This window comes from Sphaerospermopsis kisseleviana CS-549, from assembly GCF_028329225.1.
Lineage (GTDB): Bacteria > Cyanobacteriota > Cyanobacteriia > Cyanobacteriales > Nostocaceae > Sphaerospermopsis > Sphaerospermopsis kisseleviana.
The window spans coordinates 1-49,508 of record NZ_JAQMTI010000097.1 but is presented as its reverse complement, the minus strand read 5'-3'; the positions used below and the strand labels follow the sequence as shown (position 1 = coordinate 49,508).

Here is a 49,508-nt window from a genome sequence, read left to right as displayed (position 1 = left end):
TTCGCGTCGGCAATAGTCTCAATTCAATACTTGATATCACCGTATTATATATCAAGTAGTTGATTTTTTCCTAAAAATATATTGATTTTTGTCAATATAAGTATAGTTTTGTCTATGAAATTGTCAACTTAGGACTTGCTCCTGTTATATTTGTTAATTCTTATGGTTTAGCTCCTCATCTTTGAAAATAGACAACAAAGTAAGTTAAGAAAGTTTGTGCTTTCAACTTACTTAACCTTGAATAACAAGCATAGTAAGATAAGCGGGCGGCGGGAATCGAACCCGCATTAATAGCTTGGAAGGCTATAGTTTTACCACTAAACTACGCCCGCGAATTTCCAACTATTTGAATATAACAGAACCTTCCTGAAATTGCAAGCCCTTATTGAAAATTTATCGGTTCAATTCTAATCCGCACATATAAATTGCTTAACTCTGGTTTTGAGCCATCCTGATTATACGCACCTATAAAGCTTTCTTGTTGAAACATCTCATTTAATGCTTGTTCATAAATACTTTCTTCACTGCGAAGTACCGCAGGTTCGAGATTGATAATTACCGCTTGTTGAAAGTTACCGTTTTTATCAATAATTAAACTGGCTAGTATATTTGCTGGTTTTAATCCAGAGTCACTTGCAAGAAAATTAAGCTTTAAGTCCTTGTTTGGAGAACCTTTATATTCTGCCAGTACATCAGGTAAACCATCTACTCTTAATTTTTCATCTTGTCTTAATTGTTCTATTTCATCTCTCAGTATAGGATCAATATTAGCTAGGAAACCTCCTATGTTTGCAGTTGTGGTTTCTTGTGATGTGGGAGTTGGTGTAGTTTCTGGTTCTGGGGTGGGATTTGGTGTAGTTTCTGGTTCTGGGGTGGGAGTTGGTGCAGTTTCTGGTTCTGGGGTGGGAGTTGGTGATTCTGAAGGAATATCATTTGGTAATAAAATTCCCTTTCCCAGCTTAATTTCTTGACGACGATTCCAGGGAAGATCATTGAATGGAATAGTCTGTGTGGGAGTAGGTTTAGGAGTAAATTGTACTTGAGGTGTAAATGTAGGTGTAGGTGTAGGTGTGGGTGTGGGTTCTAATTGTTGATGATTAACCTCAGTATTTTTGCTTTCTCCCTGTTGTGAAAGATTGAGATCAGAATTTATCACCTGATCATCTGGGTTTTCAGGAGTGGTGAGAGTAGTTTTTGGTAAAGATGCTGTAACAGACTTTTGACTGGAAGAAGAAACTTTTGGTTTAACGGTTGTGGGTTGTGATTCTTGTGATTCTACAGCAGATGGAATATCGATCAAATCAATAGCAATATAATCTTGATTCGACCGAGGAATCCACGGTAGAAATGGTTCATAGGAGCGCAGTAACCAAAACACGAACAGATGTAGGAAAATCGAACCTGTAAATACAGCAGTCCAAAACCAAGGTGGATCAGTATGTCTGTATTTGATGGTTTCATCATGCAGTTTAAAACTGGATTTGACATTGTTCATGTTTGAATATCCAGTAGAACTTGACTTTACTCATTAGCTATAGAAGCATCTAAATCTGTTCTCACGACAAAAGTGAGGACTGTTTCATCTATTCCTTTCAGTTCCAGGGGACTACCTTTAGTAATTTCTTCTTCCTGCAAATAATCAGCAACAGCAGCAGAAACTAAGATAGTACCAGGTATAGCCGCGGCTTGCAATCTAGCAGCAATATTCACAGAAGGACCAATAGCCGTATAATCAGCACGTTCTTCACTACCAAACATCCCCACCACTGCTGTACCTTGGTGAATGCCACAGCGAAACTGTACACCTTTACGGCCATCTGTTTCAAATATACCCTGTTCTAGCCAACGCTTATTTAAATTTACCAGGGCTTGTTGCATTCCTCTGGCAGTATTGATAGCACGACGCACCTGTTCATTGGGTGTGAGGTCTTCTGGCGCTCCGTACAAAGCTAAGATAGCATCTCCCATAAATTTATCGACAGTACCACCATTCTGAAACACAACTTTAGTCATAGTTTCCAAATATTCATTTAGCACCTCTGCGACTTTTCGGGATCTGAGAGTATTGGATAGCTGGGTAAAACCCACAATGTCACTAAACAAAACTGTCACTAAACGCGGTTCTGGGCGCAAATCTAGAGACAAAGTTCCCGCAGCGGCTTTCTGGACTAACGCAGTGGGTAAAAAGCGTTTGAGTACAGATTCTGTCAAGTAAGTGTTTAGCTCCAAAACTCGTTTTTCATTTTCCTTCAAGGCTAAAAGATTGCGTGCCTCTGCCAGCAGTTCCCGATCATTAAATGGTTTAGCTAAATAAGCATCTGCACCATATTCTGTTCCTTGAATACGAGTTTCGTCATCAGCTTTTGCCGTCAGGAGAATGACAGGTGTACCTCGCATCAAATCATCAGTGCGAATCATCTGAATCATTTCTAATCCAGTCACTAAGGGCATCATTAAGTCAGTGATAATCAGGCTGGGGAGAATTTCTCGTGCCAAATTATATCCTTCGTAGCCATTACGAGCGGTAGTTACTTGATAGCACGGACGTAAAATATTGGCTACATAGTCTCGCATATCTGGGTTATCTTCTACCACTAAGATTAATTGCTCAGGATATGGGTCAGTAGTATCAATTTGTCCGTTAGAATCGACAATTTGTAGATTCGGTGATGGATCTCTGGTGATAATTTCTCTGTGATCAGATGCTGATCCTACCTGTTCTAAATTCGCTAGTTCTACATTGGCGCGGCTGATATTTAATTCGCAGGGTGTATCTAGTACCTGTTCTGGAGGTAAATGCTCTGAACCTGTCAACAGGCGAATACTAAATTGAGTACCTTGTCTATAAACTGATTGGACGCTGATTTCGCCACCGTGGATTTCTACTAATTCTTTAACCAGGGATAAACCCAATCCACTCCCTTCATAGGAGCGGTTTTCTGAACCTTCAGCTTGACGGAATCGCTCAAATAGGTGGGGAATTTGTTCGGGAAGAATACCAATTCCTGTATCTTGAACTTGTAAGACGCAAGCATTACCGTCATTGAATAATCTCACAGTGATTTTACCCCCATCGGGAGTAAATTTCATGGCATTGGACAACAGGTTGTAAAGTACCTTGTCAAATTTTTCCATGTCCAAGTAGACTGTTGGACATTCAAACAAATCCGTAATTACTCTCAGTCCCTTTCGCTCACAATAAGGACGAAATGAATCGACTATTTGGTTCACAAATTCAACTAGACTGCAAGGACGGAAACTCGGTTGCATTTTACCAGCATCCAAGCGTTGTAAATCGAGTAGTTGATTTACCAATCGTAACAGACGGCGAGAATTGCGGAGGGCGATCGCACATTGCTCTGGGGTTAAGCCTTCTCCGCTTTCGACTGCCGACTCTAAAGGTCCTTGAATTAAAGTGATAGGGGTGCGAAATTCATGGGAGATATTTTGGAAAAATTCGGTTTTTTGTTGATCTAATTGGATTAAACGTTCCGCCTGTTCACGAGTTGTTTGGTATAAACGAGATTGTTGGACAGCGATCGCAGCTTGAGCGGCCACGGCCTTAGCCAGTTCAATTTCCGATGGTAGCCACTTACGGATTTTCTCACCTTCTCTCAGAGAAATACTACCAATACATTGACCATCAATTAATAAGGGAACGACCATGAGCGATCGCGGTCGCATTTTCAAAGGTAGGTCAAATGCCTGGACATCTGAGGGAGAGTGATTTATATCCGTAATTACAACAGGTTCTTTTGTTCGCAATATTTCTAAAAAAATCGGATTTTTCCTGATCGGAGCTTGGGAACTAGACAACTGCTGAGTTAAAGCTCGCCGATTTCTAGTGAGGTTATTTTCGGGAAAATTCTCCAGATGTTTAGAACTGTCATACAAACCTACACAATGGACAAATTCATCTTCCTGAGTCCATAAAGACAGAACACAGCCATCAACCTGCATAGCTTGTCCCAATCTTTGGGTGATAGCAGCAAAGATATCTTGTGGGTCTAGACTAGAGCGAATCTCCCTAGTAATTGTATTAATTAAACCTTCTCGCTTCGCCAAAGCTTCTACTTGTTCATAAGCATAGGCTTGAGATAAAGCTAAGGCTGCCTGATCAGCGACAATTGATAGCAGTTCTACCTCTTCCTCTTCCCAAATACGGATTTGATCGCACTGGTGCAAAGCTAATACTGCTCTTAGTTCTTGTTGACAAATCAGCGGCACTACTAAACTAGAACATATATTAGCTTCTTTAAAAGCAGCAGCCCGTTTTTCACGACTTTGAATGCGGTCATCACCAGTCACATTATGAATTACTTGCACTGCATCAATTTCCCACACTGTCTGAGCTAAAAGAGGTAATGGGGTGATAGAGACCTGATTTGCGGTAGCTAACTTGTTATTGTCTTTAGATAGAGGTGGAGAAAAAGCATCATTGTTCTCAGTAGCGGATCTCTGTTGGTCTAGCAATGATGCTTGAGTAGATTTTTGGTAGATAAATCCTTCATCTGCCAATTTTTCATCTTGAAAGGGACGTAACAGGCAAACATCCACCTCCAACATATGCCCCACTGTATCAACAATGGTTTGTAAAATTTGCCGATAGTCTAGGGCGCTACGAATAGTATTAGTGACAGTATTCAATAGGGATTCTCTCCGCAGAGTCCGAGTCAGTTCGCGGGTTCTGGCTTTCAAGACATTATGGGTATCCAACGCTTGACGGACTACGGCTTTCAGTTCTTCAGCTTCCCAAGGTTTCGTAACATATTTAAATACCTTGCCAGAGTTAATCGCCTCCACCAAGTCTTCAACATCAGTGTAGCCAGTTAAAATAATCCGAATAATATCTGGGTATTGAGTTGCTGTCAGACTTAAAAATTCCGTACCGCTCATCATTGGCATCCGCTGATCAGAGATAATCACAGCGATATCCCCTTCTTGTTCCAGCAATTCCAGAGCTGCATGTCCAGAGTTAGCTCTCAAAACCTGATACTCACGATAGAAACTGCGGTAAAGCAAGTCTAGGTTGTCTGGCTCATCATCGACAACCAAAATTTTTGGCTTACTGTTTCTGTTTGCTTGTGATGTCATGCACAGCTTTCCTGCTGCAACGGCAGTCGGATAAAGAATAATCTGCTCAGATCAAGGTATTTCTGAATCAGGTAAGGTTCAAGCATTTCGACCAATAAATTGCTGGGACACATGACAGCTAGATGCCAAAGTGTGTAATCAAAGTTATTGAAATTATTGTTTTTCAGGATTTGTCATCAGCAGTTTGCCCCTCTTCCGCAGGACAGTTTATTGGATTGTCATTTTTGATTTACCGTGTAAATTTCAACTGACTAATTCTTTTCTCACCTCCTTTGATAACCTGCTGGTGCTACATCAGACCCTGTCCTCCAGAGAAAAGAGTATAAACTATATATTGATTTTTCCCATTCCATCCGTGATACTAACACTTAAAGCTGATTTTTTGTGATCTAAGTTATGTTAGAGTGATGAATATGACATATAATAGCTATATTTAAAAATAAAGTATAGTATTAAACAAGTACCTCTTGGTAATTAGACATCTGATGACAATTATTGTAGGGACAATTCATGAATTGTCCCTACAGGGATTCGGGGATTATGCACATTTAATTACCACGAGATGTCTATTGAGCAATCACAACGTGATCGGTGACAGGCTTCGCCGTGAGTTGCCACAGTCTCAACTACAGCATAACCTCATGACTAATGACAAGTGACGAATTACAAAAACTATACTCAAGCCAACTTTCCTTAAATTAACCTCAATCCTCAACTAGCTTTGAAATCCTGGTTTTTTCACCCACATCACCAACAGTTAGTTACAGATACACGTATCCTCAATTCTTGGCAGTTCCAAATCCGTGCAGCTACATCTGCTGATTTACCAGGGATTGCCCAAATCATTGCTGAAAGTTTTCACTCCCAAAAAGGTTTATGGGGATGGGCTTTTCCTTTATTCCGTTTGGGTATTTATGAAGACTTAAAGTATCGTCTAGCGTCAATGACACCTCATCACGTCTGTTTGGTGGCTGTTGACATCAGTACCACAGGCACTCATCAAATACTGGGAACTGTGGAACTGGGTGTGCGTTTCAGTGATAGTTGGACAAATATTCAAAAGAGTTATCCCTATTTGTCTAATTTAGCTGTTCACCCACAATACCGTCGGTATGGTTTGGCTTCCAGTTTACTGATTAGTTGTGAACAAGTGTGCCAAGACTGGGGATTTGAAGATTTATATCTTCATGTCTTGGAAAATAATTATCAAGCCAGGCAGCTGTATTTCAAGTTGGGATATCGCGTGCATGGAGTTGAATCTAATTGGAACAGCTTTTTCTTTTATCCCTCACGGCAGATTTTCTTGCATAAACACCTGACTCCTGACTCCTTGATATCCTGACTTCTGACTGCTGCTATAGTTAGGGTTTGCTGAAAAAGTCCTTTCGTTAGGGCTAGGAGTCAGGAGGAGAATTAAAGACATTTTTTCATTTCTGTCCGCCCAGAAAAGTGCAAGGTTTTTCAGACTCAAGACGCTATAACGAAAGCACCTACTGTCTTTTTTATGAGCCTCAAACCTTTGATTTATGAGGCTTTTTGGTTTATTCAGCAAACCCTAGTTAAGTTTCTTTAATATTCGACACTTGTGCTTATAAAAACTTTAAGAAAAAATTGCTGGAGTTAAAGACAAATCTGCCTCAATCCCATAAAATAGACATCTCCAGAAAAGAAGTTATGGGATATCTAGATGTCTGATTTTTCCGTTAAATTATCACCCATAAGCTTCGCCCCTACAACTTATGACAAATTCATACATTCTATTTTGGAGATGTGTAATATAATTATTAATTTTTGAACACTACTGAATTTTGTTGTCGTCTATTTATTTAGGGTTGGTAAACAATTTTTAATGATACAAACATAATCTTTGATTTAATTAAACAGTTACTCAATTGACGTTTTTAAGTCCATATTCCCAGGGCATGGCAAATGTTTAGAATGTCTTTAAATGATAATTTTAGATAGTAGCTGTTACAACTGGGGGAATATCCGCAAAGCACTGCCTTGGCTACACAAACTAAGTCCTCCTGCACTGGCTAATTTCAACCGACATAGGTGGGGTTTACTTTTTTGATAATATACTATGTTATAATATTTCTGTGCCTGTGCAAAATAGGAATGCTTCTTCTATTACCATCAATTTCATTAAAAATTTGAAAAACATGGATAGCGAACAACGCCAACGCTATCAAGCTGCTATAGTATCAACTTATTGCGCTGAAACTAGTTTCCTGGACAAACCTACCATGCGAGATGGTAGTGAGCGATCGCATAGCACTGATATTCTTGCGTCATTACATAGCGGAAAAGTTTTGATAGTTAATAGTCGTAAGCGCAACGGGTTAATAGTTGGGCAACGCTATCATGCAGAGTTTGCGGGTCCTGGAGCAGTTGTAGGTGGGGATTATGACAGGGATTGTCAGTTTGTCATACCTATAGGTAATCTCTCCTTATTAGCTCCTGAATCTCATGAAGAGCTTCAGAAGGCTTACTTGATTAGAAGACAATGGATTCGCTTAATCAAACAAATTACAGAAAATCCAGTTCCTGTACAGAGAGTACAGAAAATTCTGGAACAATTTGCACAGTATTTTCCAGCAGAAATGGTTGCTGATTTGCCAGATGCTGCCTTTGCTATGTTAGTGGGTGTGTTGCCGCAAACAGTGACAATAGTGCGTCGTCTTGGCAATGATTTAGACGACGAATGTTTTGATTATTAATAGTGAATATAGTTAATATTCAAGCTTGGCTAAAGCTGTTTTTAATCGCGTCAAGGTACGAGAGTTTTCTTCTGGTGTTCCTAGAGTAATTCGTAATCCCCCAGGCAGTGATCTGATCAAAGTGCCTTCATTTGTGAGTGTTTGATTGATCATTTTTAAAGCTTCATTGACTGGTTGAGAAGTCTTCGGTTTCAGACGCAGGTAAATAAAGTTAGTGTCACTATCTGTAATTTCTAATGCTGGGTGTGGGGATAAAGCCATGATCAGTTTACTGCGTTCACTCAGAGTTTGGGGAATGGAACTTAGCAAAAGTTGACGATTTTGTACAGCTACTAAAGCGGAAGCAAGGGAAAAACTGGGTAGATTGTAAGGAAGACGGACTTTTTCTAAAATAGCGATCGCATCGGGATGACCTACACAATAGCCTACTCGCATAGCTGCTAACCGGAAAGCTTTGGAAAAAGTCCGCAACACTACCCAGTTTGGATGCTGTGCTAATTCCCCAACTAAGGTAGTTTGGCTAAATTCAAAGTAAGCTTCATCAATCACTACCAAAATTTCCTCTGGTAAACTTTTTAACCATGTTACTTCTGCCGCAGTCAAACTATTAGCTGTGGGAGAATTGGGATGAACAACGAAAACCACTCGAATTGGAGGATTTTGAGTTTCTTCCAGTGCTGATTGTGCCGCTTTCAAATCTATTTCAAAATTGCTTTCATTTCTACCCACACTCACCACAGTAATACCTAGAGTTTGCGCCAAAATAGCATACATGGAAAAAGTGGGGTTAGCAACTAAAACAGAACCTTCTCCCCCCAAACAAGTGGCGATTAATAAAGAACGTATGAGTTCATCGGAACCATTACCTACAGAAATATGAGCAGCGGTGAAAGTGGAGGATGAAAGGTTAGCTGACTCATTGACATATTCGGCGATCGCTTCTTTGAGCGCCTCATGTCCACCATCAGGATAACGATTGCTTTCAATGACTTGTTGAAAAGTCCAAGCTAATTTTTCTTTGATCTCTGATGGCAAATCATAGGGACTTTCATTAGTATCCAGCCGATCAAATTGCGTTGCAGCCGGTTCGCTTGTATTGCTGCTGGGGTGGGGTTTGTAAGCAGAAAATTGGTTTAAATCAGAACGAATAAATGGAAGCATCATTTGTTAGTTGTTAGGGAACTATTAACAGGGAACAGAAGGCAGGAAGTTCAGGAGTTCAGGAGGCAGGAGGCAGGAGTCAGAAGTTCAGGAGGCAAGAAGTAATGTAGGGTTTGCTGAAAAAGTCTTCTCGTGAGGGCAAGGAGTCAGGAGGGAGAATTAGAAGTAGCCAAGAATGACTGATTTGGAAATAAAAGTGATCAGTTTTTGATGGTTTTAGTGTCTATTCCTTGCAGCTTTTTCACCTTTTTTACACCTGAATCCCTTGATTTATCGTGGTTTTATATTTATTCAGCAAACCCTAATATATTATTCTCCCCAGTCACCAGTCACCAGTCACCAGTCACCAGTTACCAGTTACCAGTCACCATTCCCCAGTTTGCAGAATGAGCGAATGGCTTGCCAAATCTTATCAGTTACATTTGCCAAGGTGTGATCGCTATCCAATTCTATTAATTCTACCCAAGGACGCGATCGCGCAAAATCTCGACTAGCTTGAATAGGAATAACTTCATCTTGTTTGCCATGTAAAATCAGGGTAGGAATGGGACGTTGTAACAAGTTTTCCTGGTATTTGGCAGCATCTGTGACGAAATTATAACTTAAAGGTAATTCTCTTCCTTCCCCATAGTGATAAACAAAGCAATATTGTTCTTGATGCCAACGTTTGATTTTTTCTGCTCCTAAAGAGGGCAACCAATGGTATAAAAATCCAAAAGCTGGTGCTAGTAACACTAAGCGTTGCACTTGTGGGTTTTGTTCTGCCAAATGAGCAGATGTTAAACCACCTAAACTAGAACCAATCAGCGTTACAGGTATGGATGGATCAGGAAATTCAGCGGTTCGGCTTACTTCGGCTCCGCTCAGTACAGGTCGCTCACCATAAAATTTAACCTGATGTAATTGACGGGTAATGGTGAGATGGGAAAAATCACCAGCATTTAAATCGGGAATTTTTAACTTGATCTGAATTTGGGTAAAGTGATCGCTCAAATCCTGTGCTTTGGTTGATTTAGGACTGGAAGCAAAGCCATGAAGATAGATGAATGAAGTCAAATTAAAACTCCTGATCCATTATTCACTCAAAACTTAATTGTTACCGGGGTTATTGCCAGGGTTATTGCCAGGATTGTTACTTGTACTGAGCGGAGTCGAAGTATTCTGTCTATTTTCGCGGATGACTTCTCCTGTTTTGACAAAATAATCTATTGATCCCAAAGGATTATTCCTGATTGATTCTCTTCCTAAATTATCTCTGGTAAGACGGTTGATAAATCTTTGTTCGAGCCCAGATTCTCTATTGTTAGAGCGATTGTTGGAGTTATTATTGGCGTTGTTAGTAGAGCGATTGATTTTTCTAGCTAGTTCTTTAGTGTCCAGTCCCCAATCACCTATTCCCTATTCCCTATTCCCTATTCCCTATTCTCTATTTCTAATAACTAATCCAATCACTCCAACTACCTGCATAAAGTTTAGCTGTGGAAATTCCAGCTAGTTCTAAAGAAAGTAAATTGACACAGGCGGTTACACCAGAACCACAATAAACTAAAATTTCTTTAGTAGGTTCTATTTTTTCCCATCGTTGACGTTGTTCTGATTGGGGAAGTAAGAAACCGGAAGCGTCGGTGACTGCTTGCCAAGGATAGTTTACAGCACCGGGAATATGACCAGCTATTTTATCGGTTGGTTCTCGTTCTCCACGATAGCGATCGCCATCTCTTGAATCTACTAAAACTACATCTGGACTATCTTTGAAATTTTTAACATAAGTATAGTCTACAACTTTTTCTTCATTTAACTGAGGGGTAAAAGTTCCCATTTTAGGTGCTGGAATTACATCTGTAATAGGATAACCAGCTTTTTGCCAACCAGCAAAACCACCATCTAAAACAGCTACTTGTTCATGTCCTAAATAACGCAATAACCACCACAAACGAGATGCAAAAGCCAAACGTGAATCATCGTAAGCGACTACTAAAGTTTTTTGGTATATTACCCCAATTTTTGCTAATTTATCTGCTAAATCATTGGGGTTAGGTAAAGGATGTCTTCCCCCATGTTCAGCGACAGGGCTAGATAAATCCTGATTTAAATCTAAATAGTAAGCTCCTGGAATATGACTTGTTTGATATTGGTTTTGTCCTAATTGTGGATCAGCCAAAGAAAAGCGACAATCAATAATGACTACTTGGGAATCATTAAGATGGGTAAATAGCCATTCGGGAGAAACAACAAATTGATGATTAATCATAGGTGACAGGTGACAGGTAACAGGTGACAGAAGGAAGGTTATTTTCGCTCACCCAGTATCCTAACTGCTGAATGATGAATATTGAAATGAGGTAACGAGAAAAATGTCAGATACAAATAATTTTACACTTCAATCGACAAAAGATGGTTCTTTTACTTTTTTTTCTCCAGAATTTAATGAAGCTTTTCACAGTAATTATGGAGCAAAACAAGAGAGCTATCTAAAATTTGCAGTTCCCACTCAAGTACAGAAAGTAGCCAGGAAAGGAATAGTAAAAATTTTAGATGTTTGTTATGGACTAGGATACAATACAGCGGCTGCTTTGGAAGTAATTTGGCAAGAAAATCCTACTTGTATAGTGGAAGTTATTGGTTTAGAAATAAATCCTGAAGTTCCCAAAGCAGCGATGAGCCAGGATATATTTAATGATTGGGATGATGAGTATAGAACTATTTTAAACGAACTGGCATTTAAGCACTATTGTCAAACAAATCGCTTACAAGCCAAATTACTGATAGGTGATGCTAGAAAATTAATTCAAGAAGTAGGTAAATCAGGTTTTTTAGCAGATGCTATTTTTCTTGATCCCTTTTCACCACCCCATTGTCCCCAATTATGGACTGTGGAATTTATACAAAAATTAACGCAGTGTTTACACAGAGATGGGTTATTAGCGACTTATTCCTGTGCTGCTGCTGTACGCACTGCACTTTTAGCGGCTAAGTTGGTAATAGGTTCTACCGCACCTGTAGGAAGACGCACTCCTGGTACTATTGGAGCATATCCCGATGGGGTAAATGACACTTCGACAAGCTCAGTGCATCGCATTACAGGGATTTATCCCCTTTCAGTAGCCGAAAAAGAACATTTACAAACTCGTGCTGCTATTCCTTATCGAGATCCTTCTTTAAGTGATACTGGTGAGTTAATATTAAGCAGAAGGCGACAAGAACAAGAAACGAGTCCCTTAGAAACAACTTCAAAATGGCGCAAACGATGGCTAGGAAAGGGTTAATATTTGACACTTCGACAAGCTCAGTGCATCGCAATTGCCCGTCAACAGACTAGAAGCCTGTTTTACTTCTTGATCATGGGTATATTATTTCAGAACTTGAATTTCAACGCAAGGCAAGTAATATTTTAAGAGTAATATTTTAAGGAACCTAAAACAATTACAAAAGATTCATTCATAAGCTATTAATTGCTTGGTTGAGAATCAGTTAATAACTTTTACCCATGTTTTTTTGTAATAAATAAACGATTATAGATTTTAAATTACTTGACTGAATAATTATTATTTTTACTACTATTCACTTCTATTAAATTCGGCTTTAACTCGACATTAGAATTTACAGCATTACCTAGTTGAGAAATCATCAAATTTGAGCCTAGACCTAATAAAATTCCCGTCACACTTAAACCCAGCATAGCTATAATTTTTTGTTGATTTATTGCAATCCAAAAAATATCTAATATCTGATCTGATATTGTACCAGAACCCATCACCGGAATAGGCATTAGTGCTGCTAAAGCATCCGCAGCATTAGCATAACGATATTTACGATTTGGTGCAACCATTTTCTTTAACCATGAACAAAAACTTGGACTGATATCAGGAAGTAATTCCTGAAAATTAAAGCGATATTTATCATCCATTAATTTACCAATATCCGCAGACCGACTATTTGTCAACAAGCAAATTAATGTTACACCTAAACTATATAAATCAGATGCTGCTGTTAAAGGATATCCAAATTCTGCTTCTGGGGGAATAAACCCCGGAGTACCAGCAACCAATGTACTCAAAACTGCTTTTTTATCCTGTGTCTTTGCTAAACCAAAATCTACTAAATAAGCTTGTAATTGCTGGTCTAATAAAATATTATCTGGCTTGATATCTCGATGAATAATTTTAGGTTTTTGTTCTTGTAGATAAACTAAAATATCTAAAATTGATAAAGCAATTTCCTTTATTTCTTGGGGATGAAAGCAGCGGCTCAAACCTAATGATGGAGCATTTTTATATTCTTGGACTAAATAGAAACATCCTGGTGTTTCAAAAGAATTTATATAACGAGGAATGCGGGGATGATTTAATCTTTGTAAAAACTGCATTTCCCTTTCATAAGCTTTCACTCCATACCAGTCAGCAGTTGTATTTGCAAAACAAAATTCCTTAATTACTACTTGTTTTTGAGAGTTGATATGATTAGCTAAATAAGTAATGCGTCCTCCTTCTGAGTTTCTGCCTAATTCTCGAATTACTTGATAGCCAAATGCCGAAAAATCTGGATAATTTTTGCAGAATTTTGTCTTTTTGTATCCATGATTTACATTAAACTCTATCATAAAATACACACAAGTTTTGTTTTGACAAAACAAAAATTTTCAAAAATTTTCCTCAGTTGACATAGGAATGAGTAAAAGGTAATCTACGTGCTTCACAAATTACCCATTACCCATTACCAATTCCAGATGGTTTTGATGTTTTACCCTACGGACTTCCAGTTTTTCTGTGCTAACCAGTCAATAATTGCAGTGTTGACAATATCTGGTACTTCATCATGGGGACAATGACCGGCGTTAGGAATAGGCACAATTTGAATATCTTTACCATTGTTACCCGCCTCTTCGTAAATTTTAGCGCCGGTAATTGGAGTCCAAGGATCATTAGCACCCCAAATTACTAATAAAGGCCATTTTAACTGCGGTAATAGTTCTTCGGGAGCAGGTCCTGGAGGTGCGGTGAGAATGGAAGCAAAAACTTGTTGCGCTCCTGGATCGCAAGATGGTGTATAAAGTAAATCAACAAGTTCATCTGTTACAGCATTGCGATCGCAATATACTTGATACAATGTGCGGCGAATTTGTGATTTTTGGCGAATGCGGTTAAAAACGAATTTTCCTGTGACTGGGTTAGCTACCAACTTGTTAAACGTAGCCATGAAAACCCTTAAAACCGGGTTTAATTCATGGGGACGATGACTCAAACCACCAGCAGAATTTATTAATACTCCCCCAGCAGCAATTTCAGGATGTTCTGTGAGAATTATTAAACTCAACAGTGCGCCAATGGAATTTCCTATAAATATAGCCGGTGTTTGAATGTGTGCATCATAAAAATCTTTTAACAGTTCTACCCACACTTCCATGCTATAACTCACGGTCGCTTTGTCCGAACCACCAAAACCTAGTAAGTCTAAAGCAAACACCCGATAACCAGCATTGGCTAAAACAGCTATATTTTTGCGCCAGTGTCCTATAGAAGCACCAAAACCGTGAATGAGTACCAAGGGTTGACCTGTACCCATCACAGTATATTGAATTTTATAATCTTGCCAAGTCCAAACTTGTTTTTCTATGGTTTGTAAATTCTGGGTTGTAATCGTCATTCGTTAAGATTCCTAAAGTATTGTTTCTTTATGCTAATCCTCCTGGCATTCTAGACAAAACATGAGCGAAAAAACTACATAAGATGTACACTAGCACCTGTAACTTTCACGTAGCATCAAAATCACTAGCAAATCTTACTTACGCCGTGATTTAATGTCAGATAAAATACTATGATTTTAAGTATATTAACTAATTCTAGGAAAGTCCTGATAGCGTCAGTTTCTCTCATAGCCTTGTCGCCAATACATTCTACCTTGGCTGCATCTCAACTATCTGCTGTATCTGTTACAATCCCATCAACAATCAATGATCAGCAGCTTTTAGCACAAGAAACTACTCAAGCAGAAGAAACATCAACTCCTGCTGCTTCTGCCAGGAGAGAAAAGTCAGGATTTACTTTATATATCTGGCAACCAGGTGGTAAAATATCAGAAGTAATTGCCCGGATATCTATTAAAGGGAAATATGGTGATAAATATCTCAAAGAAAGATTTTTAGGCGATTACAAATATAAAATTAAGCAGAAAGCCAAATTTGTGAACGGTTTTAAATTGGGCGATCGCATTGTTGTCCGATTGTATGATACTAAAAACCGTTTTATTGGCTACACAGAATTTGCTTGTTTACCTGATCATACAGCAGTAAACCTGATTTTACCAGCCAAACCAAGCGAAAATCCCGTAGTTCGCGTTTTTTATGGTGTTGATAATAACGAAGATGGCATCGTTGACAGAGATGCAGCTATCAAATATGACTATTTCACAGAACTCAAAAACCAAAAAGTTACCTTCCTCACCAGTTCCGAAAATATCGACATTACTCCATACCAAGCAGCGGGTTTTGCTAACGTTGCTCAAACAAGCGTTTATCCTGCAACCTTTAGTGAAGGCGAGTTTGCCTTAGCAGGTAAAACCATTAGCGTCTATGATCCTAAATTAGCACCAGCCCTATTATCTATTCCTGGCAGTTTGGTAAAGTTAACCCAACTCGGTAACAACTCCACATTTCAACTTCACGAGTTATTGGGTAAATATCGCTCAGTGGGTGTAGCTCAAGGTATTCGAGTCAACTTTTCTGATATTCCCAAAGATTACTGGGCTAAGGATTATATCGCCGAATTGGCAGCAATGGAAATCATTGATGGCTATCCTGATGGTACATTTCGCCCTAACGCCCCAGTTACTCGCGCCCAACTAGCAGCCCTCTTGCAAAAGACATTTATTAAAAGTAAAGTACGAAAAGCTATAAATTTTCGAGATGTTCCTCCAGATTATTGGGCTTATAATGCTATTCGTGAAAGTTACGAAATGGGTTTTTTCACAGTTGTTAACAGCAGAAGCTTTAACCCCACACAAAAACTGAAACGTCTCGATGTTTTAATTACCTTAGCAAAAGGATTGAATTATAAATTTAGCGGTTCTACAAAAGATATTTTGTCTATTTATAATGATGCTTCCACTATCAGAAGCGAACACCGCGAATTTATTGCCGCAATGACAGAAAATGGCGTAATTGTCAACTATCCCAATGTAAAATTATTAAACGGTGACAAGCAAGCTACCAGAGCCGAAGTTAGTGCCTTGTTATATAGGTCTATGGTAAGTGCAGGTGAAACTGCTGATTTTGCTTCCAAATATACAGTTAAACCTGTTACAAAAGGTGACAGGTGACAGAGAGGTAAAAGTGATTAAGTCACACCATTTTTCTGCCATCTTACCAGTAAATAAAACAGTATTTAATTGGCAGAAAACAGATTTTATAGAAGTGTTAAAAAATGCTGCTGATACTGCTGAATTAACTGTCATCGGTGAAGTGAGTTTTGCATTTCAACCCCAAGGAGTATCAGCAGTGATTTTATTAGCCGAATCTCATATAGCGTTACACTTTTGGCCAGAGGAAAGTAAAGTTACTATTGATATTCATATCTGTGATTATCAAAAGGATAATTTACAAAAAGCGCAATTTTTAACACAGATAATCACACAAGAATTTAGTAATTGTGAATATCTCAAGAATTGGCATTATTTATCTGTTAGTGGATAGCATTCTCTATTCCCTATTCCCTATTTTTAAAAACACCAACCACTTAAAAAAGATGCAGCAATATAAGCAAAAGCTTCTATTAAACCTGCACCCACATTAGGAATTTCTTGGTTAACAATTTCATCGGAAATTTTCACACCGGGAACTAAAATTAAATCTGCTAACCAGCGAATACCAACTAAAGAAAGCAAGCAAAATACTAAGATTAAACCATATTGGGTAAAACTAACTAACCAATTTGTAAACTCTGGATAAAAAGCCACCCTAACTATATTACCAGTAGCAATTAATAAACCTGCTAACGCTACTCCTGCTGCGGGGTTATTTTTGATAATTATTTCATTCATTTTAACCCAATGACAACTTTTGCAATAAACTAATTAATGTATCTGCTAATTGGTCATAAAAAAAGTAATCATGAGCGCCAATTGTTTTAATATGTTTACCTCCAAATTGACTTTTAAATTGGGAAAATTTGGCATAACCATGATTAGGATCACGGGTAAAACCATAAAAATCATAAACTTGACAACCGCAAATTTTTGCCCTTTGGATAGCTTGCCAATGTAAGCCATAATTTGCCATTACTTGTTTATATAATAAGTTTCTGCCACCATATAAATAAGTTGCTGTATAACCACAATATACTACTAAAATTGCTGCTATTATTTCTCCATTCCAACTAGCTAAACCAATTTCTGCCATATTTTCTTTAAATAACGTTTGACAGAGATTGATAAAAAACCTGTAGGGTTCACCAAAAAATTCTTGACGTTCGACAGTTTCCCAAAATAAATTATAAAATAAAGGAATAGTTTGGGAATCATTACTAAATTCAATTTTTACCCCATAACGTTGACTAATACGAATATTGTAACGCCCTTTAGGTTTCATAGATGCTAGAATTTCATCTGTACTTGGGCGTAAATCAATTAATAAAGTTTCACAGGGTAATAAGTCAGCAGGTGCGCGAACAAAATCTTGAAGATAATCAGGTTTTTCCTGCCATAATGGTTCAATACGAAGAGCAACTGCACCCTGTTTTCTGGCTAAAGTTTCTCCTTTTTCTAACAATAACTGCATCCCTATTTCTGAAGTATTTTCTGGAGTATTTTCTGGTAATATTGGTCCACCAGAAGTAAATAATAAATTGGCTTTATTAGTGTGGGGGTATAAATAATAAATACACCCACCCACTAAATCATTATTTTCTGAAAATAATCCATAACGAAAAGTTTTATAACCTTCTATTTCTTTAAAATCAGCCCAACTTGTAGTTTGCATAAAGCAACCCTTGGGAGTAGATTTAACTAACAAATTCCAAGCTGTTTTTTCTGAAGCTTGTAATTCTCTGACTGTTAAAGATAAGTTATTTTTCTCTGCTATGGTTGGGTGATAATTATTAACATTCATAATATTCATCTTTAATTATTTCGCATTCTCTTAATAATGCTATATATCCAGTAACTACTAAAGCAAGTGAATATAAAACCTACCCATTTACTATCACCAGTACCATCGTTATAACTACTGCTACTGCTACGACTACCATAATATGAGCCTTTAGCAAATACTGAATCTGGTGCTACTAGATTAGTCATTAACAACGTTATAGACAACAAAGTAATCAATTCAACCATTTTAGGGTTTAACGTGCCTAAAGGCTGATTATATTTAATTTTATCAGCAAAAGTCCTCAATTCACTAGCAATTTGTGGTGGTAATTCCTGCACTCTAGTTAGTAAACTATTGAGTAATTTGTTAACGTCTATTTCTGATAATAATCCTTGGAGATTATCTAACCAATATGTTGTCATCTTTGGTTCGTGATAGGGATGACGTACTGGTACAAATTGATTAATATTTGGTAAGTCTTTGTCTGCATTAGGAGCAGCATAAATATTTTCTAGCCAAAACTTAGCTACAGATTCCAAATCTAAGGAATTAATATTTTCTATTTCGGCGTTGAAATGTTCATTAATATCTAAAAAATCCACATATTCACCAGAATTTAATAGGATATCTTCTGGGTTTGATGGATGATTCAAAAGATAATAAAATAACCGTTCGTTTTCCAGTGTGTGAATAGTTACTTTATGCCGATATGCTGCTATTTTTTGTTCAAATTTAAAGACAGGGAGTAAATTTTCACGGGTTAAATAATTTAAATTATTTGGGAAATCAATGTTTTCAATTTCTGTCCTCAAAATTCTTTGTGTTGAACCTAAAAAGAAACCCCAATCACCATAATCATGGTTACAAAATGAGGGAATTTGAATTTGTAAGGGTTTAGTTGCAAAATTCACTGATAGCAAAGTTTGATACAAACACCAAAAAGCGTGAGTATCATAATTTGGTGAAACTCCGTTAACAGCTACTATTCCAGAAGGAATTAAAATGCGATTAACTTCTTGAAACCATTCCTGACTATAGATTTTTGCATCTTCAGCCGATTTAGGACAAGTGAAATCACAAATTACAACATGATAATAATCATCAACTAATTGTCTGACAAATCCAAAGGCTTCTTGAGTGTATACTGTAACTTTTTCATGTTCTAAACTGCCTAAATTATAAGGTTTAAATACTGTGTTTGCTAATTCGATAACATCTGGATTATAGTCTACTAAATCAATGTTTTTTACCTGAGCAAAACGCAGTAAATCTCTAGCAGCTAATCCATCACCACCACCACAAATCAAAACCCGTAAATCTGTATCAGTAAATCTTTGGATGGCTAAAGATACAGCAGGAATTACTAAATTTTCATGATAAATTGCCTCATCAGCACTATCAAACTGTAAATCTCCATTGATATAAAAGGCAATACGATGATCATAGTTTTCAATAAATAAGGAAATAGACATAGAAACTTTACCCAAATATCATTAAAAATATACCGATGGACAAAAATATGAGCGCAATTATTAATTCAATTATTAACTCAGGTTTCCACCTCAATACCTGGCGTTCCGAACTTACACCTTTTTGAATATTATGAAATTCTTCAGGCTTGACTATTTTGGTTGAGTAAATCTCTAATTGTAGATTGGGAAAAGATTCTATTGCTAAATTTACACAATGGTCTTTATCCCAATAATCCCAAGTAATGCGAGATTTTGTTTTCCCTTCAGAATCATAACTTCCTTCAGTTTGTGAATCGAAATAATAGGATTTATAGAAAAGTTTTAGTTCTGGATAAGGGGTATTTAATACTTGCATTTCTTTCCATAATGTAGTTAGTTGTAGTGGGTTTTTGGGAAAATCTGGAGTATATAAAGACACATTCTGTAATTGATTGGAAATATACCAAGTTACAGAGTTAATTTCTTCGCTGGGGTCATATTCTCGCAATAAGTAATATTCCGAACCACCGGAGGAGACTAACAACCATTCCTCTGTTTGATAACCTTGAGGATCTTGGTAGGTGCTGTAATCTTTTATATCCCAGTCTAAACCGGAATATCTCACGCGATCGCCCGGACGCAAGGCATGAACTTGAGTTTCAATGCTAACTGTATACATACAGGTTTAACTATGATTATTAGAAATTTCCTTGATTGTGGTATTTCGCCAAGTAATATCTGTGACATAACCTTGATGACCATCATCTAATTTAACATAATCCCCTGCTCTTACCTGCTTAGAAATAACTAAATAAAAACCAGAAAATAAATTAGCTAAGGTGTCTTGGAGAGCTAAACCAACAGCTAAACCTCCAATTCCCAAGGTAGTAACTATGGGAGTAATTTCAATACCCACAGTTTGCAAAAGAATTAATGTTCCCAAAACTAAAACAATTGTTTTAGCTAAATTGGAAAGCAGGGATGTAGAAACTCCCTCGGTACGTTGGACAAATAAATTAACAAAACCGGCAGTCAGTCTAGCTAAAACTAAAGTTACAGAATATAATAAAATTATGGTGATGATTTTTTGCAGAACATTAGCAATACCTGGTTTAACAGGAGAACTAAGAATAGCCCAAAAAAAACCTGCCAAAACAAACCAAATAAAGGTCATTCTGTGCAGTGATTGAAATATAATCTCACTCCCAGGAATTTGCCGCTTAATAACAAAGCTTTTAATTCTATTAAAAATAACTTTTTCACCAATTATGCCAGTCAGAAAGCCAACTAGAATAAATATAAGAGGTATAATCCATTGCATCATAGTTATATTTGATAGTGAATTGACAAATGAAAATTACAAGAGTCAAGATTGAGAATGATCGTTAACTCAGGAATATAGCTAGAAGCGAAAAGCTGAATGCTGACCTGAAAATTAGGATATCAACAATTAGCAAATTAAACTCGCTAAGTTTTTCCAGAGAAATTGATGTATAATGATCATCCGAGCAAAAATATGTGATACATTATAGCAATGATAAGTAATTGATGATATGTTTACTAAAATCCGATTTCTACCTAAAAAAAGGTGACTTTTATTACTTTGAAAAACACAAATAAATTAATTGTTTTCTGATGACAATCTAGCTGGAGACTGATTTTTGAGACTTAATCCTCAGTATCAGTAGTAGTTAACCTCAAAATTTATTGGTGTACTTCACCTAAGTAATGGATCTACCAATTATTTACCATCAAGATTATATTGCACCTCTGCCGCTTGGACATCGCTTCCCCATGTCGAAATTTAGACAACTGTATGAATTGCTGTTAGCTGACAGGGTAGCATATCCAGAACAGTTTCACACTCCTGAATGTCCACCGCAAGAATTAATAGAATTAGTCCACACCAAAAGTTATGTACAAGCTTACTGCGAAGGAACATTAGAAGCAAAAGCACAAAGACGCATTGGTTTACCTTGGAGTCCAGCTTTAGTAAATCGTACCTGTGTAGCAGTAGGTGGAACAATATTAACGGCTAAATTAGCATTAAACCAAGGTTTAGCTTGTAATACTGCTGGTGGAACACATCACGCTTTTCCTAATTATGGATCTGGTTTTTGTATTTTTAATGATTTAGCAATTGCTACTCGCGTTTTACAAAAATTAGGACTTGCTAAAAAGATGTTAATTGTTGACTTAGACGTACATCAAGGAGATGGAACAGCGTTTATATTTGAAAATGATCACAGCGTTTTTACATTTTCCATGCACTGCGAAATTAACTTCCCTAGCACCAAACAAACAAGTGATTTAGATGTACCATTACCACTAGGAATGGAAGACGATGCTTATTTACAAACCCTAGCTAATTACCTACCAGACTTGCTAACAGAAATTAAGCCAGATATAGTATTGTATGACGCTGGAGTCGACACCCATATAGATGATAAACTAGGAAAATTATCTCTCACAGACACTGGAATTTTTCGACGAGAAATGCAGGTTTTAACCACCTGCGTTAGTGCTGGTTATCCAGTAGCTTGTGTTATTGGCGGTGGTTATGCAGATGATATTAAATCTCTTGTTTGGAGACATTCTTTATTACATCGAGCCGCCAGTCAGGTTTATCACCAGTTTCATCTTTAAAACTATATCTAACCTTATTCCTCTTGGTGTGAAATCAAAAACAATCAGGACATCCATGCAACAGAAATTAGTGAAAATAAACAATTCAGAAACCTTTGGCTATAGCTTATTAAATTCCACAATTGATAACTTAATTCGTAGCTTTGAAGGACAACAAGCAGTTACATCATATTCCAACTTTCGAGAAAAAAAAGAACGCGCTCATGAATTGATTTTTGAATGTATAGGTAAAAAAACTTGCCTATTTTATCTTCGCCGTCAAGGTAAGGGAAAAGATACAGGAGAAGAAATTTGGGATTTAACCATTGCTACAGATGACAGTGAGTTTCAACTACCCAAAAGATTGAAAGAACTAAATAAAACTTTAGGATTGAGAGCCGCAGTGAAAAAAAATGGTACTGGTGGTTTAAAAATTCTCTCAGTTTATTTATTACCACTATCAAGAGGAAGAATTGACGCTTATGCTTTACCATTACCATTGCAGTTAGTTCCTAATTATTATGAGCCTATAAATATTTCTCCCAAGAGATTGGCACAAATAAATAAAATGCCAATATGCGGTAATCATATACCCACCGAAGACCAACTACAAGCATGGAAAGCTTTTTTGAAAATTGAAGAACGTATTGCTAAAGCCAGACAATTTTGTGTCAAATTTTTCCACTCCGAATATGACTGCCAACAAAAAGAAATCGCCTTAAAAATTGATATTAACTCAGCCACCCTTGATGGTGATGAAGAGAATTATTTAGATGTAGAAAACTTTTGGGAACGGGTAAAACAGGCAAAAAATCAAGATATCAAATTTTCTGATTCTGTACCTACTGAAATAACTCGTCGCACTAGTCGTCAATTAGGAAATATTGAAAAAATTGACCACAGAAATAATCTTATTTACATCAGGCTTGAGCGGGAATTAGTAGAATATATAGCATCGGAAAATTATCAAATACCAACAAAAGGATACTTATTTTTTGATGCTGCTGGTGATATTAAACAAATTAAGCGTAAAGAAAAAGCATTAGAACAATTAAAACAAGGACGGACACAAAACCCATATTTAGGAGATTTCTTATTTGACGCTTCCCAAGCCAGACCTATTCAAAAAACTGTTAAACTAAAACCACAAGATTTGTTATTATCTGCTGCAAATTCAGGTCAAAAAGCATCTGTAGAAAAGGTAATAGCCGCAGAAGATTTAGTTTTGATTCAAGGTCCACCAGGAACAGGTAAAACGACTGTAATTGCCGAAATTTGCTATCAAATAGCTTTGCGTGGTGGTCGCACATTAATTACTTCCCAAGCTAATTTAGCAGTTGATAATGCTTTAAGTCGCTTAGTTCACAACCCAGTTATCCGCGCTGTCAGAAAAGGAAAAGCTGAAAAAGTTGGAGAAGAAGGACAAGGATTTTTAGAAGACCAAGTAATTAACAGATGGTTAGAAAATACTGCTAATGACTGTGAAAATAATCTCAATCAACACAGAGAAAATATACAAATTCTTCAGCAGCTATTAACAACATCGAAAAGATTTACAGATTACTTAAAATTAGTGGAAAAAGTCAATCATAAACAAAAGAAATTAAAAGATGAAAAGATAAAGTTAGAGAATGTTTACAGAACTCAAGAAACTGTCTATCATGAATTGCTTGAGCATAAAAATGAAATTGAATCTTTAATTAATGGGGTGAAAGATATTATCAATAAACCACAAAATATCAATTGGGATGATCCAGAAATTAAAAATTTTTTACCCCGTTTGCAACCTTATATATTAGAAAATAATCTAGTAGGAGATTTTCGGGAAAAAGTCAATCAAGCTATTAAGTATACCGATGAACTGGGGGTTATTTGTCCTGTGCGTGGTGCATTCGGTTTAGCTGTCTGGTTGCGGGAAACTATAGCCAAGGAAATTGCCGGATTTCAATCAACATTCACCTATGCTTATGATGCAACTATCGCTATGTCAGACTTAGCAAAATTAGTACAGGGTTTCCAAAAAAAATCAGCCTATTTACATCAGTTACAAACAGAGTATCAAAAGTCTATTAATCAGGATCACAAGCTACAACCAACCATTCAAAATTGGGAAAACCGTAAACGAGAAATTGATTATATTATCGCAGCAGTTAAAGAGTGGAAAACTACAGCGTATTCCCATCTTTACCAAGTTTTGAAAAATTGCCAGCAATCTGATTTATTATTGACTGAAGAAATGCTGCATTTACCACTGGGTTTATTGATGTTTGCTAAAAACTTAAACTTGCCAATCTTACCAAAGAATTACCAAATTAAATTACCAGAATGGGAATTACTAATCAAAGCATTGTCTTATGAAATTGATGGTAATTTTAGTGACAGAAGGGGTAAAAAGCATAATTTTAGCTATTTTATGCAGCAAAATTTTAGTCAAATTCTCTTATTCTTGGAAAAGAGCGATCGCCAAAAATGGCAAGCAACATATCAACAGTTTCAAAAGTATCAATTACTCACTACAAAACAACGTCAATTATTAGTTGAAAATGCCCAGAGTTTTTTAATTCAACTGCAACAAACCTACAGTGCATCTTATGAATTAAATAACCTGGATTCTACTTTAGCTAGAATTACCCAAGAATTATTAGATACAATTCTTGCTAATGCTCGTCAATGTGTTCTCAAATTAAAAACAGAAGCAGAGCAACAACTTAATAATTTGCACAAACAACAACAGTTAAATCAACCTCCAAATAATCAAATTACCCAAGAACAAATATTAGCAACTCAAACTCAGGTAGAAAAAGCCAGTCAAGATGCTAATTTACTGCTGGAAAGAGTTGTAAAAATTTTGGAACAGCTGAATAAACAACCACAGCTACCTGTAAAATTACGAAATCTCACACAACAATATTTAGCAAAACAAGCAAATATTTGGGAACAGCATCAGGAATTTGAGAAACAAGTGCAGCTTTGGGAAACTTGCATAACTCATCTGGATGATTTAAATTCCTCCTTAGATGCTTTCTCAGTATTCGAGAATATTCAAGAATCTTTAAAAGAGGAACTAGTAAAAATAAATAAAACCAGCAAAAACTCTTTACAAAAACTTGAAAAAGCAAAAATTAAATTAAATGAAATAGAAGAAAAATTAAAATCCCATATCTCCAATGATTTAATCATAGAAAAAAATTGCTGCGAGATGACTTGGCAACAAATACCCGATCAATTTAAACCTCAGCCCAAAACCACAGAAACAGATTTCTTGAATTTGGAATTTTTGCAGCAGATAAAACAACAATTTGATCTTTGGCAACAACAACTACAAAATGAAGAAGATTATTTGCGGAAATATCAAAACTTTGTCCAAGATTGGATTACCAAACTACGTCAACCTTCAGAAAGAGATAGTAACGATTTAAGACAAATTTATTTAGATAACGCTAACGTCGTTGGTATCACCTGCGTGCAAGCTGCAAATTACAACTTCTCGGAAGAATTTAAATATTTTGATGTTGTCATTATTGATGAAGTAAGTAAATGTACACCTCCAGAATTAGTTATCCCCGCATTGAAAGCCAAAAAATTAGTCATGGTAGGAGATCACCGACAACTACCACCAATGCTAGAAATTGACACAATAGAAGAAGTCGCAGAAACAATGGGACATTCTAGAGAAGAAATGGGATTTCTCGAAGAATCCTTATTTAAATTTCAGTTTGAAAATGCCGATAATAGCATTAAACAAATGCTCAATACCCAATATCGAATGCACCCCAATATTATGGGAGCAATCAATCAGTTTTATGATGGTAAATTAGAATGTGGCATTTTAGAACCAGATAGCAAACGCGCCCATAATTTAGCAGGTGAAATCATTAAACCAGAACATCATTTACTGTGGGTGACAACGCCTAGAGAAGATGAATTTGCAGAAGAAAAATTAGGAACATCATTTTTTAATCCCCAAGAAGTAGATGTCATTGAAAAAATCTGTCAAGATTTTGAAAATGCTTGGCGTTCTAGAGTTGCTAATGGTGAACCTAAAAAAGAAATAGCAGTTATTACATTTTATGGCGCTCAACTGCGAAAAATAGATGAACGTTTACAACCGGAACTTTTTCCATCCTTGCACATTAGAACAGGTACAGTTGATAGATTTCAAGGTATGGAAAGACCAGTTGTAATTGTGAGTATGGTGCGGAATAATCCTTTAGGAGATGTGGGATTTGCTAAAAAACCAGAAAGGGTAAACGTCGCTTTTTCTCGCGCTCAAGAATTATTAGTAATTGTTGGTTGTCACGATTTATTTACCAGCAACTCTGGTAAAGTTGGTCGAATGTATTCAGAAGTAGCAAATCTCGCCACTCGTCATGGAGGTTTTATTGATGTTTCCTGGTTCTGTTGATAGAAATATTGATCCGCATCTCAAAAATATAGTTACCGAAATTGAAACAGAAAATCCCCAATTATCAGTTTTTGCAGCCCGTCAATTTCGCTATAGTTTGCGTAAAAATACCTTAGAATTAACAGTTAAAGAACCACGTCCATTTAATGTCATGGAAGAGTTTATCATCCGTGCTGGACTGGAATTTGAACCCCCACCAACAGGAGATGAATTAGCATCTATCCTGGGACTTGATCCTGTATTTGTTCACAGTACAATTTCCACACTTCAATCATTACAAACTTTGGCATTAAAATCACCTATTACCGTTACCCCAGAAGGACAATTATTTTATGAAAAAGGTACAGTACCACTGCCGGCTTATACAGTGGAAATTTATGCAGTTACCGATTTTTTAGAAGGTAAACTTACCTGTAAAAACGAAGATTTAAATAATGATGTCTCTATGAAATTACCTGATTTAGCCAACTTGGTGAAAATAGAACATATAAATATTGATATCTCTATTTTACCTTTGGAAAGAATACAGCAGATTATTCAAAACTCAGGATTAACATTTCATGTACCAGAAGCAGGAAAAATAGTCACTGCTTTTAAGGTGATTCAACCTACACAAATTATTTGGAAAAATATATCTCTTTTGGTGATTTTCGATGGTATAGCTGACAAATTTAAAATTCAAATTCGTAGCGGTAAGCGCATATCAGAAGTAGCATCAACTAGGGTAACTTCCTTATTAAATGAAGGCAGAATTTCCTTAGCAGCATTATGTGATTTATCTGATGCAACAATCAATTCTGCAAGAGCAAAAATAATGAGTAATTCATAATTGGGTAATAGGTAATAAGTAATTCGTAATTATAAATTACTACCCAATCCCCAATCACCAGATGCAAAAAATCGTTAAATTTGATACAATTTATCAAAATTAGGAGAGCCAAGGAGCAAAATAAAGTGGTCTTAACGAAAGGCTTTGAAATTGAGATGTATACTGGCACACCTCAAGGTGAAATAGTTGGTCTCTCCGACCAAATTGTTGCGGATTTACAGGGATTTATGCGAGAGCCAGATAGCCGCAACGTAGAATACATCACTAAAGCTTCCACCAGTTACGAAAATCAATTGTGTGGTTTATTGCGCCCACGTCAGCAGTTACGGAAATATTTGCAGCGGTTAAACAATTACACATTGATACCAGGGAGTACCCTGTCCTTGGGAAGAAGCGATCGCTTTTACCGTTCTGACCTCACTAACCCTTATCATGACTACATTGAGCAAACCTACGGGACAAAAGTTGTCACCGCCAGCGTACATATTAATATTGGCATTCCCCATCCAGAAATATTAATGCGTGCCTGTCGGATTATCCGTATAGAAGCGCCACTTTTCCTTGCCCTAAGCGCCTCATCACCATTTTTAGATGGTAAAGCCACAGGTTATCATTCTACCCGTTGGGGACTCTTCCCCCAAACTCCCAGTCATGTACCTCTATTTGCCAGTCATGACCATCATATTCAATGGGTGGAAGCACAGTTAAAAGCTAGAACAATGCAAAATGTCCGACATTTGTGGACATCAGTTAGACCAAATGGCGATCGCCGTCCTTATGATTTAAATCGCTTAGAATTGCGAATTTGTGATTTAGTCACAGATCCTATTTTCTTATTAGCAATTACAGCCTTATTAGAAGCGCGGTTATTGCAAATCATTGACAACCCCAATATTGACCCCTTAACCCAAAGCAGTTTCTCACCTGAAGAACTAATTAATATAACCGCTAAAAATGAAATGGCAGCAGCCACATCCAGTCTTGATGCCCAATTGCAACATTGGCAAGATGGTAGTACCATACTCGCCAGAGATTGGATTAACCAGCTATATCAAGAAGTTTGGGGCATAGCCAAACAACAAGGCTTCGGTTGTTTCCTGTCTCCCTTACAGAAAATTCTCCGTGAAGGCAACGAAGCCCAACAATGGTTACAGTTACACAAACTTGGTGTCGATGCCCAGCAAGTCATTAAACAAGCCATCATTGCCACCCAAGAACGGGAACAAGAACTAGAAAGCAAATTATTTTGTTCCTCTGTCATGGCTTAGTGGGGACTGGTGACTGGGGACTGGGGACTGGGGACTGGGTACTGGGAAAAAATTTTAGACTTTAGATTGGATTTGACAAAAATAATCCAAAATCCAAAATCCAAAATCCAAAATTAATAACTCCTGCCTCCTTGACCTTATTTGTTTTAAAAATCTAATGTGTCCCTAGTGGTTAATGCCTATTAACAAAACCTATATATCGTCTATATGTGTTTTTAGGTATATTTTCTCTGATATACTTATAAACCCCAGTGCCTTCCTTGGTTTCTACTGGATTTTGACTTTTAACTTTTAACTTTTGACTTGTCTTATGCCCCAGGTAGTTTTAGTTAACCCGCAAATTCCTCCAAATACAGGCAATATTGCCCGTACTTGTGCCGCTACAGGGACAGAATTGCATTTGGTGGGTCCATTAGGGTTTGAAATTAGCGATCGCTACCTCAAAAGAGCAGGTTTAGATTACTGGCCTTACGTCAAACTGCACTATCACGAATCCCCAGAAGCATTCCAAATCATCCATCAACAGCGTGGAGGCAGATTGTTAGGGTTTAGCGTCCGTGGCAGTTTTAACTATATTAACTACCAGTATCAAACCGATGATTGGTTATTGTTTGGCAGTGAAACCACAGGTTTACCGCCAGATGTTCTCAATGTCTGTCACTCTACCCTCTACATACCCATGCACGAACCCGGCGTTCGCAGCTTGAATCTATCCGTAAGTGTGGCTATTGGCTTGTTTGAATGCCGACGACAGTTAGGGTATCTACAATAGTAAGCTAGGTTTTACTTATAAAGATTGAATCAGTTAGGAAAGAAGCAAATTCTCCACTTAACTGTTTAAGTATTATTACTAAAACAAGATTTAGATGTAGCAACATTTATATACTAAATCAACCTAGATAAAAAAAATTGCTGAGTCCAAAGATAGTCATATAAGAAATTTGTATAGAAACTTTGATTCCAAACCAAGAGACAATGATAGATTTTAGTGAATTGAAATTTTATCTCTGTCAGAGGTAAAATCATCAAAGCATTTACTGTCAAGCATCTTAGCTATTTGTATTATGAAATACAATCGACCATATCAGAAACTGCGGCGGATTTGTACGGTTGTTTTTTAGGAAATAAAAGCCGTAAAGTCTCCTGTTGATAAGACTGATTAGATAAAAAAACTTAGAAAATATCTACAGCAGGAACATCGTTTTTTTCAAAGTTGCAGCAGAGCAAATGCTAACAGCGATAGTGAACGGGATCAAAGCTATCAGATTTGTCCAGTCCCCGCTTTGAAAGCATGAGCATCAGGCATAGCTGTCAAGAGCGAAAAATCCTGGGTTTTGTGAGGAGTGAAAACAGACAATTCAACGCAAAAATCTTAAGGTTGACTAACAAGTGTGAACTTGTCTAAATCAGAGAAGCAGGTTAATCTTGCCTAAGTATCTCTGGTAAATGTGATCTTGATCTATCGTTTGATGTGATCTCAAATTATGGATTAATATCCAACAGAAAAATCAAGATCAGTTAAGCGAAGCGTGATCATAGGAGGTCGTCTTTGAAACGAGCATTGAAAAAGAGAGTAAAGGCTGTGTTAAACAATACTCCCAACAGCGATGGTGTCCTGATCGAGCCGTCAAATGAGACAATTCACAAAACAAACCGCCGGGCGGGAACCCAAGCCGCGATGATTGGCTTGGCAATCTCAATGGGCGCAACCAGCCTTTTGGTGACTCGACAAAGCGATCAAGCCCAAGCAGCCGCGCCTGTTGGCAGTCAAAAAGCAGCCTCAACAATTCCTGCTGCTTCTGACACTGAGATAAAATTTGCGGCCACAAAGCTGGAGTCCCAAGCCGTCCCTTCAGCGAGCGTGCCTGAAAATCCTGTCATTGTCGGGGAACCAACAGCAGTTTCGCAAATGCCTGGGCTTGAAGCTAAATGGCCAGTTGCAGCCAAGGAAATGGCTGTACAAATTCAAACATCAGAAGCTAACAAAAATGCTGTCTACTTGCAACCCCAAGTAGAGCAGGGATTGAATAACAACTCAGTTCAATCTCGGTTACAAACAGAAAAACCACTGTCCCAGACAGAATCGCAATTTTCTCAAAATCAGGGTGTTGCCGATTCTCTATCCCCAGTCGTAATAGTAGAATCAGCAAACCCAGTTAGCAATGATGTTAATGCACAACTAAAAGCGCAGCAAGAGTTCGCACTCAATCGCTTACAGGAAAAATCCAACCGTTTAAGAAATAGTCTTGCCCAGTTGCGGCCTGATGAGACAAATAAGTTCTCAGAAGCTGGTATTGAGGTAGCACAACCAACAACTGTAGCTGATAACAGCTTGCCAGTACAGTCGTCAGAGGTGATAGATGCTAACCAAGCCGACCTAATATCCAGGTTAAAACAGGATAAACAAACAAGTGCGCCAGTGCAGAAAGCATTGACACCTGCACCCGCACCCGCAGTTGTCGCGCAATTAGCAACGACAACCTACGAAGTTAAACCCGGAGACACATTAGCCGAGATTGCTGATAATTACGGGACTTCTGTTTCCGATATCATCAAAGCTAATAATCTCGATGATCCCAACCAGCTGCAAATCAGTCAAAAACTGATTATTCCCACAGCTAAAGCAGAGCGTACCAGTTACACTCAGCCAACTGTAGCAATCAGTCCTACTTTCATCCGGCCTAGCAGCAATCCCAAACTTGCTGTTTCTCCGCTGAGTAAACCTGATCCAGAAGCTAATCTACCTCTGATTCCACAGTCACCAGTGGAAAGCAACAATAACAGTGTTGCCATTCCCGTACCTGTAGTCAAACAGTCACCAGTGGAAAGCAACAATAACAGTGTTGCCATTCCCGTACCTGTAGTCAAACAGTCACCAGTCGCTAGGAACAACAGCAGTGTTGCTATTCCCGTACCTTTAGCTGGGAATCAACTGCCGCCAACCCCAGAAACTGAATTCACTGCTCCTAATTCCTTGACAGTGAGGGGTGATAATTCACAACTGGATATTGCGACAGAAACACAAACCGAGCAACAACTACCTCAAAAAACAGCAAAGCTCAAAGGTCCTGAGCGTATCCGCAGCTTGCAAGCCGAAATTGAAAGACTAAGGGAAAAATACCGCGCTCAAAAGTCTGGTGTAACTGTGGCTAACGTGGATGAAACTGAAAATACACCAGTCCCCGTTGTGGTGGAGAAAGCCAATAATCAAACAAATTTTCCAGTTAATGCTCAACTGAATGCGGTATCAATTTCTGTACCCAAGCCGATACAACCAGGCTATAGTCAACAACCGGTTAAGCCCTTGGTAAGTGCGGCTCGACCCAATAATGAGCCAATTAACCCCCAATTCCTATCAAGGCAAACAGCTTTACCTGGTAACTCCTCTGGTAGTTCTTCTAGCATTAGGTTAAACGTACCTACCGCTGGTGTCAACTCTAGTGACTCCTTGGGTAACTTGCGCGGAACCAGAGTATCCCCAGCTTTACCACCTTTGGCAGCAGTAGATTTATATCTGCCCAAATCTGTTGAAGAAACTACAGAGCCTTCCTCTTCCACCGCGCATATTTGGCCTGCCAAGGGTGTGCTTACCTCTGGCTATGGCTGGCGCTGGGGTAGAATGCACAGAGGTATTGATATTGCTAACGGCGTGGGTACACCAATTTACGCCTCGTCCGCAGGTAGGGTAGAAAGAGCAGGTTGGAATAACGGTGGTTATGGACTGTTAGTTGATATCCGCCATCCTGATGGCAGCTTGACCCGCTATGCTCACAACAGCCGGATTTTAGTGCAAGTAGGTCAAGAAGTGGAACAAGGACAAATCATTGCAGCGATGGGTAGCACTGGTTTTAGCACAGGATCCCACATCCATTTTGAAGTTCACCCCGCAGGTAAGGGCGCAGTTAACCCCATTGCTTTCTTGCCATCACGGACACAGGCACGCCTGTAAATACTTGGCTGCTGGTTAATTTAGTAATTGTCTTGTTTGTGGAGGGAGTTTGACTCCCTCTTTTATTTTGGAAATATAGCAGGAGGCAGGAGGCAGGAGGCAGGAGTAAAACCGTTTTGTAGTAAGAGGTTCATTATTATATTGATGTCCTAACTACTCTGTCTACGGCTATATGGAAGAAAAAATTTGGCAAAAATTTGTTTTGGTCATTGCCACAGCCAAAATAGTGTGCTATATTAATTAATGTTGATGAAACGTTTGGCTCAGTAGCTCAGTTGGTTAGAGCACGGGACTCATAAGCCTGGGGTCGTTGGTTCAAATCCGACCTGAGCCATTTTTAAAAGAATAAATATAGTCAAGCCAGAATTGGTTATTTGCTAAATTAAACCTGATTTTCAGGCTTTCTTTTAGCATTGATATAGTTTAACCAGTGCTAGTTAATAGTGTTTTGATTTAGTTTAATAACAGAAATAGATACGGGTTCAATTATTACAAATGTTGTGAGCGTATTAAGTTAGAAATAATTTACTTAGGCTATACTAAGTAATACAGATTTTCCAATGAGACATTTACCAAAATAATTACAATGGTTCAGAAAATCGCCTTATTTAATCATAAAGGTGGTGTTAGCAAAACTACCACTACCTTTAACTTAGGTTGGATGCTTGCAGCAAAAGGCAAGAGAGTAATACTTGTGGATACAGATCCTCAATGTAATCTGACAGGGATGGCTTTAAAAGAAGAAACAGAAGAAGATGAAGCGAGAATAGAAAATATCTACAATACACATTCTAATATTAAAACAGGTTTAGCACCTGCTTTTGAATCTCAACCAAGAGCTATTGAAGCAGTAGATTGTATACCCATACAAGGACAAGAAGGATTATTTTTATTACCAGGCCATGTGGGCTTTGGTGAATATGAAGTAACGTTAGGAATTGCCCAAGAACTTAGTGGTTCAATTCAAACACTAAAAAATTTACCAGGTGCAATTTATGATTTATTAGAAAAGACTGCGAGTAAATTTAACGCTGACTACATTTTAATTGATATGAGTCCCAGTTTAGGATCTATCAATCAAAATTTATTAATGATTAGCGATTTTTTCTTAGTTCCCACAACTGCCGATTTCTTTTCCGTCATGGCTATAGATTCTCTAGCTAGAATTTTACCAAAATGGTGTGCTTGGGCAAGAAAAGCCAGTGAAAATCCCATATTAAAGGAAGCTAATTATCCATTTCCTGAATTTAGATTGAAATTTTTAGGAACTATAGTTCAAAACTATAGAATTATTAGGGGTAAAGAAACCACAGCATTTCAAATATGGATAGAAAAAATTGAAAATACAGTTAATCATAAGTTAAAACCAATTCTAGAAATAAATAATTTGTTGTTGCCTAATCAGGTATATGCTGAACAGGGAATGAATGTTAATTTGACCATGACAAAAATATCTAATTTCAATAGTCTAATTGCCCTATCTCAAGAACATTCTACACCTATTTATGCTTTAACATCTGAACAGTTAAAACAGTATGGTAGAGTATTAGAAGCTAATCAAAGAAAGCAACAAGAATTTAAAACAACGTTTTTCAATTTAGCAGATAAAATTATTGCCTTATCATCGAGTTATGCAGTCAGCACTTGATCAATTTCGGATCAGTATTCAGCGTGTTCGGGATTTAATTTCTCATTAAATTCTATCGTGTATCGTAGAAATAAAATTGCTCATGAAGCAGATATAGATCCTACCTTTGGGTTAGAAAATCGCTGGACTATAGATGAATTGATGGTTGGTGATGCAGTAGATTTTATTGAACCAGTCGTTGAGAGTATTCATCAAATTTTATAATCTTAGATAAATCCAAATCCCCGAATTATCAAATAGATTAATAATTTATTGAGATGATTAAAAAAGAATCCGAGGATTTTCATCTACCCCCAACCATACCCCAATTTAGATATAATCAATAAATTCACAATAAAATCAAACTACGCAAAATGACAACCACCACAAAAATCAAACTCCCCGAACTCTTAGCACCTGCGGGTAACTGGGAATGTGCAACTGCAGCAGTCGAAAATGGTGCAGATGCAATTTATTTTGGTTTAGAGAAATTTAATGCCAGAATGAGAGCAGATAATTTCACCATTGCAGACTTACCCGAATTAATGGAATTTCTACACCTACGGGGAGTCAAAGGTTATATCACCTTAAACACCCTAATTTTCCCCTCAGAACTGACAGAAGCAGAGCAATACCTCAAAAACATCATTTCTGCTGGTGTTGATGCTGTTATTGTGCAAGATGTGGGTATTTGTCGTTTAATTCGTCATCTTTCCCCAGACTTTCCCATTCACGCATCAACCCAGATGACTATTACCAGTGCTGCGGGGGTAGAATTTGCTAAATCTTTAGGATGTCAATTGGTAGTTTTAGCGCGAGAATGTTCAATTAAAGAAATCAATAAAATTCAACAACAAATATCTGAAAAAAATATTATTTTACCCTTAGAAATATTCGTTCATGGTGCTTTGTGCGTCGCATATTCTGGACAATGTTTAACGAGCGAAGCATTAGGAGGACGTTCCGCAAATAGGGGTGAATGCGCTCAAGCTTGTAGAATGCCATATCATTTAATTGCAGATGGAAAATTTGTAGATTTAGGTAATAGAAAATATTTACTCAGTCCGCAAGATTTAGCAGGTTTAGAAGTTTTACCAGAATTAGTAAAAACTGGAGTGACTTCTTTAAAAATAGAAGGACGATTAAAAACAGCAGAATATGTTGCTAATGTGACTCAAGTTTATAGAAAAGGATTAGATAAAATAGCGGAAAGACCTAACCCCCTAACCCCCTTCCCTTGTAGGGAAGGGGGAACAAGAGGTCAAGACCAATATAATTTAGAAATGGCCTTTTCTCGCGGACTTTATACGGGTTGGTTTGAGGGAATAAATAATCAAGAATTGGTTCATGCAAACTTCGGTAAAAAACGCGGTGTTTATTTAGGAGAAGTTACTCGCATTAAAAATGAACAAATAACCGTTAAAATTTCCGCACCTGTTAAACCTGGTGATGGGGTAGTGTTTGATAGTGGACACCCAGAAGCGAAAGAAGAAGGGGGAAGAATATATGAACTTATTCCCAAAGGTAAAGAAGTAATTTTAACTTTTGGGAGAAATAATTTAAACATACATAAAATAAATATCGGTGATAAAGTTTGGAAAACCAGTGACCCAGAATTAGATAAACAAATTCGTCAAAGTTATGAAGGTGAATATCCCAACTTTACCCAACCTATTAATATAGATGTCTATGGGGAAGTGGGAGATAAATTAATAGCTATTGCTGATGATGAACTTGGTAATATTGTCAAGATTAAATCAGAGATATTATTACAGGAAGCACATACTAAACCTTTAACATCAGAAAAATTAAAGGAACAATTTGGACGTTTAGGAAATACACCTTTTCATTTAGCAAGTTTGCAAAATCAGATTATTGGTAATGCAATGTTACCCGTGAGTGAGTTAAATAAAATGCGTCGGGAAATAGTAGAAAAATTAGAGGAGTTAAGAAGTAAACCTAAACTTTGGCAATTAAATCATAGTGCAAAATTGACGGATTTAATTAATCAAAATTTAAGTATAATTTCCAGAGGAATGAACCACAAAGAACGCGAAGGACACGAAGGAAAGAGGGTTGAAGAGAGTTATGGGTTTTGTGATGAAGATTGTAAAAATAATTTGATTGTTTTAGTCAGAAATATTCAACAACTCAAAGCAGCATTAACAGCAGATATTAAAACAATATACTGTGAATTTGAAGATCCGCGCAATTATAGAGAAGCGGTCAAAATCTTTAAAGAATACCCAGTCACCAATCACCAGTCCCCAGTCCCCAGTATTTTTGTAGCACCTCCCCGCATTACTAAACCGGGAGAAAATTGGATTTTAAAACAGGTTAAAGATTCCCAAGCAGATGGTTATTTGATTAGAAATTACGACCATTTAGAATATTTTGCAGGGGAAAGATGTATTGGGGATTTTTCCTTAAATGTTGCTAATCCTCTCACCGCAGATTATTTTATTAAGCGGTTTAATTTAGAAAGGTTAACTGCATCCTACGATTTAAATATTAACCAACTCGTAGATTTAATTACCAGTTATGCACCGCAATTTTTGGAGGTGACAATACATCAACATATTCCTATGTTCCACATGGAACATTGCGTTTTTTGTGCTTTTCTTTCTGAAGGAACAGACTACACTAACTGTGGTAGACCATGCGAAAAACACGAGGTCAAAATTAGAGACAGGGTAGGTAGTGAACACATTCTTACAGCAGACGCAGGATGTAGAAATACAGTATACAATGGTGCTGCTCAAACTGGGGCAGAATATGTACAAAAATTAATAGGTTTGGGTTTGCAACATTTGAGAATTGAATTTCTCAACGAAACACCAGCACAAGTACAGGAAACCATACATTATTATCAACAACTTATCCAAGGAGAAATCACAGGTTCAGAACTGTGGAAAACATTAAAGTTACAAAATCAACTTTTACAAAATCAATTAGGTGTGACTCGTGGTGCTTTAGGTTTGACCTAAAGCTGTTATACAGCTAAATTTTATCATCCTCACATTGTTACAGCAGTTTTCATGTCTTTAGACCACAGTCAGGGCGAAGCATTCGGATGATAGTCTTAGGTAAAAACCGATAATTAATTGTCCGAATGCTTCGCCCCTATATTGTTGACCCTAATTGTCGTGAGAGTTTTATTATCAATAGATGTCCTAACTACTTGTCTACAGCTATACATATTGTTTACATATTTTATGCAGTCTGACTCTACGAAAAATAAAAAAGATTGGATAGAGCAAGGTGTTGATTGTAAAGTTTTAAAACCTGGTAAAAATTGGGAGTCTGGAAAGTTTAGAGTCAAATTTACCCTAGAATTTTGTCCTGATGAACCAGAAATTAAAGAACCTGAATCACCCCTTGATGATTTACGACGTAAAATAAACGAAGCTACATCATAAATAAATTAGTCCACCGAAGTGGACTTTGTTTGTGTAGACGCGATTTCTAATCGCTGGGTTGAGATTTTTTTTAATTGTCTGAATCAGGATATCCAGGATTTGAGGATTTTCTGGATGTTATAAAAAGAGGTATAATTGTTTGTGGTGAATGTGGCTTTTTCTGTGTTCACCATAGATATTTTTGGTCTGAATCAGGATGTCCAGGATTTAAGGATTTTCTGGATGTTATAAAAAGATATAAATTATATACTGATATTGACATTATATTATGTTGAGAAAATTAATTTATGTTAAAAACAATAAATTTAAAAATATTATTTATTATAATTATTCCATGTTATAAAACATACAAAAAATTCCCAAATCTAAGCATCCAACCCCATCCTGTAAATCCTTTAATCCTGGACATCCTGATTCAGACCAAAAATGATTCAACTTAAAAATAAACTCACCCTCGAAGAATTTATCGCACTTCCTGAAAGTGATACTATATATGAATTGGTTAACGGTGAAGCTATACCTAAATATAAAAATGAACAAATGTCACCTAAATTTTTTCACGGTTCAACTACAGGATCGCTATTTATATTATTATCAAAATGGGCGCAAGAAAAAGGCCGTGTTGTAATTGAATGGAGTGTCAAATTAACCAAGAATCGACAAGATTGGATACCCGTACCAGATTTAACTTATGTTTCTTATGAGCGTCTTCCTATTGACTGGTTAAAAGATGAACCTTGTCCAGTGATACCAGAATTAGTAATTGAAATTATTTCTCCTGGTCAAACTTTTGGAGATATGATTGAAAAAGCTACCTATTATTTACAAGCTGGAATTTCTTTAGTTTGGGTAGTAGATACAGTTTCGCAAACTATCACAGTCTTTACTTCATCTTCTCTACCTGTCACTTATAGAAATCAGCAAATTATTAGTAATGAATTATTATCAGGTTTGCAAATTACACCTTATGATATCTTATGATATATTTAAAAAGGCAGGTTTAATTCGTTAAATCCTGTAAATTATCATTCAAACAACATCCACCTATGAACAACATCAAAACCCGCATTGAAACTTTTAACCACGGAAGAGATCCAGAATTATTAAAATTAAAATACAAAAAAATCTCTACTGATCCATTTTCTTTCTTTCGGGGAACTTGTCATTTATTCTATGAAGATTTACCTCAAGAATCATCTTTGAATAATGCACCTCTTACCTGGATATGTGGTGATTTACATTTAGAAAACTTCGGTAGTTATAAAGGTGATAACCGTTTAGTTTATTTTGATATTAATGATTTTGATGAATCAGTTATTGCACCTTGTACCTGGGATTTAGTGAGATTTATCACAAGTATTATTGTGGGTTCTCATGCAGTGGGAATAAATGACGAAGAAGCATTACATTTAAGTGAGATTTATTTAAAAACCTACACTGCAAATCTCGCTGATGGAAAAGCAAGAACTGTAGAAAAGGAAACTGCAAAAGGTTTAGTTAAAGACTTATTAGACAGTTTAGAACACAGAAAACGGGCTAAATTTTTAGATAAATACACCAAAGAAAAGAAAGGTAAACGACTTTTAGTAGTTGATGATAAACGAATTGCAAAAGCTACAGATGCAGAACAAAAGAAAGTTAAAAACTTAATTACACAATGGCATCATACCACAGAACAAAATCCTGATTTTTATGAAATTCTCGATGTCGAAAAACGCATTGCTGGTAATGGGAGTTTAGGATTAGAACGTTATATAGTTCTAGTAGAAGGTAATGGTTCACCGGATGAGAACTATTTGCTAGATTTTAAAGAAACTCAACCCAGTTCTTTACAACCTTATCTGACTGTTTCGCAACCAAAATGGGAAACTCCAGGTGCAAGAGTTGTTGCAATTCAAAATCGTTTTCAAGGTATTGCACCTGCATTATTAGAACATATCAATGATGGTGAAAAATCTTATGTTTTAAAAGAATTGCAACCAGAAAAAGATACAGTCCATTTACAAGCTTGGGATGGAAATTTAGGACATTTAGAAAAATTAATCCAAACAATGGCCGAAGTTACAGCTTGGGATCAATTACGAAGTAGTGGTAGACAGGGTTCTGCGATCGCTGATGAATTAATTGAATTTGCTCAAACTACATCATGGCATAATTATAATAACTCTATTATAGAATATGCCCGCAATTATGCCCAACAAGTAGAAAAAGATTTTCAAGAATTTAGTCAATCAATATGAACAAAACCCCACGTATTCCCATACCTCCAGAAGTGAGACAGTATGTTTATCAAAGGGATAAATATCAATGTCAAAGCTGCGGTAAAACTTCCCTAGAAACAAACCTCAGTATTGATCATATTATCCCTTTATCCCGTGGGGGAAAAACGATATTAGTAACCTGCAAACCCTTTGTTTAACTTGTAATCAAAACAAAACAAATAAAATTGATCATCGGTTTTACCGACATTTCTATCTTTAGTAGATCCCCCTAACTCCTCCTTAAAAAGCAATCCATTATAAACTTTTGTGAGAATGGGGAATGGGGAATGGGGAATAGGGAATAGGTAATAATGGGGAAACATAAAATTGATTACCCAATCACCAATCATTGCATTCTATCAATTGTTCGATATTGAATTGCTTCTGCTACGTGCTGAGGTTTTAAATTTTCATCTCCTGCTAAATCTGCAATGGTGCGTGATACCTTGAGAATGCGATCGCTCGCTCTTGCAGATAACCCTAATTTTCTAATTGCAGTTTCTAATAAATTACGACTAGCATCATCTAATTTACACCAAGTTTGTAAATGACGACTTTGCATTTGTGCATTACATTTAACATTAGTTTCTGATTGAAAACGATTTGTGGCAATATCCCTTGCTTTTTGCACTCTTTCCCGCACAGCTTTTGATGGTTCTCCTGTCGATCCTTGGGTAATTTCTTCTGGTTTTAACCGATTTACCGCTACTTGTAAATCAATTCTATCCATCAAAGGTCCTGATAATTTTGCCCAATATTGCTCTCTTTGTCTAGGTGAACAAGTACAAGGTTGAATTGTATCACCATAAAAACCACAAGGACAGGGATTTGTAGAAGCAACTAATGTAAATTGTGCCGGAAAAACTACAGATTGCCGAGTACGAGAAATCGTCACATAACCATCTTCTAAAGGTTGTCGTAAAAACTCTAAAACATCTCTTTTAAATTCTGTTAATTCATCTAAAAAAAGTATCCCCCGATGAGATAAAGAAATTTCACCAGGACGGGGAAAACTACCACCACCAACTAAAGACGGACCAGATGCAGAATGATGAGGACTGCGAAAAGGTCTTTCTCGTACTAATGAACCACGATTTTTTAATAAACCAGCTACAGAATGAATCCGAGTAACTTCTAAAGATTCCGAAAATTCCAAAGGTGGTAAAATTCCTGGTAAACGTCTTGCTAACATTGTTTTACCACTTCCCGGAGGTCCGACAAAAATTAAATTATGTCCTCCAGCAGCAGCAATTTCTAAAGCTCGACGTGCATGAGCTTGTCCTTTGACATCTTGTAAATCTGCTAAATTTAAAGATGTCGCTGCTAATGTCTTTGGGTTTTCATTTAATTTAACAGGTTTGAATTTCCCCGGATTATTTAGTAAATTAACTACATCAGAAATATTACTACATCCATAAACATTTAAACCTTCCACTACCGCAGCTTCTTGAGTATTTTCCATAGGAACAATTAAACCAGAAATTCCCATTTTTTCAGCAGTTGCAGCAATAGGTAAAACACCAGCCACCGGACGCAAACTACCATCTAAAGAAACTTCACCTAAAAATAAAAAATCCCCTAATAAATCCGGGCTAACTTGTTCAGAAGCTGCTAAAATTCCCACACTAATTGGTAAATCAAAAGCTGGTCCTTCTTTCCTTAAATCTGCGGGAGTGAGGTTAATTACAATCTTTCGCAGGGGAAAAGCAAAACCCGCATTTTTCAATGTTGCTTTTACCCGTTCTTTTGATTCTTGAATTGCGGAATCTGGTAAACCTAAAATGATAATTCCTGGTAAACCACCAGAAACATCCACTTCCACACCCACCTTCACCGCGTCGATACCAACAATAGATGCACTCCAGACTCTAGCCAGCATTGTTCATATATGAATAAACCCTAATTATATCAAAGCAGATTTTCAGGTAAATTAACAATGAGTGAAATCACCGAATACAAATGTTATTAAAAACTTTTCAAACACCCTTTAAGGAAGGATACACTTTAAATTACCTAAATTAACCATTTGTTCCTGAGACTGGGGAATAGTTAGCTCAAAATTACAAATACCGCCTTCATAGTCCACATTAGCTGCATATTTTCCCGGAGCAACACTGTCTAAATAAAAATCTCCTTCCTTACCAATAGGTGAGTTAATAATTTGATTATTCACAGTGATATTTAACTGACCATAGGACGGAATTACAGTTTTTCCTGATGTTTCTACCGACAAAGTACCAACAATACTCTGAATTAGTTGCACAGGAAAACGCACAACCGCCCCACCTCGAAAAGGTGGAGTAATTACTTTTTCATTAGCATCAATTTTGTAGTTTAAAGGAATATCCTCATCTTGGATTTTCAAATTATTCCCATTATAAGGGCGCAGATTAGTAACTATTAAATTACCGCGAGAATCAGTGCGTCCAACTTCCTGATTATTACTGTAACCACGCACACCCCTTACCCCTGGAACTTTTATCAGTGCAAAGCTTTGGGTAACGGGAGGAGCAAGAAAAACACTATTTCCTATGCCGATAATACTACCAGAAACATTAACAGAACCACTATTTTTACCATTATTGCGGTTGAGGTTTAACTCATAAACGCCAAAGGGAGCGCGATACTGAATACTACCATTGCCGGGAATTTTTTCCCCGTTGGGGTTAACCTGAAGACGGTAGCCCAAGCCATTACCAGCCGGTGGAGATTTCTGTACGGATACAGTTGAGTTAATTGCAGTTTTACCATTGGTATTTTGCCGATTAATACTAGCTCTAGCATTACCTAAAGTATAATTGAACCCGATAAATAGTTCATTTGTAGTTGGTTGTGTAGGTTGGTTAGACCGGCTGAGATTGATAGATAAATCTGCACTGGAATTAAGACGCAAACTACTGGTGAGAGCCAGGCGGTTACTGTGTCCTTTATCACGGAAGTCAGAGGACGCATACTGCAAACCTAAGCTTAAATTACGGGTAGGAGATATAGAAATAAAAGCATTATTTTCTAACTTGGCTCTGTCATCTAATGCTGTCAAACTTAAATTAGCATATCGGTCACTCAACAGCCGCACCGAACCACCAAAACCGATATTACGACTAGAATAGCTATAAGTGAGGGCAGCCGCAGCCCCCGGTATTCCTGATTCACTACTGATGGCTAGGGATAGTCCTAAAGCCCCAAAGGGTAGGCTAGTGGTTAGACTAGAACCACCACTAATTAAATTACTAGCAACCTCCAAGCGCCCGCCCAGGGTCAGGGAGTTGGTGATACCCTGACGATAGCGACCGAGAAAAGCCGGAGAACCATAATTAAAATTATCAGAGTCTAGTTTAAATCGCCGTAAACCTAAATTAAAACTGTAGTCAGATAAACCGGGTTTTAGTAACCCTGTAGCAAAATAAAAAGGTGAAGTAATTACCTGTTCTCGACCCAAAGCATCACGAATTACAACTTTTGTAGAACCACTACCGGAGGGTAGGAGTAAATTATCAAATTGAAAGCGACCGGGGGGTACTTCTGTTTGATTTACTCTTTGTCCATTAACAAAAACCTCTACTTTGGAAGGTGTTAAGGCTACACCAGATAAACTAAAAGTTGGTTGTTGAATGACATTAGGATTTAGTCCAAAATCCCGTGAATTACTCACACCAGCCATAAACATTCCTCCCCCTAAATCGCCGGCACTGACAAAGGAATCACCAATTACCCATTTAGTCATTTTTTGGGGATTGTCTAAGGTGAAATTTGTTAAACCTCGCAGCCAAGAACCGTCAGTTTTGCGGGAAAAACTGCTATAAAGTAAACTTTTATTAATGCTTAATCCTGATTCTCCAAAAAATGTATAATTATTGTTGAAATTGAATTTTTCAACGTCAACAGGTAAATTAAAAGCATAATTAAAGAAAATACTAGTGTTTTGACTATAAGTAATATTTTGGGGTGACTGGCGACCTAAATTAAATGAGTTACTCTTTAATAATTCTGGTTGGGCTGTTATACTTAAAGTTAAGGCTTTTTCATCAAAAATATAGCTTAACTGGGGAGCTAAGGAAGTCAGAGAAACATAAATTTCATTATTAATAGTTTCTCGACTACCAGCGAAACTTTCTAACCCGGCTTTTTCTAAATCAGAACGAGTAACAAGAATATCCTTGGGGCGTAAAATCACAAAAATTGCTTCTTTAGCCACCTGATTAACGGTAAGTTCCAAAATAGCATTTTGTTCTTGTGCAGCAACCTCAGAACAGACTGCAAAACTCCAAGCAGAAACCAACAGCAACCACCAGCCATTATTTACAGACATCAAACCAGACATCAAACCAGACATCAAACCAGACATAAAACCATGAAATTGCGCCCTTCCTTATTAACTGTTTTGCTGCTTATAGCCAGTTCCACTGCTCCCGCAATGGCAGGTAGTGCAAATGCTAATTTGAATGTTTCTGCTTCCGTAGTTCCTAGTATCACGATTACCCCACCTGTTGATCCTGTGCCAATACCAGTTGAGAACATAACTAATCCGTCTACTCCGGCAACAGCAACATTACCAATCGCTATCACTTTACCGAGTGGTATTACTGGGAAAATTACCCTGGGACAAGGACAAAATGCCTCTACTGGCTCCACAGACACTAACCCCGTGCGCCGCATGACTGATGGTGCGGAAAATTATCTATTGTATGAATTATATCAAGATGCAAATAGGACAATAATTTGGGGGAACACCGATAACACTGCTTTGTCATTGACTGGTACGGGTTCAGCCAGTAATGTCAATCTTTATATTAAGATTCCGGCGGGGCAAAATGTGCCGGCGGGAAATTACCAGGACACGATACAACTGAGAGCGACTTTGTAAGCATTTTGAAATTAACCCCACCCTAACCCCTTACAAGGGTAGGTATTTTACATTGTCATGAGGGCAAGACAAGGTGGACAAGGTGGACAAGGTGACAAGGGAGGAAAACAGTACAAAGTCTGTATTCTTAGTCACAAAAATAGTCCGTCAAAAAACCATTGTCCGTATAAAATCTTCCTTGTCCATCCCTTCGACTACGCTCAGGACAAGCCTTCCTTGTCTTCGGTGGTCTTGCCTTCACAAATCATATTAAAAACCTACCCCTGTGAGGGGGACTAAGGGGGGTAAGCAGCAGCACAAGCGCCCTGGGGAGTATCTAGGGTCTCTTTAAAGGTGGTTTTTGCGGTTTTTACTTCCACTACCAGTTTCTTGACCCCATTACATTTTTCCTTGGGTGGTAATCCTACACTGTAGGATTTAGTATTACCCGCTAAAATATACCAACTATTAACAGCAGTTTCAATGATTTTTTCCCCTGTGGCACTTAGTCCTTGCACTGTTATTTGCTGTGGACGAAGATTGACATTACCAGTATTACTAATCTCAAAAGATAAATTACCTTTTTTGATTGCTAGTTGTCCCATTTTTCCTGACTGGTTGATTTGGCTCGGTTGTAGAAAAATAGGAATACTTAAATTAGTTAAGACTTGGATGGCATTCTGGGTGGGTTGACTGGTTTTTGTCGGTAGTTCTTCCACAATCAATCGGTAAGTTTTTTCGACAGTATTAATGGGAACTTTAGAACCGAGTCTAATTTGCCGTTCTCCCTGGGATTCTACGGAAAGTAGAGATGGAAACAGAATAATATCTTCAGTAGGAGTGAGTTTGTCTTCTCCTTGGGCATTTTGTTCCCATTTGAATACTTTGAATTGAAAGCTGGCAGCACTGGTATCCTGATTACGTAATTTCAGCAGAGCAGTGGAAACTCTGGGAGAAAGAACAACATTAATGGGACTAACGCTATAATTACTTGCGTTGGCTTGGGATGTTTTAAAACATAAGCCCAGAAATAGGCTGGGAAACAGCAGTAATTTTAAGCGGGAACTGAGGGTAAACACGAGAATTAACCTTATTTGCAGGGTGCGTTAGGACAGAAACGTAACGCACCAAAATTTTGCGTCGTGGGTTACGGATATCGCTTGTGTAATTTTTACCAGATGTCTTTTGGATGATCAGGGCTTAGTAAGTAACAGTAGCTGTTACAGTTGCCCGACTTCTTCAAGAATTCGGGCATCTAAGTATTAAATTCTCTTAACAATTGATTTGAGCTACTACAGCATCAGAGTATGAACCGGCAAAAGCAGTTTGTCCAGATGGGATTCTACCGTAAATAGTAGTAGTATCTTGTGGATTACCATTCGACTGTAGCTACTACAGTATCAGAGTAAGTAGTGTCATCAGCAGTTTGTCCAGCTGGGATTCTACCGTAAATAGTAGTAACTTGTGCACTACCAGTTCCCATAACGCTCAGACCAGTATCAACAGTATTTCCCCAATTTGTAGTGCGTCCTGAATTCTGGTAAATGTTATAATTGATATATCCATTACCAGCATCCTTAAGCCTACGCTCTGGGGAGACATTAGTAGACCCAGTTGCAGCATTTGCGCCTTGTCCTAACCTAATATACGTTCCCCCACCATTACTGCAAGTTGTAGTTACAGTTGCTGTTGCATCTAAGTGAGTGGTGGCATGAGTAACGATTGGATCATAATCGCCAAATGCAAGTGGAGTCGTAGAAATACTGCAGCTATGAATAACAGTAGTTGAGACAGTTATATTACTTGTTGCTGTACCTGCCATTGCTGGAGCGGCAGAACCGGCAGTGATTAAGATGGCGGAAGCTAAAGCAAAACGACGAATCATGGTTTAAGTTTCCTGGTTACAAAAAAATATTAGGTTGAGAAAATATGTCTTTTGGTGGATGATTTTTTCTCAGTGTATGTTAGCATTCACCCCCCCCCCGCATACATCAATATAAATACTGATTTTATTGGGAATTGAGAAAATTTATTATACAAGCTATGGATATCCATGAAGATGCTGAAAATACTTTATTTAGCTGCATTGATTACAAATAAACATTTACACATATTCCGAAATAAGTAAATAAAGTTACTTAACACATAAATACCTCTCAATGCCTCTTTTTTCAACGGGGCTTTCAGGCTCTATCCCTTATGAAACAAGCTGTTTAACCGCCTTACCCGTTAAGCCTCTTTTACTCTCCCTGCAACTGCGGTTAGATGATGTGATGCCCTGGTGTTGATAGTTGGGACAATTCATTTTCTATCAAGTATAATTAAATCATCCATAACGGTGAAGTTAAGGTATATAAATCATGGTTCAAGTTTTACAAAAACCAGTAACCTTTGCAGAATTTGCAGATTGGAAACCAGATGGAGAACGCTATGAACTGCATAATGGAGTAATTGTGGAAATGTCACAACCAACAGGACTACATGAAGATATCATAGGTTTTACAGCTAGAAAAATAACTGTAGAATTTGATAGATTAAATCTTCCTTATTCCATTCCTAAACAAGCATTAGTCAAACCACCTGAAAGCGAATCAGGTTATTTACCAGATATTCTATTATTAAACCGGACTAATTTAGTCAATGAACCTCTTTGGCAAAAACAATCAACTGTAACTCAAGCTGCTTCTATTCCCTTAATTATTGAGGTTGTCAGCACTAATTGGCGTGATGACTACTTAACTAAATTACGAGATTATGAAGAAATTGGCATTCCTGAATATTGGATTATTGATTATTTAGCTTTAGGAGGTATTCGTTATATAGGTAGTCCTAAACAACCTACTATATCTATTCATTTATTGATTGATGGTGAGTATCAAGTAAGGCAGTTTAGAAATGATGAAAAGATAATATCACCAACTTTTCCAGATTTGAATTTGACTGCTAAACAGATTTTTCAAGCTGGTAATATTTGAGCAATATTGATCTTTATTGTTCTTTACGCATTACTTGATTCTCAATTCACTTTTTGAGTAATTTATGATTACAAGTTTTCCATGATCAGTCTTAATTCCTCTAAACTTTCAACTGTGAGAATTGAACGTTGAATTATTTTTAATGTTTCAAAATCCGATATTTCTGATATTTTCGGCATAAACTTTAATCCTTCATTGCCAAATTTCACTTCTAAAGATAACTCAATACTTGAGATTCTTTCTTCTCTTTTCCCTTTTTGTTCTCCTTTTTCTTCACCTTGTTTTTCCCCTTGTTTCAATATTTCCTGATACCAAGGTGATTCACGTAAAACAGCCATATCCCACCTCATGATTTCTTGAACTAAGGCACTATCTAATACAAAAGTAGCAAAAAAAGCCAGAACTGTTTCTAATTGGTTTAACTGTTCATCGGCTTTTAATAAACGCAATGCTTCCCGAATTATAGTTTCATCTTCACCACCTTTGAGAATTGGTACAAAAGGCAGTAGAGAAGGTAAAGGTTGTTCTAAGGCAATTTTAACATCTACTTCCCAAAGATTAATTACTCGGTAATCTTGACGCACCTCCAAACCAGCAATATTTGACTGATATCGAGTTGGTATTTCTTCATTACCTGTTTTCAGAATGTTAATGAGTACAGGATAGGTGGGTAATTGATATTTTTCCTCAGCTAGTCCTGCATAAGCTCGCATTCTTCGAGGCATTTCTGGTTTATACCGCAATTGCAGTTCATTAAGAACCAGAAATTTTCTGTATTCTTGACTCTCAGCGCGGATAAGTACATCACTTTCTCTACTAATCCACTGAAATTCAGAATTGAGTATTTCTTTAGCAACTACATCCGGGATTTGTGTTACCCATTTTACCTAGTTGTTGGGTGCGAGACTAATTAAACGTTTGGTACTGACATCCGCAGGTTTGGTAATAAAGCTATAGATGCACTGATTACACAACAGCTTAACTTTTTCTCTGCAAAAAAGCGATACCCACGGTAAGCGATCGCCACCTCACCCAACTATCCCCTAAAATCTCTAACAGATATACTAGGTAAAACCGCATGAGTGAAACCAAAGATACCATTTTCGGTAAAATCATCCGTCGGGAAATCCCCGCAAACATCGTTTATGAGGATGATTTGGCTTTAGCCTTTACAGATGTTAACCCCCAAGCACCAGTTCACATCCTTGTCATTCCCAAAAAACCCATAGTTAACATAGCTACCGCCCAACCTGAAGATCAAGCATTATTAGGACATCTATTATTAACAGTCCAAAAAGTCGCCGCCCAAGCAGGACTAGAAAACGGTTATCGCGTAGTCATGAACACTGGTAACGATGGCGGTCAAACCGTCTATCACCTACACATACACATCTTAGGCGGTCGTCCTATGGCATGGCCTCCTGGTTGATCTTCACCTATCAATCATCTACCAATCCTATGGGATAGGCATCTTGCCCGTCCCATGATCATTTCTGTCAACGCCACTACATTAGAAAAATCTATAAAAGTTATAAACAAAACTAATTTTAATTCTCTTTACAAAACTAAATACACAGTTTATGATTTGTGCAGAGGTGAGAAAAACAACTCGCCGATATTATAAACAGAGCAATCATAAAAACATGACCGCAACCATTCAACAGCGCCAAAGCGCCAACGTATGGGATCGTTTCTGTGAATTTATCACAAGCACCAACAACCGCCTTTACATCGGCTGGTTCGGTGTATTAATGATCCCCACCCTGTTAGCAGCAACCACTTGCTTCATCATCGCATTT

General features: G+C 37.4%; 39 protein-coding genes, 2 tRNA genes and 3 pseudogenes. 25 read left to right on the top strand and 19 right to left on the bottom strand.

Features of this window, described 5'->3' with window-relative positions; all coding sequences use genetic code 11:
• Positions 1-261: 261 nt before the first annotated feature.
• The 3 genes from PN497_RS07985 to PN497_RS07975 form a co-directional block, all read right to left on the bottom strand.
• Positions 262-332, bottom strand: a tRNA-Gly gene (locus PN497_RS07985).
• A 50-nt stretch (positions 333-382) separates the two neighbouring features.
• On the bottom strand, positions 383-1,495 hold the full coding sequence (locus PN497_RS07980; protein ID WP_096567467.1) for a hypothetical protein: 1,113 nt from the start codon (positions 1,493-1,495) through the stop codon (positions 383-385).
• Between the two features lie 26 nt (positions 1,496-1,521).
• Positions 1,522-5,094, bottom strand: coding sequence for a response regulator (locus tag PN497_RS07975; protein ID WP_096567465.1), 3,573 nt, complete (start codon positions 5,092-5,094; stop codon positions 1,522-1,524).
• Positions 5,095-5,815: 721 nt separating this feature from the next.
• On the opposite strand from PN497_RS07975, the gene PN497_RS07970 reads away from it, so the two are divergent.
• Both PN497_RS07970 and PN497_RS07965 read left to right on the top strand, forming a co-directional pair.
• A complete protein-coding gene (locus PN497_RS07970) occupies positions 5,816-6,436 on the top strand; it encodes a GNAT family N-acetyltransferase (RefSeq protein ID WP_096567463.1) in 621 nt (206 codons plus the stop codon).
• A gap of 820 nt (positions 6,437-7,256) precedes the next feature.
• Positions 7,257-7,814: a hypothetical protein gene (locus PN497_RS07965; RefSeq protein ID WP_096572653.1), complete on the top strand. Its 558-nt coding sequence runs from the start codon at positions 7,257-7,259 to the stop codon at positions 7,812-7,814.
• A 12-nt stretch (positions 7,815-7,826) separates the two neighbouring features.
• Here the strand turns inward: PN497_RS07965 and PN497_RS07960 are convergent, their stop codons facing one another.
• On the bottom strand, positions 7,827-8,975 hold the full coding sequence (locus tag PN497_RS07960) for a histidinol-phosphate transaminase (protein WP_096567461.1): 1,149 nt from the start codon (positions 8,973-8,975) through the stop codon (positions 7,827-7,829).
• A gap of 207 nt (positions 8,976-9,182) precedes the next feature.
• Between PN497_RS07960 and PN497_RS07955 the strand changes: the two genes are divergently transcribed.
• On the top strand, positions 9,183-9,365 hold the full coding sequence (locus tag PN497_RS07955) for a hypothetical protein (RefSeq protein WP_190647872.1): 183 nt from the start codon (positions 9,183-9,185) through the stop codon (positions 9,363-9,365).
• Here the strand turns inward: PN497_RS07955 and PN497_RS07950 are convergent.
• Both PN497_RS07950 and PN497_RS07945 read right to left on the bottom strand, forming a co-directional pair.
• Positions 9,333-10,031, bottom strand: a complete 699-nt coding sequence (locus PN497_RS07950; RefSeq protein WP_096567459.1) for a YqiA/YcfP family alpha/beta fold hydrolase — start codon at positions 10,029-10,031, stop codon at positions 9,333-9,335. The two genes, PN497_RS07955 and PN497_RS07950, sit on opposite strands and share 33 nt — an antisense overlap.
• Positions 10,032-10,407: 376 nt before the next feature.
• A complete protein-coding gene (locus tag PN497_RS07945; RefSeq protein WP_096567457.1) occupies positions 10,408-11,226 on the bottom strand; it encodes a sulfurtransferase in 819 nt (272 codons plus the stop codon).
• 103 nt (positions 11,227-11,329) lie between these two features.
• Between PN497_RS07945 and PN497_RS07940 the strand changes: the two genes are divergently transcribed.
• On the top strand, positions 11,330-12,241 hold the full coding sequence (locus PN497_RS07940; RefSeq protein ID WP_096567455.1) for a tRNA (5-methylaminomethyl-2-thiouridine)(34)-methyltransferase MnmD: 912 nt from the start codon (positions 11,330-11,332) through the stop codon (positions 12,239-12,241).
• Between the two features lie 260 nt (positions 12,242-12,501).
• Here PN497_RS07940 and PN497_RS07935 read toward each other — a convergent pair whose 3' ends face one another.
• Both PN497_RS07935 and PN497_RS07930 read right to left on the bottom strand, forming a co-directional pair.
• Positions 12,502-13,575, bottom strand: coding sequence for a serine/threonine protein kinase (locus tag PN497_RS07935; RefSeq protein ID WP_190647868.1), 1,074 nt, complete (start codon positions 13,573-13,575; stop codon positions 12,502-12,504).
• A 140-nt stretch (positions 13,576-13,715) separates the two neighbouring features.
• Complete coding sequence (locus PN497_RS07930) at positions 13,716-14,618, bottom strand: alpha/beta fold hydrolase (RefSeq protein ID WP_096567453.1); 903 nt, start codon at positions 14,616-14,618, stop codon at positions 13,716-13,718.
• Positions 14,619-14,789: 171 nt separating this feature from the next.
• On the opposite strand from PN497_RS07930, the gene PN497_RS07925 reads away from it, so the two are divergent.
• Together PN497_RS07925 and PN497_RS07920 are read left to right on the top strand one after the other, a co-directional pair.
• Positions 14,790-16,289, top strand: coding sequence for an S-layer homology domain-containing protein (locus PN497_RS07925; protein WP_096567451.1), 1,500 nt, complete (start codon positions 14,790-14,792; stop codon positions 16,287-16,289).
• A 13-nt stretch (positions 16,290-16,302) separates the two neighbouring features.
• Positions 16,303-16,662 (top strand): S-adenosylmethionine decarboxylase family protein, encoded by a 360-nt coding sequence (locus tag PN497_RS07920; RefSeq protein WP_096572651.1) that lies wholly within the window; start codon positions 16,303-16,305, stop codon positions 16,660-16,662.
• Positions 16,663-16,688: 26 nt separating this feature from the next.
• On the opposite strand, the gene PN497_RS07915 is transcribed toward PN497_RS07920, so the two are convergent.
• The 5 genes and pseudogenes from PN497_RS07915 to PN497_RS07895 all read right to left on the bottom strand — a co-directional run.
• Positions 16,689-17,009 (bottom strand): DUF350 domain-containing protein, encoded by a 321-nt coding sequence (locus PN497_RS07915; RefSeq protein ID WP_228051682.1) that lies wholly within the window; start codon positions 17,007-17,009, stop codon positions 16,689-16,691.
• A 1-nt stretch (position 17,010) separates the two neighbouring features.
• Positions 17,011-18,084, bottom strand: coding sequence for a lipid II:glycine glycyltransferase FemX (locus tag PN497_RS07910; RefSeq protein ID WP_228051681.1), 1,074 nt, complete (start codon positions 18,082-18,084; stop codon positions 17,011-17,013).
• 2 nt (positions 18,085-18,086) lie between these two features.
• Positions 18,087-19,529 (bottom strand): spermine/spermidine synthase domain-containing protein, encoded by a 1,443-nt coding sequence (locus PN497_RS07905; protein WP_096567449.1) that lies wholly within the window; start codon positions 19,527-19,529, stop codon positions 18,087-18,089.
• A 7-nt stretch (positions 19,530-19,536) separates the two neighbouring features.
• Positions 19,537-20,187 carry a DUF4178 domain-containing protein gene (locus PN497_RS07900; RefSeq protein ID WP_096567445.1) on the bottom strand — a complete coding sequence of 217 codons (651 nt, stop codon included), beginning with the start codon at positions 20,185-20,187 and terminating at the stop codon, positions 19,537-19,539.
• Between the two features lie 15 nt (positions 20,188-20,202).
• Positions 20,203-20,832: pseudogene (locus PN497_RS07895) on the bottom strand (mechanosensitive ion channel family protein); the annotation flags it as partial.
• Positions 20,833-21,236: 404 nt separating this feature from the next.
• Between PN497_RS07895 and PN497_RS07890 the strand changes: the two are divergent.
• The 15 genes from PN497_RS07890 (at position 21,237) to PN497_RS25905 (ending at position 40,111) form a co-directional block, all read left to right on the top strand.
• A complete protein-coding gene (locus PN497_RS07890) occupies positions 21,237-22,154 on the top strand; it encodes a histone deacetylase family protein (RefSeq protein WP_096567444.1) in 918 nt (305 codons plus the stop codon).
• 55 nt (positions 22,155-22,209) lie between these two features.
• The gene (locus tag PN497_RS07885; RefSeq protein WP_096567442.1) at positions 22,210-26,538 is read left to right on the top strand and encodes an AAA domain-containing protein; all 4,329 of its coding nucleotides are present in this window, start codon (positions 22,210-22,212) and stop codon (positions 26,536-26,538) included.
• Positions 26,519-27,367, top strand: a complete 849-nt coding sequence (locus PN497_RS07880) for a hypothetical protein (protein WP_272109884.1) — start codon at positions 26,519-26,521, stop codon at positions 27,365-27,367. Before PN497_RS07885 ends, PN497_RS07880 begins: the two co-directional genes overlap by 20 nt.
• Before the next feature lie 125 nt (positions 27,368-27,492).
• Positions 27,493-28,635 (top strand): glutamate--cysteine ligase, encoded by a 1,143-nt coding sequence (gshA, locus tag PN497_RS07875; RefSeq protein WP_096572648.1) that lies wholly within the window; start codon positions 27,493-27,495, stop codon positions 28,633-28,635.
• Positions 28,636-28,945: 310 nt separating this feature from the next.
• Positions 28,946-29,407, top strand: a complete 462-nt coding sequence (locus PN497_RS07870) for a tRNA (cytidine(34)-2'-O)-methyltransferase (protein ID WP_096567441.1) — start codon at positions 28,946-28,948, stop codon at positions 29,405-29,407.
• A gap of 777 nt (positions 29,408-30,184) precedes the next feature.
• The gene (locus PN497_RS07865; RefSeq protein WP_096567439.1) at positions 30,185-32,584 is read left to right on the top strand and encodes a peptidoglycan DD-metalloendopeptidase family protein; all 2,400 of its coding nucleotides are present in this window, start codon (positions 30,185-30,187) and stop codon (positions 32,582-32,584) included.
• A 260-nt stretch (positions 32,585-32,844) separates the two neighbouring features.
• Positions 32,845-32,918 (top strand) — tRNA-Met (locus PN497_RS07860).
• Between the two features lie 252 nt (positions 32,919-33,170).
• On the top strand, positions 33,171-34,232 hold the full coding sequence (locus tag PN497_RS07855; protein WP_096567437.1) for a ParA family protein: 1,062 nt from the start codon (positions 33,171-33,173) through the stop codon (positions 34,230-34,232).
• A gap of 3 nt (positions 34,233-34,235) precedes the next feature.
• Positions 34,236-34,436 carry a HEPN domain-containing protein gene (locus PN497_RS07850; protein WP_272109889.1) on the top strand — a complete coding sequence of 67 codons (201 nt, stop codon included), beginning with the start codon at positions 34,236-34,238 and terminating at the stop codon, positions 34,434-34,436.
• Positions 34,437-34,585: 149 nt separating this feature from the next.
• Complete coding sequence (locus PN497_RS07845) at positions 34,586-37,198, top strand: U32 family peptidase (RefSeq protein ID WP_096567435.1); 2,613 nt, start codon at positions 34,586-34,588, stop codon at positions 37,196-37,198.
• Between the two features lie 228 nt (positions 37,199-37,426).
• The gene (locus PN497_RS07840) at positions 37,427-37,630 is read left to right on the top strand and encodes a KGK domain-containing protein (protein WP_096567433.1); all 204 of its coding nucleotides are present in this window, start codon (positions 37,427-37,429) and stop codon (positions 37,628-37,630) included.
• A 426-nt stretch (positions 37,631-38,056) separates the two neighbouring features.
• Positions 38,057-38,611 (top strand): Uma2 family endonuclease, encoded by a 555-nt coding sequence (locus tag PN497_RS07835; RefSeq protein ID WP_096567431.1) that lies wholly within the window; start codon positions 38,057-38,059, stop codon positions 38,609-38,611.
• Between the two features lie 65 nt (positions 38,612-38,676).
• Positions 38,677-39,870 carry a DUF2252 domain-containing protein gene (locus tag PN497_RS07830; RefSeq protein ID WP_096567429.1) on the top strand — a complete coding sequence of 398 codons (1,194 nt, stop codon included), beginning with the start codon at positions 38,677-38,679 and terminating at the stop codon, positions 39,868-39,870.
• Entirely contained in the window at positions 39,867-40,049 is a 183-nt protein-coding gene (locus PN497_RS07825) for an HNH endonuclease (protein WP_409349323.1), read from the top strand. Before PN497_RS07830 ends, PN497_RS07825 begins: the two co-directional genes overlap by 4 nt.
• Positions 40,001-40,111 (top strand): HNH endonuclease, encoded by a 111-nt coding sequence (locus tag PN497_RS25905; RefSeq protein WP_409349325.1) that lies wholly within the window; start codon positions 40,001-40,003, stop codon positions 40,109-40,111. The genes PN497_RS07825 and PN497_RS25905 overlap by 49 nt, the downstream gene beginning before the upstream one ends.
• Before the next feature lie 126 nt (positions 40,112-40,237).
• Here the strand turns inward: PN497_RS25905 and PN497_RS07820 are convergent, their stop codons facing one another.
• Positions 40,238-41,770, bottom strand: a complete 1,533-nt coding sequence (locus tag PN497_RS07820) for a YifB family Mg chelatase-like AAA ATPase (RefSeq protein WP_096567427.1) — start codon at positions 41,768-41,770, stop codon at positions 40,238-40,240.
• Between the two features lie 108 nt (positions 41,771-41,878).
• Positions 41,879-44,236, bottom strand: a complete 2,358-nt coding sequence (locus tag PN497_RS07815; RefSeq protein WP_272109880.1) for a fimbria/pilus outer membrane usher protein — start codon at positions 44,234-44,236, stop codon at positions 41,879-41,881.
• A gap of 6 nt (positions 44,237-44,242) precedes the next feature.
• Between PN497_RS07815 and PN497_RS07810 the strand changes: the two genes are divergently transcribed.
• Entirely contained in the window at positions 44,243-44,755 is a 513-nt protein-coding gene (locus PN497_RS07810) for a Csu type fimbrial protein (protein ID WP_096567425.1), read from the top strand.
• A gap of 275 nt (positions 44,756-45,030) precedes the next feature.
• On the opposite strand, the gene PN497_RS07805 is transcribed toward PN497_RS07810, so the two are convergent.
• From PN497_RS07805 to PN497_RS07800, 3 genes are all read right to left on the bottom strand, one after another.
• Positions 45,031-45,813, bottom strand: coding sequence for a fimbrial biogenesis chaperone (locus PN497_RS07805; protein WP_272109878.1), 783 nt, complete (start codon positions 45,811-45,813; stop codon positions 45,031-45,033).
• A 193-nt stretch (positions 45,814-46,006) separates the two neighbouring features.
• Complete coding sequence (locus PN497_RS25900; protein ID WP_409349324.1) at positions 46,007-46,075, bottom strand: hypothetical protein; 69 nt, start codon at positions 46,073-46,075, stop codon at positions 46,007-46,009.
• Positions 46,076-46,106: 31 nt separating this feature from the next.
• A complete protein-coding gene (locus PN497_RS07800; RefSeq protein ID WP_096567421.1) occupies positions 46,107-46,619 on the bottom strand; it encodes a Csu type fimbrial protein in 513 nt (170 codons plus the stop codon).
• Between the two features lie 475 nt (positions 46,620-47,094).
• Between PN497_RS07800 and PN497_RS07795 the strand changes: the two genes are divergently transcribed.
• Positions 47,095-47,709, top strand: coding sequence for a Uma2 family endonuclease (locus tag PN497_RS07795; protein ID WP_096567419.1), 615 nt, complete (start codon positions 47,095-47,097; stop codon positions 47,707-47,709).
• Positions 47,710-47,777: 68 nt separating this feature from the next.
• Here the strand turns inward: PN497_RS07795 and PN497_RS07790 are convergent.
• Positions 47,778-48,656, bottom strand: a pseudogene (locus tag PN497_RS07790) (Rpn family recombination-promoting nuclease/putative transposase).
• A gap of 131 nt (positions 48,657-48,787) precedes the next feature.
• On the opposite strand from PN497_RS07790, the gene PN497_RS07785 reads away from it, so the two are divergent.
• Both PN497_RS07785 and PN497_RS07780 read left to right on the top strand, forming a co-directional pair.
• Entirely contained in the window at positions 48,788-49,138 is a 351-nt protein-coding gene (locus PN497_RS07785) for a histidine triad nucleotide-binding protein (RefSeq protein WP_096567417.1), read from the top strand.
• Between the two features lie 214 nt (positions 49,139-49,352).
• A pseudogene (locus PN497_RS07780) lies at positions 49,353-49,508 on the top strand (photosystem II q(b) protein); the annotation flags it as partial.

Bases quoted from the DNA above. Each gene is read 5' to 3' on its own strand.
- PN497_RS07980 (WP_096567467.1), bottom strand. From the start codon at position 1,495: ATGAACAATGTCAAATCCAGTTTTAAACTGCATGATGAAACCATCAAA.
- PN497_RS07975 (WP_096567465.1), bottom strand. From the start codon at position 5,094: ATGACATCACAAGCAAACAGAAACAGTAAGCCAAAAATTTTGGTTGTC.
- PN497_RS07965 (WP_096572653.1), top strand. From the start codon at position 7,257: ATGGATAGCGAACAACGCCAACGCTATCAAGCTGCTATAGTATCAACT.
- PN497_RS07960 (WP_096567461.1), bottom strand. From the start codon at position 8,975: ATGCTTCCATTTATTCGTTCTGATTTAAACCAATTTTCTGCTTACAAA.
- PN497_RS07945 (WP_096567457.1), bottom strand. From the start codon at position 11,226: ATGATTAATCATCAATTTGTTGTTTCTCCCGAATGGCTATTTACCCAT.
- PN497_RS07940 (WP_096567455.1), top strand. From the start codon at position 11,330: ATGTCAGATACAAATAATTTTACACTTCAATCGACAAAAGATGGTTCT.
- PN497_RS07935 (WP_190647868.1), bottom strand. From the start codon at position 13,575: ATGATAGAGTTTAATGTAAATCATGGATACAAAAAGACAAAATTCTGC.
- PN497_RS07930 (WP_096567453.1), bottom strand. From the start codon at position 14,618: ATGACGATTACAACCCAGAATTTACAAACCATAGAAAAACAAGTTTGG.
- PN497_RS07925 (WP_096567451.1), top strand. From the start codon at position 14,790: ATGATTTTAAGTATATTAACTAATTCTAGGAAAGTCCTGATAGCGTCA.
- PN497_RS07915 (WP_228051682.1), bottom strand. From the start codon at position 17,009: ATGAATGAAATAATTATCAAAAATAACCCCGCAGCAGGAGTAGCGTTA.
- PN497_RS07910 (WP_228051681.1), bottom strand. From the start codon at position 18,084: ATGAATATTATGAATGTTAATAATTATCACCCAACCATAGCAGAGAAA.
- PN497_RS07905 (WP_096567449.1), bottom strand. From the start codon at position 19,529: ATGTCTATTTCCTTATTTATTGAAAACTATGATCATCGTATTGCCTTT.
- PN497_RS07900 (WP_096567445.1), bottom strand. From the start codon at position 20,187: ATGTATACAGTTAGCATTGAAACTCAAGTTCATGCCTTGCGTCCGGGC.
- PN497_RS07890 (WP_096567444.1), top strand. From the start codon at position 21,237: ATGGATCTACCAATTATTTACCATCAAGATTATATTGCACCTCTGCCG.
- PN497_RS07885 (WP_096567442.1), top strand. From the start codon at position 22,210: ATGCAACAGAAATTAGTGAAAATAAACAATTCAGAAACCTTTGGCTAT.
- PN497_RS07880 (WP_272109884.1), top strand. From the start codon at position 26,519: ATGTTTCCTGGTTCTGTTGATAGAAATATTGATCCGCATCTCAAAAAT.
- PN497_RS07870 (WP_096567441.1), top strand. From the start codon at position 28,946: ATGCCCCAGGTAGTTTTAGTTAACCCGCAAATTCCTCCAAATACAGGC.
- PN497_RS07855 (WP_096567437.1), top strand. From the start codon at position 33,171: ATGGTTCAGAAAATCGCCTTATTTAATCATAAAGGTGGTGTTAGCAAA.
- PN497_RS07845 (WP_096567435.1), top strand. From the start codon at position 34,586: ATGACAACCACCACAAAAATCAAACTCCCCGAACTCTTAGCACCTGCG.
- PN497_RS07840 (WP_096567433.1), top strand. From the start codon at position 37,427: ATGCAGTCTGACTCTACGAAAAATAAAAAAGATTGGATAGAGCAAGGT.
- PN497_RS07835 (WP_096567431.1), top strand. From the start codon at position 38,057: ATGATTCAACTTAAAAATAAACTCACCCTCGAAGAATTTATCGCACTT.
- PN497_RS07830 (WP_096567429.1), top strand. From the start codon at position 38,677: ATGAACAACATCAAAACCCGCATTGAAACTTTTAACCACGGAAGAGAT.
- PN497_RS07825 (WP_409349323.1), top strand. From the start codon at position 39,867: ATGAACAAAACCCCACGTATTCCCATACCTCCAGAAGTGAGACAGTAT.
- PN497_RS07820 (WP_096567427.1), bottom strand. From the start codon at position 41,770: ATGCTGGCTAGAGTCTGGAGTGCATCTATTGTTGGTATCGACGCGGTG.
- PN497_RS07815 (WP_272109880.1), bottom strand. From the start codon at position 44,236: ATGTCTGGTTTGATGTCTGGTTTGATGTCTGGTTTGATGTCTGTAAAT.
- PN497_RS07810 (WP_096567425.1), top strand. From the start codon at position 44,243: ATGAAATTGCGCCCTTCCTTATTAACTGTTTTGCTGCTTATAGCCAGT.
- PN497_RS07800 (WP_096567421.1), bottom strand. From the start codon at position 46,619: ATGATTCGTCGTTTTGCTTTAGCTTCCGCCATCTTAATCACTGCCGGT.
- PN497_RS07795 (WP_096567419.1), top strand. From the start codon at position 47,095: ATGGTTCAAGTTTTACAAAAACCAGTAACCTTTGCAGAATTTGCAGAT.
- PN497_RS07785 (WP_096567417.1), top strand. From the start codon at position 48,788: ATGAGTGAAACCAAAGATACCATTTTCGGTAAAATCATCCGTCGGGAA.